General features: G+C 44.6%; 55 protein-coding genes, 1 tRNA gene, 2 riboswitches and 1 other annotated feature (2 of these 59 cut by a window edge). Of the genes, 16 read left to right on the forward strand and 40 right to left on the reverse strand.

The genetic code is table 11. From position 1 onward, the window contains the following. From GC098_RS18780 to GC098_RS18805, 6 genes are all read right to left on the reverse strand, one after another. Window positions 1–814, reverse strand: the 5' portion of a protein-coding gene (locus GC098_RS18780; RefSeq protein WP_171644789.1) for an SPOR domain-containing protein. 536 nt of this gene lie to the left of the window's left edge; the window shows 814 of its 1,350 coding nt (coding positions 1–814); its start codon is at window positions 812–814; its stop codon lies beyond the left edge, outside the window. 160 nt (window positions 815–974) lie between these two features. Then, window positions 975–2,363 carry a UDP-N-acetylmuramate--L-alanine ligase gene (gene murC, locus GC098_RS18785; protein ID WP_171644877.1) on the reverse strand — a complete coding sequence of 463 codons (1,389 nt, stop codon included), beginning with the start codon at window positions 2,361–2,363 and terminating at the stop codon, window positions 975–977. Between the two features lie 7 nt (window positions 2,364–2,370). Then, on the reverse strand, window positions 2,371–3,756 hold the full coding sequence (locus GC098_RS18790; RefSeq protein WP_171644878.1) for a bifunctional folylpolyglutamate synthase/dihydrofolate synthase: 1,386 nt from the start codon (window positions 3,754–3,756) through the stop codon (window positions 2,371–2,373). A 61-nt stretch (window positions 3,757–3,817) separates the two neighbouring features. Next, the gene (locus GC098_RS18795; protein WP_171644790.1) at window positions 3,818–6,487 is read right to left on the reverse strand and encodes a valine--tRNA ligase; all 2,670 of its coding nucleotides are present in this window, start codon (window positions 6,485–6,487) and stop codon (window positions 3,818–3,820) included. A gap of 99 nt (window positions 6,488–6,586) precedes the next feature. After that, window positions 6,587–6,839, reverse strand: a binding site (T-box leader). A 177-nt stretch (window positions 6,840–7,016) separates the two neighbouring features. Then, complete coding sequence (locus GC098_RS18800) at window positions 7,017–8,036, reverse strand: LysM peptidoglycan-binding domain-containing protein (RefSeq protein ID WP_171644791.1); 1,020 nt, start codon at window positions 8,034–8,036, stop codon at window positions 7,017–7,019. A 117-nt stretch (window positions 8,037–8,153) separates the two neighbouring features. Further along, a complete protein-coding gene (locus tag GC098_RS18805) occupies window positions 8,154–9,041 on the reverse strand; it encodes an RluA family pseudouridine synthase (protein WP_171644792.1) in 888 nt (295 codons plus the stop codon). A gap of 282 nt (window positions 9,042–9,323) precedes the next feature. Between GC098_RS18805 and GC098_RS18810 the strand changes: the two genes are divergently transcribed. Then, a complete protein-coding gene (locus GC098_RS18810; protein WP_171644793.1) occupies window positions 9,324–10,817 on the forward strand; it encodes a phosphodiester glycosidase family protein in 1,494 nt (497 codons plus the stop codon). A 64-nt stretch (window positions 10,818–10,881) separates the two neighbouring features. Here GC098_RS18810 and hemL read toward each other — a convergent pair whose 3' ends face one another. Then, window positions 10,882–12,180: a glutamate-1-semialdehyde 2,1-aminomutase gene (hemL, locus tag GC098_RS18815; RefSeq protein ID WP_171644794.1), complete on the reverse strand. Its 1,299-nt coding sequence runs from the start codon at window positions 12,178–12,180 to the stop codon at window positions 10,882–10,884. A 70-nt stretch (window positions 12,181–12,250) separates the two neighbouring features. On the opposite strand from hemL, the gene GC098_RS18820 reads away from it, so the two are divergent. Then, window positions 12,251–12,910, forward strand: a complete 660-nt coding sequence (locus GC098_RS18820; protein ID WP_171644795.1) for a Crp/Fnr family transcriptional regulator — start codon at window positions 12,251–12,253, stop codon at window positions 12,908–12,910. On the opposite strand, the gene hemG is transcribed toward GC098_RS18820, so the two are convergent. The 15 genes from hemG to lonB form a co-directional block, all read right to left on the reverse strand. Beyond that, window positions 12,907–14,373, reverse strand: a complete 1,467-nt coding sequence (gene hemG / locus GC098_RS18825; protein WP_171644796.1) for a protoporphyrinogen oxidase — start codon at window positions 14,371–14,373, stop codon at window positions 12,907–12,909. The two genes, GC098_RS18820 and hemG, sit on opposite strands and share 4 nt — an antisense overlap. After that, entirely contained in the window at window positions 14,370–15,317 is a 948-nt protein-coding gene (hemH, locus tag GC098_RS18830) for a ferrochelatase (protein ID WP_171644797.1), read from the reverse strand. The genes hemG and hemH overlap by 4 nt, the downstream gene beginning before the upstream one ends. Before the next feature lies 1 nt (window position 15,318). Next, window positions 15,319–16,383, reverse strand: coding sequence for a uroporphyrinogen decarboxylase (gene hemE, locus GC098_RS18835; protein ID WP_171644798.1), 1,065 nt, complete (start codon window positions 16,381–16,383; stop codon window positions 15,319–15,321). Between the two features lie 197 nt (window positions 16,384–16,580). Further along, window positions 16,581–17,573 carry a porphobilinogen synthase gene (gene hemB, locus GC098_RS18840; protein ID WP_171644799.1) on the reverse strand — a complete coding sequence of 331 codons (993 nt, stop codon included), beginning with the start codon at window positions 17,571–17,573 and terminating at the stop codon, window positions 16,581–16,583. Window positions 17,574–17,641: 68 nt separating this feature from the next. After that, entirely contained in the window at window positions 17,642–19,174 is a 1,533-nt protein-coding gene (gene cobA, locus GC098_RS18845) for a uroporphyrinogen-III C-methyltransferase (protein ID WP_171644800.1), read from the reverse strand. 5 nt (window positions 19,175–19,179) lie between these two features. Further along, on the reverse strand, window positions 19,180–20,127 hold the full coding sequence (gene hemC / locus GC098_RS18850) for a hydroxymethylbilane synthase (RefSeq protein WP_171644801.1): 948 nt from the start codon (window positions 20,125–20,127) through the stop codon (window positions 19,180–19,182). A gap of 86 nt (window positions 20,128–20,213) precedes the next feature. Beyond that, complete coding sequence (locus GC098_RS18855) at window positions 20,214–20,879, reverse strand: precorrin-2 dehydrogenase/sirohydrochlorin ferrochelatase family protein (RefSeq protein ID WP_171644802.1); 666 nt, start codon at window positions 20,877–20,879, stop codon at window positions 20,214–20,216. Window positions 20,880–20,884: 5 nt separating this feature from the next. After that, complete coding sequence (locus tag GC098_RS18860) at window positions 20,885–21,715, reverse strand: cytochrome C assembly family protein (RefSeq protein ID WP_171644803.1); 831 nt, start codon at window positions 21,713–21,715, stop codon at window positions 20,885–20,887. Window positions 21,716–21,748: 33 nt separating this feature from the next. Then, a complete protein-coding gene (gene hemA, locus GC098_RS18865; protein WP_171644804.1) occupies window positions 21,749–23,152 on the reverse strand; it encodes a glutamyl-tRNA reductase in 1,404 nt (467 codons plus the stop codon). Between the two features lie 155 nt (window positions 23,153–23,307). Beyond that, a complete protein-coding gene (locus tag GC098_RS18870) occupies window positions 23,308–23,844 on the reverse strand; it encodes an S-adenosylmethionine decarboxylase (protein ID WP_171644805.1) in 537 nt (178 codons plus the stop codon). 126 nt (window positions 23,845–23,970) lie between these two features. Then, window positions 23,971–24,378 carry an adenosylmethionine decarboxylase gene (gene speD, locus GC098_RS18875; RefSeq protein ID WP_057306176.1) on the reverse strand — a complete coding sequence of 136 codons (408 nt, stop codon included), beginning with the start codon at window positions 24,376–24,378 and terminating at the stop codon, window positions 23,971–23,973. Between the two features lie 252 nt (window positions 24,379–24,630). Then, window positions 24,631–25,218 carry a non-ribosomal peptide synthetase module gene (locus tag GC098_RS18880; RefSeq protein ID WP_171644806.1) on the reverse strand — a complete coding sequence of 196 codons (588 nt, stop codon included), beginning with the start codon at window positions 25,216–25,218 and terminating at the stop codon, window positions 24,631–24,633. Window positions 25,219–25,463: 245 nt separating this feature from the next. Beyond that, window positions 25,464–26,123: a ribosome biogenesis GTP-binding protein YihA/YsxC gene (yihA, locus tag GC098_RS18885; RefSeq protein WP_171644807.1), complete on the reverse strand. Its 660-nt coding sequence runs from the start codon at window positions 26,121–26,123 to the stop codon at window positions 25,464–25,466. 23 nt (window positions 26,124–26,146) lie between these two features. Next, window positions 26,147–28,492: an endopeptidase La gene (gene lon, locus GC098_RS18890; protein WP_171644808.1), complete on the reverse strand. Its 2,346-nt coding sequence runs from the start codon at window positions 28,490–28,492 to the stop codon at window positions 26,147–26,149. 211 nt (window positions 28,493–28,703) lie between these two features. Beyond that, window positions 28,704–30,422, reverse strand: coding sequence for an ATP-dependent protease LonB (lonB, locus tag GC098_RS18895; RefSeq protein WP_171644809.1), 1,719 nt, complete (start codon window positions 30,420–30,422; stop codon window positions 28,704–28,706). A 256-nt stretch (window positions 30,423–30,678) separates the two neighbouring features. Here lonB and GC098_RS18900 point away from each other — a divergent pair, with 256 nt between their 5' ends. After that, window positions 30,679–31,353: an N-acetylmuramoyl-L-alanine amidase family protein gene (locus GC098_RS18900; RefSeq protein WP_171644810.1), complete on the forward strand. Its 675-nt coding sequence runs from the start codon at window positions 30,679–30,681 to the stop codon at window positions 31,351–31,353. On the opposite strand, the gene GC098_RS18905 is transcribed toward GC098_RS18900, so the two are convergent. The 6 genes from GC098_RS18905 to GC098_RS18930 all read right to left on the reverse strand — a co-directional run bounded on the left by GC098_RS18905 (window position 31,346) and on the right by GC098_RS18930 (window position 37,938). Further along, window positions 31,346–32,164 carry a divergent polysaccharide deacetylase family protein gene (locus GC098_RS18905; protein WP_171644811.1) on the reverse strand — a complete coding sequence of 273 codons (819 nt, stop codon included), beginning with the start codon at window positions 32,162–32,164 and terminating at the stop codon, window positions 31,346–31,348. The two genes, GC098_RS18900 and GC098_RS18905, sit on opposite strands and share 8 nt — an antisense overlap. A 179-nt stretch (window positions 32,165–32,343) precedes the next feature. After that, the gene (ispG, locus tag GC098_RS18910; protein WP_171644812.1) at window positions 32,344–33,441 is read right to left on the reverse strand and encodes a flavodoxin-dependent (E)-4-hydroxy-3-methylbut-2-enyl-diphosphate synthase; all 1,098 of its coding nucleotides are present in this window, start codon (window positions 33,439–33,441) and stop codon (window positions 32,344–32,346) included. Between the two features lie 96 nt (window positions 33,442–33,537). Continuing rightward, window positions 33,538–34,806 carry an ATP-dependent protease ATP-binding subunit ClpX gene (gene clpX / locus GC098_RS18915; RefSeq protein WP_171644813.1) on the reverse strand — a complete coding sequence of 423 codons (1,269 nt, stop codon included), beginning with the start codon at window positions 34,804–34,806 and terminating at the stop codon, window positions 33,538–33,540. 12 nt (window positions 34,807–34,818) lie between these two features. Continuing rightward, entirely contained in the window at window positions 34,819–35,409 is a 591-nt protein-coding gene (gene clpP / locus GC098_RS18920; RefSeq protein WP_171644814.1) for an ATP-dependent Clp endopeptidase proteolytic subunit ClpP, read from the reverse strand. Between the two features lie 199 nt (window positions 35,410–35,608). Then, window positions 35,609–36,910, reverse strand: a complete 1,302-nt coding sequence (gene tig, locus GC098_RS18925; protein ID WP_171644815.1) for a trigger factor — start codon at window positions 36,908–36,910, stop codon at window positions 35,609–35,611. 110 nt (window positions 36,911–37,020) lie between these two features. Then, complete coding sequence (locus tag GC098_RS18930; protein WP_171644816.1) at window positions 37,021–37,938, reverse strand: hypothetical protein; 918 nt, start codon at window positions 37,936–37,938, stop codon at window positions 37,021–37,023. Between the two features lie 160 nt (window positions 37,939–38,098). Between GC098_RS18930 and GC098_RS18935 the strand changes: the two genes are divergently transcribed. From GC098_RS18935 to GC098_RS18955, 5 genes are all read left to right on the forward strand, one after another. Then, window positions 38,099–38,172: transfer RNA gene (locus GC098_RS18935), tRNA-Arg, on the forward strand. 120 nt (window positions 38,173–38,292) lie between these two features. After that, window positions 38,293–38,485, forward strand: a riboswitch (cobalamin riboswitch). Window positions 38,486–38,632: 147 nt separating this feature from the next. After that, window positions 38,633–39,421 carry an energy-coupling factor ABC transporter permease gene (locus GC098_RS18940; RefSeq protein ID WP_171644817.1) on the forward strand — a complete coding sequence of 263 codons (789 nt, stop codon included), beginning with the start codon at window positions 38,633–38,635 and terminating at the stop codon, window positions 39,419–39,421. Further along, window positions 39,418–39,702 carry an energy-coupling factor ABC transporter substrate-binding protein gene (locus GC098_RS18945; protein WP_171644818.1) on the forward strand — a complete coding sequence of 95 codons (285 nt, stop codon included), beginning with the start codon at window positions 39,418–39,420 and terminating at the stop codon, window positions 39,700–39,702. The genes GC098_RS18940 and GC098_RS18945 overlap by 4 nt, the downstream gene beginning before the upstream one ends. Beyond that, window positions 39,699–40,508: a cobalt ECF transporter T component CbiQ gene (cbiQ, locus tag GC098_RS18950; protein WP_171644819.1), complete on the forward strand. Its 810-nt coding sequence runs from the start codon at window positions 39,699–39,701 to the stop codon at window positions 40,506–40,508. The genes GC098_RS18945 and cbiQ overlap by 4 nt, the downstream gene beginning before the upstream one ends. Continuing rightward, window positions 40,505–41,341: an energy-coupling factor ABC transporter ATP-binding protein gene (locus GC098_RS18955; RefSeq protein ID WP_171644820.1), complete on the forward strand. Its 837-nt coding sequence runs from the start codon at window positions 40,505–40,507 to the stop codon at window positions 41,339–41,341. The genes cbiQ and GC098_RS18955 overlap by 4 nt, the downstream gene beginning before the upstream one ends. A gap of 376 nt (window positions 41,342–41,717) precedes the next feature. Here the strand turns inward: GC098_RS18955 and GC098_RS18960 are convergent, their stop codons facing one another. The 4 genes from GC098_RS18960 to GC098_RS18970 form a co-directional block, all read right to left on the reverse strand. Further along, a complete protein-coding gene (locus GC098_RS18960; protein ID WP_171644821.1) occupies window positions 41,718–42,086 on the reverse strand; it encodes a (2Fe-2S) ferredoxin domain-containing protein in 369 nt (122 codons plus the stop codon). A gap of 32 nt (window positions 42,087–42,118) precedes the next feature. Next, window positions 42,119–42,321, reverse strand: a riboswitch (cobalamin riboswitch). A 133-nt stretch (window positions 42,322–42,454) separates the two neighbouring features. Next, on the reverse strand, window positions 42,455–42,586 hold the full coding sequence (locus tag GC098_RS40865) for a hypothetical protein (protein WP_281367091.1): 132 nt from the start codon (window positions 42,584–42,586) through the stop codon (window positions 42,455–42,457). A gap of 168 nt (window positions 42,587–42,754) precedes the next feature. After that, complete coding sequence (locus GC098_RS18965; RefSeq protein ID WP_082562468.1) at window positions 42,755–42,868, reverse strand: DUF4023 family protein; 114 nt, start codon at window positions 42,866–42,868, stop codon at window positions 42,755–42,757. Between the two features lie 46 nt (window positions 42,869–42,914). Next, a complete protein-coding gene (locus tag GC098_RS18970; protein ID WP_171644822.1) occupies window positions 42,915–43,271 on the reverse strand; it encodes a hypothetical protein in 357 nt (118 codons plus the stop codon). A 176-nt stretch (window positions 43,272–43,447) separates the two neighbouring features. Here GC098_RS18970 and asnB point away from each other — a divergent pair, with 176 nt between their 5' ends. After that, window positions 43,448–45,292 carry an asparagine synthase (glutamine-hydrolyzing) gene (asnB, locus tag GC098_RS18975; RefSeq protein WP_171644823.1) on the forward strand — a complete coding sequence of 615 codons (1,845 nt, stop codon included), beginning with the start codon at window positions 43,448–43,450 and terminating at the stop codon, window positions 45,290–45,292. 54 nt (window positions 45,293–45,346) lie between these two features. Here asnB and GC098_RS18980 read toward each other — a convergent pair whose 3' ends face one another. The 3 genes from GC098_RS18980 to GC098_RS18990 all read right to left on the reverse strand — a co-directional run bounded on the left by GC098_RS18980 (window position 45,347) and on the right by GC098_RS18990 (window position 47,947). Continuing rightward, complete coding sequence (locus GC098_RS18980) at window positions 45,347–45,994, reverse strand: XTP/dITP diphosphatase (RefSeq protein WP_171644824.1); 648 nt, start codon at window positions 45,992–45,994, stop codon at window positions 45,347–45,349. Next, complete coding sequence (rph, locus tag GC098_RS18985; protein ID WP_171644825.1) at window positions 45,978–46,736, reverse strand: ribonuclease PH; 759 nt, start codon at window positions 46,734–46,736, stop codon at window positions 45,978–45,980. The genes GC098_RS18980 and rph overlap by 17 nt, the downstream gene beginning before the upstream one ends. A gap of 197 nt (window positions 46,737–46,933) precedes the next feature. Beyond that, on the reverse strand, window positions 46,934–47,947 hold the full coding sequence (locus GC098_RS18990; RefSeq protein WP_171644826.1) for a GerMN domain-containing protein: 1,014 nt from the start codon (window positions 47,945–47,947) through the stop codon (window positions 46,934–46,936). Window positions 47,948–48,231: 284 nt separating this feature from the next. Here GC098_RS18990 and GC098_RS18995 point away from each other — a divergent pair, with 284 nt between their 5' ends. Further along, window positions 48,232–49,194, forward strand: a complete 963-nt coding sequence (locus tag GC098_RS18995; protein ID WP_171644827.1) for a phosphatidylglycerophosphatase A family protein — start codon at window positions 48,232–48,234, stop codon at window positions 49,192–49,194. Window positions 49,195–49,568: 374 nt separating this feature from the next. Here GC098_RS18995 and GC098_RS19000 read toward each other — a convergent pair whose 3' ends face one another. The 3 genes from GC098_RS19000 to GC098_RS19010 are packed head-to-tail and all read right to left on the reverse strand — an operon-like array spanning window position 49,569 to window position 52,018. After that, a complete protein-coding gene (locus GC098_RS19000; RefSeq protein ID WP_171644828.1) occupies window positions 49,569–50,546 on the reverse strand; it encodes an MBL fold metallo-hydrolase in 978 nt (325 codons plus the stop codon). A 10-nt stretch (window positions 50,547–50,556) separates the two neighbouring features. Further along, a complete protein-coding gene (locus tag GC098_RS19005) occupies window positions 50,557–51,288 on the reverse strand; it encodes a class I SAM-dependent methyltransferase (RefSeq protein ID WP_171644829.1) in 732 nt (243 codons plus the stop codon). Between the two features lie 19 nt (window positions 51,289–51,307). Next, the gene (locus GC098_RS19010; RefSeq protein ID WP_171644830.1) at window positions 51,308–52,018 is read right to left on the reverse strand and encodes a DUF6483 family protein; all 711 of its coding nucleotides are present in this window, start codon (window positions 52,016–52,018) and stop codon (window positions 51,308–51,310) included. A 195-nt stretch (window positions 52,019–52,213) separates the two neighbouring features. Here GC098_RS19010 and GC098_RS40870 point away from each other — a divergent pair, with 195 nt between their 5' ends. Then, window positions 52,214–52,504: a helix-turn-helix domain-containing protein gene (locus tag GC098_RS40870; protein ID WP_281367092.1), complete on the forward strand. Its 291-nt coding sequence runs from the start codon at window positions 52,214–52,216 to the stop codon at window positions 52,502–52,504. Here GC098_RS40870 and GC098_RS19020 read toward each other — a convergent pair. Continuing rightward, on the reverse strand, window positions 52,431–54,002 hold the full coding sequence (locus GC098_RS19020; RefSeq protein ID WP_171644831.1) for a recombinase family protein: 1,572 nt from the start codon (window positions 54,000–54,002) through the stop codon (window positions 52,431–52,433). The genes GC098_RS40870 and GC098_RS19020 overlap by 74 nt on opposite strands. Then, window positions 53,999–54,175, reverse strand: coding sequence for a hypothetical protein (locus tag GC098_RS19025; RefSeq protein ID WP_156411033.1), 177 nt, complete (start codon window positions 54,173–54,175; stop codon window positions 53,999–54,001). The genes GC098_RS19020 and GC098_RS19025 overlap by 4 nt, the downstream gene beginning before the upstream one ends. 209 nt (window positions 54,176–54,384) lie before the next feature. Here GC098_RS19025 and GC098_RS19030 point away from each other — a divergent pair, with 209 nt between their 5' ends. The 5 genes from GC098_RS19030 to arsC form a co-directional block, all read left to right on the forward strand. After that, window positions 54,385–55,140, forward strand: a complete 756-nt coding sequence (locus GC098_RS19030) for a coiled-coil domain-containing protein (RefSeq protein WP_171644832.1) — start codon at window positions 54,385–54,387, stop codon at window positions 55,138–55,140. A gap of 149 nt (window positions 55,141–55,289) precedes the next feature. After that, window positions 55,290–55,718, forward strand: coding sequence for an arsenate reductase ArsC (locus GC098_RS19035; protein ID WP_171644833.1), 429 nt, complete (start codon window positions 55,290–55,292; stop codon window positions 55,716–55,718). 13 nt (window positions 55,719–55,731) lie between these two features. Beyond that, on the forward strand, window positions 55,732–56,055 hold the full coding sequence (locus GC098_RS19040; protein ID WP_068662958.1) for an ArsR/SmtB family transcription factor: 324 nt from the start codon (window positions 55,732–55,734) through the stop codon (window positions 56,053–56,055). A gap of 9 nt (window positions 56,056–56,064) precedes the next feature. Next, the gene (locus tag GC098_RS19045) at window positions 56,065–57,477 is read left to right on the forward strand and encodes an arsenic transporter (protein ID WP_171644834.1); all 1,413 of its coding nucleotides are present in this window, start codon (window positions 56,065–56,067) and stop codon (window positions 57,475–57,477) included. Between the two features lie 32 nt (window positions 57,478–57,509). After that, window positions 57,510–57,671 carry the beginning of an arsenate reductase (thioredoxin) gene (gene arsC / locus GC098_RS19050; protein WP_171644835.1) on the forward strand. It continues 267 nt past the right edge of the window, so only the first 162 of its 429 coding nucleotides appear in the window; its start codon is at window positions 57,510–57,512; the stop codon falls past the right edge of the window.

Consider the following 57,671-nt stretch of genomic DNA (forward strand, 5'->3'; position numbering starts at 1 on the left):
CTTTCTTCTTCAGAGTATCTTGGATAGCTTGAGCTGCCTGTAAGGTACTAAACACACCATTTTGAAGGAATGTATACGATTTCGCAAGAATTTGAACCGCTGTGACAGCCGATGCAGCAGCCGGAATAGCACCCGCTTGATCTGTAGTCGTTTTAGTTGCTCCAGTTGGCGCTTTCGATGGGGCTGCTGCTTGTACATTAGGTGAAGCAACAGTTATCGTATTTTTAATCGATGCCGTATCTTTGGTATCACGGTCGCTTGAAAACATGGAGAGAACAAAGAAACCAAACGCAATCCCCGTTACCACCGCTCCTGCCACTGATGTTGCAATTCGTATCCAAGGTGTACCCGTTGATTTCGCGTATCTGGCACCTGTCCCCGGTTCCTTATAGGGTTCCTTAGACGTCCAGGACGACCACTCATCGCGATGTCTGTCAGAAGTAGGCTCATCTCTCTCTGTTGACGGATTTCTAACAGCTGGATTCTCACGGGCTGCCTGTGACTCACGAATGATGCGTTCCACTCGCTCACCTTCCGTTTCGATCTGACTATTCCAGCTTCCAAAGTCTGTTGTAAACGTATTTAAAGCATGAGGTTCAAATAAATGTTCGACTTGCTCCCTCTCCGCTTGATGATAAGGAGTAACCTCATCCGACGTATGACGGTCAATCGTAGAATCTATAACCTTAAATTCTTCCTGATAGAGTGGTATCACTTTCTCCTCTTGATCGGGTACTCGCGATGCTCTACGGGTTGATTCCGACTTTTCTTGTGGATCGAAACGATAGGTGATTCTTGCTTTATTCTTGTTCATCTCTTAATCACTCCTCGTAAAATTTATTTGGAAACGGGCATAGTGCCGCGTCGTCTTGTCCAAATCTTCTGTTACTAGATTATGATTGAGAGAGCCCTATTATGTTTCTTTCAGCAAAAAAAGACCGCCTCCAGCCATTTGGCTTGCAGCGATCTTTCTTCTAACTAGTCGGTTCGTACTTTTTACGCAGCGATTTCGCTAAACCTTCAGCTGCTTTCCAGATGTCGCCCGCTCCCATAGTTAACACCAAGTCACCTGGCTGCACATACTGAATCAAATAAGTGAGTACCTCATCCCGAGTTGCAATATGCTGAACATTCGGGTTGCTGTTACTGCGAATCAAATCAACCAGTTTGGCTGAATCTATTCCCTCAATTCGCTGCTCGCCGGCAGGTGAGTAAATATCGGTGATAATAACCTCATCAGCTTCATCGAATGAGCGGCTGAATTGTTCAAATAAATAATAGGTTCGCGTATAACGTTGCGGTTGGAATACAGCTATGATGCGTTTCCCTGTTGCTTTTGCTGCGGAAATGGTTGCTTGAATCTCCGTAGGATGATGCGCGTAGTCATCAATGACCAACATATTCGCAACTTCTCCCAGCACTTGGAACCTACGCTTTGCACCGCGGAATTCCTGAATAGCTTCTGCAATTTTCTCGAAAGCGAGCCCTGCTTCCAGACAGGTGATAAGCGTCGCTAGTGCATTATATACGTTGTGTTTACCTGGTACGGACAAGCTGACCTGACCAAGTTCCGCCCCTTTGAACTGTACAGTAAACGTAACCTTACGGTCGCCTAACGTAATATCGCTTGCGACATAATCAGCCTCAGTATCTATACCATACGTAATAACTTCGCTTTGAATATGCGGAATCATTTCACGTAAGAACGCATCATCATGACAAACAATAGCTCTCCCTCCAGGTCTAACTTGACTGAGGAATTGCTTGTAGGCTTTCTTCAAATTCTCGAAATCACCATTGTAATTCTCCAAGTGATCCGCTTCGATATTGTTCACAAGTGCGAGGGTTGGGTGATATTGAAGGAAGGTTCCATCACTCTCGTCCGCTTCTGCCACGACGAATTCGCCCTTGCCAGCTTTGGCATTACTGCCAACATTCATGATCTCGCCGCCGATGATATAGGTCGGATCTATTCCACAAATCTCCATGACTAAAGCAATCATTGATGATGTTGTTGTTTTGCCGTGGGCTCCAGCTACGGCGATGCCTTTGCGTTCATTCATGAGCCGAGCAAGCATTTGTGAGCGATGAATAATCGGAATGTTCAATTGTTCCGCAGCTTGCATTTCTACATTGTCCTTGGCCAAAGCGGTTGAATACACAACCAAATCGGCTCCTGACACATTCCTAGCTTCATGTCCGATGAAAACTTGAGCACCCTTCGCTTTCAGCTTTTCTGTAAGCTCTTGCTGTGCCAGATCGGAACCAGATATCCGGTATCCCATTTCCAGCATGACTTTGGCAATGGCACTCATGCCGTATCCGCCGATGCCTATAAAGTGTACGTGTTCTGCTTGACTCACGCCGTTCTCACCATCCTTTTTCAGAATCGGTTTGATAGGTAATCCAAGAACGAACATCAGAGATTAAATACAGCGTGCCGGATACGACCGCCAGATCATCCTGCTCAGTTCTACTTGTTAGAGTTTCTAAGGCTCGCTTCCAATCTCGCTCGACAATGATATCTACCTCACGGTTCATCTCGCTCAGAAGCTCTCTTGCAATCTCAGCGAGCATAGAAGCGTCGCCTTTTTTATGAAAATCGGGTTCCGTAATTATAAGAGTATCCACCAATGGTAGTATATGCCTTAGGTAGCCTGTATGATTCTTCGTCTTGAGCATTCCTACCATCATATGAAGCTTATGATAAGTATATACACTTTGAAGCGCGGCAGCCAGCGTTGCGGCCCCTTCTGGGTTGTGAGCGCCATCGAGTAATATACGAGGCTCTCTCGAAACCATCTCAAGCCTGCCCGGCCAACGTGTCTCCTTGAGCCCTTTGAACAGATCTTCATCATCTACGATGCAGGCATAATATTGACGAAGAACTTCAAGCGTCATTACGGCCACTGCTGCGTTCTTCAATTGGTGCTCTCCGTTTAACGTAATTGGCACACCATTAATATTTCGAAACGGCCCGCTAAAATCAAAAGTTTGGCTATCTAGCTCACTTGTCACATTCGTGAAATTGAATTGTCCACCAAGTGAGTAGAGTGTTGCTTTCTTGGCCTTAGCTGTTTGATCAATCACACTCCAAACCTCATGAGGCTCAACAGCGGTAATGACGGGTACGCCCGCTTTAATAATACCCGCTTTGTCTGCTGCTACTAATTCGAGTGTATCCCCCAAGATTTCCATATGGTCATGGCCTACATTTGTGATGATGGTTACGACGGGATTCACAATATTCGTGCTATCCAGCCTTCCCCCGAGACCTGTTTCCCATACTACGTAATCGGGATATGCCACTTTGCCAAAATGCATAATCGCAAGCGCAGTCGAAATTTCAAACATTGTCGGAGGTCCAACCTCAGTCTCCGCAATTTCGTCAACGATTGGCTTCATTTCATTCACCAGTCTGAGCAGCACGTCGTCCGGAATGTCGGCTCCGTTCACTTGGATACGATTCGTATACTTCTCCAAATATGGAGACGTAAATGTACCAACGTCATATCCGCAAGCCTGCAAAACAGAAGATAGATACGCACATGTTGAGCCCTTGCCGTTCGTTCCAGCCACATGAATGAACTTCAGCCTACGTTCGGGGTGACCTAGTTTCTCCATTAGCATCTGCATTCGTTGAAGTCCCGGTTTCATACCGAGCTTCTCCATTCGGCCGACAATCCATGCAATAGCTTCTTGCGCTGTCTGGAATTCAGCCGAAGGGGTTTCTTTGATTTTATCCATCGATCTCATCCTCATTTACTATATGAATCAGCTTGTTTTCGTAACTAGGCAAGCGTTTGATTTGCTACAATTATCCTTTTAACTCCGCCAATCGCGCAATCACTTTGTCTCGCTTATCGGCATAATCAGCAAGTTTTGCCTTTTCTTCCTCGATGACCTTGGCTGGCGCCTTGGCCACAAAGCCTTCATTGCCCAGTTTTTTCTCGATTCGCTCTACTTCACCATGCAAAGATTGTAATTCTTTATCCAAGCGCGTAAGCTCTTGCGCAATGTCGATAAGACCAGCCAGCGGCAAGAAAAGCTCAGCTCCTGTAATGATAGCGGTCATGGCTTTCTCAGGAGCTGCCATTTCTGCGTCGATTTGGAGCAGGGATGTGTTACAGAAACGCTTCAGGTATTCCTCATTGCTGCGGAGAATACTCAGCGTATCGCTGCTAGCCGGCTTTACAAGCAGTTCAACTTTCTTACTCATAGGCACATTCACTTCGGCCCGAATATTACGAACGGAACGAATAACATCCATCAAGAGTTCCATCTCACGAACAGCATCAGGCGATTCGAAAGCCTCATTCTCTACTGGCCAAGATGCAAGCGTAATCGTCTCACCCACATGCGGCAGATGCTGCCAAATCTCTTCCGAGATGAAAGGCATGAACGGATGAATTAAACGCTGTGTATGATCAAGAACGTAAGCAAGCACGGACTGCGTTTTACTCTTAGCAGTTGCATCTGCCCCATATAAGCTTAATTTACTAAACTCAATGTACCAATCACAGAGATCATCCCAGATGAAATTATACAGCAAGCGGCCAGTTTCGCCGAATTCATAACTGTCTATTAGACGCGTCACGTCACGAACGGTTTCATTCAGGCGGTGCAGAATCCAGCGGTCTGCCGTACCCAGTTGACCCGTTAGATCAATATCTGCTGCGTTTACACCTTCGAGATTCATTAAAGCAAAGCGAGATGCATTCCAGATCTTATTGGCAAAATTCCGCGCTTGCTCCACACGTTCGAGGCGGAAACGCAGATCTTGCCCCGGTGTGCTGCTTGTCGAAATCATATAGCGCATAGCATCAGCGCCGTAATTCTCGATAACTTCTAGCGGATCGACACCATTGCCAAGGGATTTTGACATTTTGCGACCTTCGGAATCCCGTACAAGACCGTGCATCAAAACATCTTTAAACGGAATTTGCTGCGTAAATTCCAGCCCCGTAAAGATCATGCGAGATACCCAGAAATAAATGATATCATAGCCCGTTACAAGCACATTCGTCGGGTAGAAACGCTTCAAATCCTCTGTTTCATTAGGCCAGCCCAATGTTGAAAAAGGCCACAATGCCGAGCTGAACCATGTATCAAGTACGTCATTGTCTTGATTCAAATTCGTGCTTTGGCAATGAGAACAAGCCGTAGCGTCCTCACGTGTTACCGTGATTTGACCACAATCTGCACAGTGCCATGCTGGAATCCTATGTCCCCACCACAATTGACGAGAAATACACCAGTCACGAACATTTTCAATCCAGTTCAAGTACGTTTTCTCGAAGCGATCTGGTACGAAATTAACGCCATTGCCTGATTTTTGCGTATCAATCGCTTTCTCAGCAAGCGGCTGCATTTTCACGAACCATTGTGTTGACAAATAAGGCTCGATAACCGCACCACTGCGTTCACTGTGACCCACTTGATGGACATGCTCTTCAATTTTAATAAGAACACCTTGCTCCTTCAAATCCGCCACGATTTGCTTGCGGCAATCAAAGCGATCTTGCCCTTGATACGGCCCCGCATTCGCGTTCATCGTACCCGTTTCATCCATAACAAGAATTTGCGGCAGGTCGTGGCGCTTCCCGACTTCGAAGTCGTTCGGGTCATGCGCAGGTGTAATTTTAACAGCGCCGCTTCCGAACTCTTTTTCAACATACTCATCCGCAATGATTGGAATCTCGCGATTCACGATCGGGAGAAGCAGCGTTTTGCCGATGAGATGCTGATAGCGCTCATCCTTCGGATGAACAGCAACCGCTGTATCGCCAAGCATCGTCTCAGGACGTGTTGTGGCAACAACGATTGAACCTGTTCCATCCGCCGTTTTGTATTCTAAGTGATAGAGGGCGCCTTGCACCTCTTTGTATTCTACTTCAATGTCAGATAGCGCTGTACGAGCCGCTGGATCCCAGTTAATAATATAATTCCCGCGATAGATGAGGCCTTTCTCATAAAGACTTACGAATACTTCACGAACGGCTTGTGATAAGCCCTCATCCAATGTGAACCGCTCACGCGAATAGTCCAGCGAGAAGCCCATTTTGGCCCATTGCTCACGAATTGTATTCGCGTATAGCTCCTTCCACTCCCACACCTTCTCCAAGAACTTCTCGCGTCCAAGATCATAGCGTGATTGCCCTTGCTCACGGAGCTTTTGCTCTACCCTAGTTTGGGTAGCAATACCTGCGTGGTCAGATCCAGGCAGCCAAAGTGCGTCATAACCCTGCATCCGTTTGGTACGAATTAAAATATCCTGCAGTGTAAAATCAAGCGCATGCCCGATATGCAGCATACCTGTTACGTTCGGAGGTGGAATCACAATAGTGTAGGTTTCTGCATCAGGACGAGTGCCCGCTTTGAAAAATTCATTTTTAATCCAGTAATCATACCACTTGCGCTCAGCTTCTTTAGGATCGTACGTAGTAGGCATTTGCAATTGTTCTTTGGTCTCATTAGCTTCGGTCATAGGATTACCTCCATTACTATTATCTCTGTTAAACAGGCTTATAAGGCCTGTAAGTCATCTCACATCGGCGTCCATTCAAACAAAAAAAGCCCTCCGCCCGCAAAGGACGAAAGGCTTGCTTCCGTGGTACCACCTTCATTCCGCGCAGCTTCAAAAGAAGCGCGTGGCTCTCAAACAGATAACGGCTGCGGCCGGCGAATGCTAATGCTGCTCACCGCATAAACGGGCGCATACAATCACACTCACAACTCCAGGGCGACTTCGTTCGGTTGCTTCCTATGGAACCTTTCAGCGCTACCAGTTCCACTCTCTGAAGGGCTTACCGCCTACTACTCCCTATCAACGTTTCCAATATTACTCAAAATGGTTTACATCATATGATATCGAACATTTGAAATAGAGTCAATATATCATTCCAGTATTACCTTTAATGCATAAATTATGCTTGCTTCCGAAAGATGTTACGAAAATGAATAAGAGCCCCCAGCCGCTATAAGCAGCCAAAGGCTCTTGCCTATGTATCTGTTATTTATCTAGGCAGATAAATAACCTGCCCAACGGAAATTTCTTGATCACTCATACGATTCAGGAGTTGAAGCTCACGCGGGTTGAGCTGATATCGTTTGGCAATCGATTCCAACGTATCTTCTTTTTGAACAATGCAAAGTTTTAGTTTCCTAAACTCTTGCGTCCCTGTGTTGCTTTGAAGAAAGAGTCGCTTCCACTCCACAGCATCTATTCGCGTCTCTTCCGCAAGCGCAGCTTGCGCTTCTGCTTCTGCATTCCTCTTATCGGTAAGATACGAGCCCGCCTTAGAAAGAAGCGATTTAATACCGTACGGGTTGATGTCCACAGCCTCATTCGCCTTTTTGCCAAAGGCGACTTTGAGTTCTTTCTTGTCTTCCGAAACCACCGTGCTTTCTTGATGGGGTGTCACCTTTATTTCGGTTTGTTCAAACTCCACGACAACTGCACCATCGTCAGAACCAACCTCATCTTGAATGGGAGCCACAAAAGGAAGAGCATCAGCAAAAGGCGCTACAACGGGTTCTCGTATGGTTGGAACTGCCGGAGGTTCCTGTATGGGTTGTGGCTGATAGGGCACAGGCGGCTCGAATTTTGGGATGTTAACCTCATGAACGAAAGTAACTTCCTCTTCTTCCCGCCAGCTCTCCAGCGGAGCCGACACAATCTCGACGCCTTGCAGGGAAAGAACACCTGTAACGTTCAGACTTCGCGCTGATAAAAGATCAATATCAAAATTTTCAATCTCGACCTGAATATCTTCCACACGATGAATACGATTTAAAGGTAATGTGATCTCGACTGGAATCAAATGCTCTAGTGATCTGGGTGTATCCCTTTCTTCACTGAAATAATTACCCGTGAGCAGCAAGTTTCCTTTCAGGATTGCCTGATCATCCAAAGTAATTACCTGAATATGAGGAAGCAATTCTACATCATTTAATTCTTGTATCCCCGCCAAATCTTCTTGCAAATGAACTCGTTCATAGATATCGAATCTTAAACCTGGTTGTTGTTCAGACACCGAATTAATCCTCCCTTCCATCAAATCCAGATGCTGGACAGCATTCGGATTGTTTGGCCATTTACTTGTTTGTCTCTAAAAGTATATGGGTGGGAAGGGCTAGGCATGACTACATTTTTACAGGGCTGCAACTTCCTCTAGTAAAAGTTTGAAATCTTGCGGCAGAGGAGCATGTACGATGACCTGCTTTTGAGTAACAGGATGATCGAACAAAAGCTTCTCTCCGTGCAGGGCTTGTCGATGAAACAATCGCGATGAACCCCCATAAAGGGAATCCCCTACTAATGGGTGGCCTAAGTGACTGAGATGGACCCTAATTTGATGGGTTCTCCCTGTTTCTAGCGTAAGTTCCACGAAAGCTGCTTTCTTCATTTGCTGTAAAACCCGATAATGTGTTACCGCTTGATCACCGCTAGGTGAAACTCTTCGCTTGCCTGAGATATAGCGATCTTTCCCAATAGGTTCATCTATCGATCCTTGTTTTGTTCGGAATATTCCTTCAGCTAGTGCCACATAGCGTCTATCAATCCGTTTATCACGCATTGCCTCATCAAGAAGCACATGCGCCCACTCATTTTTGGCATAAAGTACTGCGCCGGTCGTATCTTGATCTAAACGATGGATATGCCGAATCCCACAAGCCTGGCCAGTCGATTCAAAATAGAAGGCTACCGCAGAAGCCAACGTACCGCTTTGCCCTACCTCTGCTGGATGAACAGACATGCCAGCCGGTTTATTAACAACAAGGCAAAAGTCATCCTCATACAAAATACCAAGAGCATAAGGCTCAGGTCTGAAAGCAGCCTTCTCTTCTGGAAATGCATGAAGTCGAATTTTGTCATCCTGAATTCGAATAAGACCTTGAGAGGCTAGTCGAAGAAAGTACTTTCTAGGAACTGGCAGTATAGCTGCTAATTCTTCTATTGCCCCTGGTTTAAGAGGCTTCCATAATGGATTTGGAACAGGGAGCTCCAACCATTCACCACTGCGCTTCCACTCTGTCATTTAAGTGTTCCTTTACGAAAAGATAAATAGATTACGAGCAAAATAACTAGAAACACAAAAACAACGGCCATTAGATCTATTGGAAAATCAAAAAAGTAATATCGTTTCATAGATTTGATTACTCCTTAAGAAAATAGTGATTATGTACACTTTATTTTAACAATTACCAATAACAATTGCATGCAAAAATATGATAATATAAGTCTTGTATTGTTTTTTTTCGACATTACTTATCAAAATATCTAATACCAAATAGAATAATAGAGCAGGAGAGGAACAACCGTGGGTAGTTCAATATTAGAGCATTTTCGTAGTTATAGTTGGCTGAAACGCACTTTTCTCGTTATAGCTGTTTGTACTTTTCTGAGTTCAAGCTTCTTATTTCTAACCCCACCTGGGGCATATATTCGCGAGTATTTGGCTAAAACGGTTATTACGACGCAGCATCGTGACTGGGCTTGGATTTTCGTTGGCGCTGAGCGTAGAGATCAGATGGTTCTCGAAATGCAAAATTTGACCGAAATCAACTCTGTTGAAAAACAAGATTTGCGGGCGGTTCAATTCAATAAAAATCGTTCTACGGAAAGTCTTGTGAAAGTCGAAGATATTTCTGGTCAGTTTTGGAAGGGCAAGAAAATGTTTGTCTATGACCCACGAACGATTCGTGTCGTTGTCCCCGCAAAGCAAGGTGAAGGGGAAAGAATTACCTCCATGGTAGAGCGTACTGGAGCTGTCGCCGGCGTAAACGGCGGAGGTTTCAACGATCCAGACGGACTTGGAAACGGATTTGCGCCAATTGGTGCTATTATGTCCGGCGGAGAAATTCTTTATACAGACCAAGAAGGCAGCGTTCCTCAACACATCGTTGGATTCACAAAAGAAGGCACGCTCATTATCGGCAAGTATACGATTGACGAGCTGCTTAAACTTGGTGTCACTGACGCCGTATCCTTCTATCCGCGTGTTATTGCTAACGGAAAACCGCTCATTACTAGCGGAGACGGAGGCTGGGGACGCGCACCTCGTACAGCTGTGGGACAAAAAGCCGACGGAACGGTTATCTTCATTGTGATCGACGGCCGTCAAACGCACAGTGTAGGCGCGACCCTCAAAGAAGTACAGGATATGTTTCTCGCAGATGGCGTCATTAATGCTGGCTTCTTAGATGGCGGAGCTTCCTCCGAGATGGTATACAATGATGAGTTGATTACGAAGCCCTCAAGTCGTTATGGGGAGCGTCGCTTACCTTCTGCTTTCCTAGTTTTTGACCATCCTGACCAAGTAAAGGTGAAGAATGTTTGGGAAGGACTTAAAACAATCGATCCAGGTGGTGCTTATGACCACCCTGAATTCTTGAAAGAACAAGCGAATAAAAAAGCGAACCCGCCTAAAGCAACAGCTACACCGAAATCAACAACGTCAACCAAGCCTGAAACCAGCAGTGAAGCAGGTAAGAATGGCACATCTAATCCTCCTTCAGGATCAGATAATGGTGCTGTCAAACCAAGTCCGACAGTGAAGCCTGAAACTTCACCTACACCTTCTACGAAGCCAAGTCCTTCTCCAAGTCCTTCTCCGAGTACAGGCTCTGGAACAGGTACAGGCAATGGTGGTAATACCGGCACAGGCTCAGGAAGCTCCTCACCAGGAGCTTCCACATCATCAAAGCCGAGCCCGACGCCTACACCGAGTACAAGCCCTAACCAAGGGCAAACAAACACTGGGAATCCTGCATTGCCATCTCCAACAATTGCTCCAACCATAAAAACAAACTAAAATCTTTTACATAAGTAAGCAAAAGACCTGGCCACATTGGCCAGGTCTTTGCATGTTCAGAAACTTATAATCGCTTCAACGCTTCACGATGAGCATTGATGGTAGCAGCGATATCTTCATCGGAATGAACCGTAGATACAAACATCCCTTCGAATTGCGAAGGTGCAACCGAAACTCCCAAATCGAGCATATGGCCGAAATAAGCATTAAACTTAGCTAGATCAGACGTTTTGGCTGTATCGTAATTCGTGACAGCCTGCTCAGTGAAGAATGGACATATCATGGATCCTACTCGGTTAATAGTGCTTGCTACGCCAATTTCAGCTGCATTCCTAGCAAATCCAGCTTCCAGCTTCGCGGACTTGCGTTCCAGTTCCTCATAGACATTGGGCTCGCCCAATAAGGATAACGTTGCGAAGCCTGCTGCCATCGCAAGCGGATTGCCGGATAAGGTTCCCGCCTGATAGATTGGACCTGCAGGAGCAATCTGCTCCATGATGTCCAGTCGGCCTCCATAGGCGCCAACAGGAAGTCCTCCGCCAATGACCTTACCTAGACATGTTAAATCAGGTGTGACGCCGTACAAGCCCTGAGCGCAGTGTTTATGCACGCGAAAGCCAGTCATCACCTCATCGAAGATTAGCAAGGAGCCATATTGCTGTGTAATGGAACGTAATCCTTGTAAAAACCCTTCTGCTGGAGGCACAACTCCCATATTCCCAGCAATCGGCTCAACGATGATAGCAGCGATTTCTTCCCCAAACTTTTCAAAGACTAATTTAACGGATGTTAAATCATTGTAAGGCACGGTGAGCGTATTCGAAGCCACGCTATTCGGGACCCCTGGACTGTCTGGAAGGCCAAGTGTGGCTACACCGGAGCCAGCTTTGATCAGCAATGCATCTGCGTGACCATGATAGCTTCCTTCGAATTTCATAATCTTGTCGCGCTTCGTAAACCCGCGGGCTAACCGTAGGGCGCTCATCGTCGCTTCAGTCCCTGAATTCACCATGCGAACCATATCAATGGACGGAACCCGTTCAATAACCAACTTCGCCATTTCCGTTTCTAGAAGCGTCGGAGCACCGAAGCTCGTCCCTTTTTCGGCAGTACTTTTAATGGCTTCCAGCACGACAGGGTGAGCATGTCCTACAATTAACGGTCCCCAAGATCCTACATAATCGATAAAGGTATTGCCGTCAATATCCGTTACGCGAGAACCTGAGCCTTTCTCCATGAACAAAGGTGTTAAACCAACCGACTTGAAGGCGCGAACAGGACTGTTCACTCCACCAGGAATGATCTTCTTAGCTTCTTGAAAGGCGGCCGAAGAGCGCGTGTCGATTCTACTCGAATTTTCCATAATTTCATACCCCCAGTAATCTATCTATGATAAAATGAGTTGACTTACTACATATAAAGGCGGTACCCATATGATCGATATCATCAAAAAAGTACCTTTATTCTCCCAATTGAATGAAGAACAATTCAAGGCTCTAGCTCAGATTTGTACAAGACGTTCCTTTACAAGGAGTACCGTCTTATTCTCCGAAAAAGAGGTCGGCTCCGTCTTTTATATGGTCCTCAGCGGCTCCGTCAAAATTTTCACAACAAGCAGCTCCGGCGAGGAAAAAATATTGTCCATCTGCAAATCAGGCGAAAGCTTTGGTGAACTTTCACTGATTGATGGCAAGCCGCGCTCTGCTTCGGCCCAAACTTTGGAAGACAGTGTGCTTCTCACATTGACAGGACATAGTTTCCTCGATCTGCTTCGCACTCATTTTGACATTACCCTCGGCATTATGCAAGAGCTCAGTAGTCGACTACGCGATACGAATCAACAAGTGTTCGACTTGACCTTCTTAGATGCGAGAACGCGTGTCATCAAAAGCTTGATCAAAATGGCCAATAAACATGGGTTGCGTAACGGAACGACGATTACGATTAAACTCGTGCTTAACTTTGATGAAATATCACAACTAGCCGGCGTACAAAAAGTGACGCTCATGCAAGTGATTCGTGATCTTGAAGAAAAGCAAATCTTGACCATTTCATCATCAGATTTCAAATTAGATCTGGCCAAGCTTCGTTAAATCGAACTGGCTGTTTCTACGGCTTCCTGAGACTGGTTTTGGATCAGATCCGCAAGCTGCCACGCTGCCTCTTTACCTTGCCTTATACAGTCAGGGAGGCCCACTCCATGAAACCCCGCACCTACGATTAGGACATGAGGCATAGCTGCAGCAAGCTCTTCACGGAACTGTGCAATTTGCTCCAGATGACCCACAGGATATTGCGGCATAGAATGCATCAGGCGAGTTACATCCGTAAAGAGCGGTTCCGCTTTTAGTCCTAATAATTCCCTCAGATCATGGCGAGCTTTGCTAACCAGTTGTTCATCCGACCACTCCGGCCACTCTTGCTCACCTGCACGACCGATATAACAGCGCAGAAGCACCTTCCCGTCTGGAGCTGTATGCAGCCATTTAGCAGATGTTAAGGTACACGCAGTAATCGTCCTACCCTCGGTTTTCGGCACTAGAAAGCCCGAGGCATCCAGTTCAAAAGGTATGTCTTTACGATCGAAAGCCATAATAACATTCGCCACGGAAATGTAATCAATCTTCTTAAGTTGATTTGCTGCAGGCAAATCTGCTAATATCTGAGCTGCCTGATAAGTAGGCGTAGTCAGGATAACGCCGTCAACCATTTCACTATGCCCATCCTCAAAGATAACCTCGGCTTGATGCTGCCCCATTTTCCGAATGGAAACAACCCCAACGCCATTTCGCAGATCCACCGTCTTCAAGGCCTCTTCTAAGCCCGAAACCAACGTCTGAAGCCCCTTCTTGAACGTCACAAAAACCGAGTTACGAACCGCAGAAGGTAAGTGAGCACTCTCTTCACTCACGTTTTTGCGGCTGGCCATCATCCCTAGAATTAAACTTCGATGCTTCTGCTCCATCGCTCGAAACTGTGGGAACGTTGCTTTCAAACTAAGCTTAAACGTATCACCTGCATAAATCCCCGCTAGAAGCGGTTCCACGATACGCTGAAGCACTTCTTTCCCTAAACGGCGTTCCAGAAAATGTCCAAGAGATTCATCCGCTGATAAATCACGCTTCGGCAGGATCAAATCAAGTGCAGCTCGCATTTTACCTAATGGGGAAATGAGACCCGTCTTCATGAACGGTGTCATTTGCGTTGGTATGCCGAGCACTAAGCCAGGTGGCATGCGGTGCAGCTTGCCTTGACGTACAATGTAGGTCTTTTTCGCCCCAGGATTCGTTCCTGTAAGCTCATGTTCAAGCCCGAGATCATAAGCCAGATCAATAATAGGACGCTTCCGTGCAAGGAAGGAATCCGGCCCTTTTTCAATAACGAAACCCTCTCGCTCTATGGTATGAATTTTCCCGCCAAATGTCGAGGACTTCTCCACCACAGAAATACGAAAAGGAGCTCCCGCTGACTCCAACCTTTTCTTTAAGTAAAAAGCTGCGCTAAGCCCCGTGATCCCCCCGCCAACAATCATGTAGTGCGGAATCCTAGTACTCATGATAAACGGGTGACCTCTTTCCATTTCTTGTAGACAACATCACTCAATGTTTCCAGGTACAGAGGGTCTGTATTTAGTGATTCTGTTCGTTCCAAATGCAGTCCAAGCTCTTTGGCAAGAGCCTGTGCTTCAATATCTATATCGTAGAGAACCTCAAGATGATCCGAAACAAAGCCGATCGGACATAGAAGTACATTCTTGACGCTTTCTTCTTGATTGATCTTCTGTAAAACATCCAAGATATCCGGACCGAGCCACGGCATCGCCGTTTGTCCTGCGCTTTGCCAACCGAACTGCCAATTCGTCAGACCTACACGTTCAGCAATGACTTTGGAAGTGGCAAGCAATTGATCTGGGTATGGGTCTTTCATTTCAAGTATTTTCTCAGGCAAGCTGTGCGCAGTAAAGATAACTCGTACATCATTTCGATTCACACCGGAGAATTTCTCCAAGGCTTTATCAACACGTGTGCTAAGCGCATCAAGCAGTTTAGGATGAAGATGGTAGTCAAGAACGAAATCAATCTTCAGACCAAGTGCCTCTGCCTTATCTTTCGCTCTTTTCACGTACCCGCCAACGCTCATAGTGGAGTAGTGAGGGGCTAGAACGACTCCCACAGCCTCAGTAATACCGTCCTTAACCATTTGCTCCACACCGTCTTCTACATAAGGCTGAGCATGCTTTAGACCCTGATAACAGACGAATTCAAGTTCTGGGTGTTCTTGACGAAGTGTATTCTCCAGGCCTTTAACTTGCTTGTTCGTATTTTCACGCAGCGGGAAGAACCCTCCTACAATTGCCTCATAACGAGCCGTTAATTCATGCAGTTGCTCAGGCGTTGGAGGATGCCCACGTCTAATATGTGTGTAATAAGCTTCAACTTGATCCAAACTTTCGGGAGTACCATAAGACATGACTAGAACACCAATACGCTGATTCGCCATACTAAACACCACTCTTTTCTGCTTGCTGCGTTAATACGGAATGTGAGTAAGTATGAATGAAAGTAGTCAAATCCTTTAACTTCTCAAGCGATGCTTCCGGGAATAAGCCATGGCCAAGGTTAAAGATATAACCTGGTTGCTGGATACCCTCGTCTATAATGGCTTTCGCCTGTTGCTCAATAACGCTCATCGGAGCTGTTAAAATATAGGGATCCAAGTTTCCTTGCACGGCAAAGCGCTCGCCAACTCGTGCGCGGCCTACAGAAATTGGAATCCGCCAATCTAGACCAATAACATCCGCTTGGATGTCTTTGAGATATGGAAGTAACTCCCCTGAACTTACGCCTGGGAAATAAATCTTCGGCTCCTTCAAGTCCGCAAGTTCTTTGAATATTCGCGTCATTGTCGGCAGCACATACATTTGGAAATCCGCAGGAGAAAGCGCGCCAACCCAGCTATCAAATACTTGAACAGCCTTGGCACCCGCTGCGATATGCGCTCGCAAGTACGTAATAACCATATCACCAAGCTTCTCCATTAAGGCAAACCAAACGGTTGGTTCGGAGTACATAAGCTGCTTCGTACGAATATAGCTTTTGGATGGTTTACCTTCAATCAAGTAGCTCGCAATCGTAAATGGCGCACCCGCAAATGAGATGAGGGGAACCTCAAGCTCCTTGTCTAAGATGCGGATCGTTTGAATAATATGCGATAAATCTTTCTCCACATCGATAGGACGCAGGCGCTCTACATCTTGCGCTGTCCGAACCGGCGTATGAATCACAGGACCCACATCTTTGACAATATCAAAATCGATCCCAAGTGAAGCAACGGGATTCATAATGTCCGAATATAAAATGGCCGCATCAACACCCAACTTTTTAATGGGCATCATGGTAACTTCCGCGGCTAGCTCTGGTTGCTGACAAATTTCGAGCAATGAGTACTTTTCTTTGATTTTGCGATAATCTGGATCGTAACGTCCAGCTTGGCGCATATACCAAACAGGCAGCGTATCTACCTGTTCTTTTCGGCATGCTTTAATAAAATTATCGTTGTAGGTCATGAGGCACCTTCCTCTGGGTTTCCATCTATTCTCATTCATTATGCCCTAATTATACCCCTGTCACAACTGAGGTAAGCTTATGTTTTGCGACAAAAGTATGACAAAAGAACCATCCGCCCTAAGACTACATGCTGATCGTTTCCTCCGGAAACTGCTCGCCCTTGCATCTTAGGTGAATGGCTCTATTTGGAAATCTGCTATTTTTTCAAATAACGAGCAATATCTTTTGCGAAATAAGTCAAGATGATATCAGCACCAGCACGTTTGAAGCTCGTCATTGTTTCCATCACGATAGCCTCTTCATTAACCCAGCCCTGCATGGCCGCAGCCTTAATCATCGAATATTCTGCACTCACATTATAGGCAACAACCGGCAAATCGAAGTTATCCTTCAGCATCCGAATGATGTCCATATAAGCAAGAGCTGGTTTCACCATAAGGAAATCAGCGCCCTCTGCAACGTCACTTTCCGCTTCACGCAAGGCTTCACGTCCGTTAGCTGGATCCATTTGATACGTCTTGCGGTCTCCGAATTGTGGTGTTGAATCCACAGCATCTCGGAATGGACCGTAATAAGCTGATGCATATTTAACGGAATAGGCCATAATCGGTGTATTCTCGTAGCCAGCTTCATCTAATCCTGAACGAATAGCATGTACATAACCGTCCATCATATTGGAAGGAGCGATAATATCAGCACCCGCTTTGGCTTGCGATACAGCCGTACGAACCAACAGCTCCAAGGAAGCATCATTTGCCACATCCGCCTGTCCCGTAACCGGATGATGATGAATAACACCACAGTGACCTGTATCCGTAAACTGACAAAGACACGTATCGGCAATAATGAGCAAATTCGGGTTCAATTCTTTGATCAAACGAGTTGCTTGCTGCACAATACCGTCATTCATAAAAGCGGATGTTCCTTTTGCATCTTTATGATCCGGAACACCAAACAAAAGAATAGCTTGAATGCCAAGCTTTGTAATTTCTTCGATCTCTTCTTGCACTCTGTCTAAAGAAAAATGATAGACACCTGGCATCGAAGCAATTTCTGACTTGATGTTCGTACCATGTGTTACAAAAATCGGTTGTACAACATCGTGAACAGTCACATGATTTTCACGTACCAAATTACGAATAGCAGCATTGCCGCGTAAGCGGCGATTACGAACGATAGGGAAACTCATGAAGAATTCCGCCTCCTTATTGGCGTTCAGATGCAGCTCCTTAAGAAGCTGCATCTGAGGCATTTTTATTATTTATGTTTAGCAATACTTAGTACTAATGATGCAACAGTAGCCTCTTCAGCCATATACGTAACCGGCAGTCCACATTGACTTGCTGTCTCTGCAGTTTTGGGTCCAATACAAGCAATTTCAACCCCTTGCAGCAAGGATAGCGGTTCTTCCACACCCAACTGACGCAAAGCTTCAAGTAAATTTGTAACCGTAGATGAGCTTGTAAAAGTTATGATATGAATGCTTTGATTTTGCAGAAGATGAATAATTTCATCCCCATCTTCTGTTGTAAGTACATTTTCGTAGACATCGACTTCGGTTACTTCCAGACCGAGATCTTTGAGCTTAGCAGGCATATAATCACGCGCCAGGTCAGCCGTAGGTAATAGCACCTTTTGACCGGCTTTCAAATCTGCTTGAATGGCTTCCAGGATACCCTCGCCTTGATATTTGGCCGGGAGTACATCCGCAATGATGCCACGTTCAGCTAGCGCTTCAGCTGTCTTCGGGCCTACGGCTGCAATGCGAGCTTTCCCCATTTTGCGAACATCAATCCCTTTTTCACGCAGCCTGCGGAAAAAATACTCCACACCGTTTACGCTTGTCAGTAGCACCCAGTCAAATTCATGAAGCTTGTCTAGCGCCAGATCCAATGCTTGAATGGCCTCAGGGCGACTTGGCGGTTGTAATCGAATAACTGGGAATTCGACCGCTTCTCCACCCATGTCATCGATTAAATCCACAAGCTCGCTTGCTTGACTTCTAGCTCTTGTGACAAGCACTCGACGCCCGAAGAGCGGCTTCTTCTCAATCCAGGCCAGCTTCTCACGCAGCTTAACAACTTCACCAACGATAATAACGGCCGGTGATTTGAAATTAGCTTCTCTTACCTTCTCCGTAATATCAGCCAAGGTTCCCGTAATCGTTTCTTGATCTGCCCATGTTCCCCATCTGACGAGCGCAACAGGCATTTCTGGCGGTTTGCCGCAGCGAATCAATTCGCGACAAATTTGTTCAAGATTCGCTACACCCATCAAGAAGACCATGGTGCCGATCGCCTTAGCCAGATGCTCCCAGTCCAAACTGGAATAAGTCTTATTCGGGTATTCATGACCGGTAATAATCGCAAAGGATGAAGTGAAGTCGCGATGTGTGACTGGAATACCCGCATAGGTAGGAACCGCAATCGAGGATGTGATACCTGGAATAATATCGAAGATCACATCGTTATCTGCGAGCAGCTCCGCTTCCTCGCCCACTCGACCGAATACGCTGGGATCGCCGCCTTTGAGACGAGTCACAACTTTCCCCTGAAGAGCTAGATCTACGAGCAATTGATTAATTTCTTCTTGCTTTAGTATATGTTTGTCCGGAAGCTTGCCGACAAAGATCAGCTCAGCTTCCGGTCTACGATGTTTGAGTAGACGAGGGTTGGCCAGCCGATCATAAACGATAACATCGGCTTTCTGAATGGCTTCCATACCGCGAACCGAGATGAGTTTAGGATCTCCGGGACCGGCACCAACGAGATAGACTCTTCCTTTGTTCACGATGCTCACTTCCTTACCTCAGCCAGGATACGTTCTGCACCTTGCGCGATAAGCTTATCGGCGACAAGTAAACCTAGCGCTTCCGGATCGCTCCCGGAAGCCGTTTCCTTGAGCATGGTGACGCCGTCCGGCGTACCGACCATGCCCGTTAACGTGAGCAGCGGCATCTCTGATCCGCTGCTGTCTTCGCTTATGCTCGCGTAAGCGCCGAGCGGCACCTGGCAGCCTCCATTGAGTCTGCCTAGGAAAGCCCGCTCCGCTCGCACCGCGAGCGCAGTTGGCTCATGCTGGAACCTGCCCAGCAGGTCCAGCATGAAGGCGTCGCCGCCCCGGCACTCGATGCACAGCGCCCCCTGCCCTACGGCAGGGAGGCAGATCTCGGGCGGCAAGTACGCGCTGATGCGATCCTGCCAGCCGATCCGGTGCAAACCGGCCGCGGCAAGCAGAATCGCATCGAAGTTCTCATCATCGAGCTTGCGCAGCCTCGAATCAATGTTCCCGCGGACCGACTCGATGCGGAGGTCCGGGCGGAGGTGCTGCAGCTGGCTAGCGCGCCGCAGCGAGCTGGTACCGACGAGCGCGCCTTGCGGCAGCTCGTCCAGGGAGCGGTGCCCGCGTGTGATCAGCGCATCGCGCGGATCCTCACGCTTCGGCACTGCTCCTACAACCAGCCCTTCGGGTAACTCGAAGGGCATATCTTTCATGCTGTGGACGGCCATGTCGATGTCGCCGTCCACGAGTGCCTGTTCGATTTCCTTGACGAACAGACCCTTACCCCCTACCTTGGACAAGGTGACGTCCAGTATGCGGTCGCCCTTCGTGACAATTTTCTTTATTTCAAATTGACAAGCAATCCCATGTTCAGCTGCAAGCTGTTTTAAGAGCTCCACAACTTGCCCTGTCTGAGTAAGTGCCAACGCGCTTTGCCTAGTTCCTACGATGATTGTTCTCATCTCTACCCGCCTCCCTGTACTTGCTGCCCGATATCCTTGATAGCTGACCAGGCAGATAGATCCGTACCTCTATCTCCAACTTACCCCTACATCCAAGGTTCTTTCTCTAAGGTTATGTAGAGCTTCTCTTTCCAACTCTCAAACGTACCGCCTCGTATTTTGGCGAGCACGTCCCATTCAAGCATCTCTTTAAATACACGTTGTCTAGCTTGTTTATCGGCCACCCTACTCTGAATCAATAACCGCAAATCACTAAGGAAATCGAGGTAAGTTTCATACTCCTCACCATAAGCGTTGTCTAATTCTTGAGCGATTTTACGAGCAGCCGAAGGGCTAGCTCCACCTGTTGAAACCGCAATAACTAACTTCCCTCTTCGAACAACAGAAGGCACGATGAAGGAGCTCAATTGAGGTTGATCAACAACGTTGACTAGCTGCCCCTGTCGTGATGCTATTTCATGAACGTGAGCATTAACTTTCGCATCATTCGTTGCAGCTACAACCAAGATGTAGGAAGCAAAATCTGAGCTTTCGTCGATCATGATCGATGGATGGAACGTTTGCCTATACAGAACCACTTCAGCATGGTTCTCCATCTCAATAATCCCCTCAGTAAATTCTGTGCTTACGATCGTTACACGGGCACCTGCTTGCAGAAGTGATTTCACCTTTCGTTCAGCCACAGCCCCGCCGCCGACAACTAAACATCGGCGTCCAGACAGATTCATCATAATTGGATAGGGATGATTCATCGTCGTTAGCTCCATATCCAGCCATGAAAACCTGAAACCAGATTAGAAACCACAAAATTGAGAACAACAATCAAGAATGCCGCGAGGTTCCATGCTGCCAGCTTATTACCCGAAATACGCATAGAATGCTGCTGGAATAAATAGAAAGCATACGCAGCCAATACAAAAAATGAATTAATCACCTTAGGATCATAAAGTAAATTACGATCACCCTCCAGTACAACCCAGACCACACCCAGACTTAAAGCCATAAGAAGCAATGGTGCTCCGATAATAACGGAAAGATAAGTGTAATGCTCAATTTTCTCAAGTGACGGTAATCTCATAACCGTTTGAGAAAATTTCTTCGCTTTCAACATTTTGTGTAAAAACACATACATGCCTGAGAAAATAGCTGCAATCGAGAATGCCACGTAACTGCCAATCGCTAGGGTAATATGGATAAATAATAGCTCATCATTGATGTCCCAATCGGGCTTAATTGGCGTGACATTCGGATTACCAAATACATTCAAAGCCAAAATGGCAAAACCAAGTACATTCACAAAAAATACAAACAATTCAATGCGGAAAAATCGGTTAATCAACAGTGAAATCGTGACAATCAACCACGAAAACATAAAAAGTACGTCCGACCGGGCAAATGCCCATTCCGTCAAATGACCGTACAAGTTAATTCCTAAGTAAGCGGTTTGTAGAACCCATACAAACAAAAGCAGCCCCGTCCCCATCCGTTTCGCGCTTCGGTTCGCATTAGCGAAATCCGAAAAGTAAAACAATAGGCTCAGGGCATACATATAAATCATCGCATCAAACAACCAGCTACGTGTTACCATGGCACCTCTCCTAGGCGATTAGCGCCCTTTTCTTCAAGATTGGGCTAGAACATCAGCGTTCTGTAAACTAAGCACGGATAACTTGTCATCCAGCATTTGCTTAGCTTCAACTGCTTTATGCCCGGCTTCTAGTTCTTGTGCTAACTGATTGGCTTGCTCTTGTTGTTCAAGGGTCTCTTCCAGGGCAAACAGTTTCGTGAATAGCTCAAGCGCTTCATCACCATGACGCTCTCCCGCCATTTCCTTAATTCGAAGGATCGGGTCTCGCAGCACTTGATTCACAATGCTTTTCGTCAATTTACGAATAACTTTAATTTCACGTTCATCTAGGTCAGGCAGCTTCTTTAGCATGTTATCCATCGTCTCTTCGTGGATCTGACTCGCTTTCGTTTGAAGAGCACTAATGACTGGACTTACGCCTAGTGTCTTCGTCCATTGTTCGAAAACACCCATTTCAGACTCAATCATCGTTTCAATCTTTGCTGCTTCTTTCTTTCTCTCTTGCAAATGCTTATCTACGATATTCTCCAGATCATCGATATCATAAAGAAAAACATTAGGTAAGCCGCTAATTTGTGGATCTAGATCACGAGGTACAGCAATGTCCATCATGAAAAGCGGACGTGATTTTCTCTTTTGAACATAGGACTGAATATCATTCTTCGTAAGAACATATCCCGGAGCGCCTGTCGAGCTAATAATAATATCCACTTCCGCTAAATGCTCCAGCATGTTATCCATGGTACATGGAATGCCGTTAAATTTCCGGGCCAATTCTGCTGCACGTTCAAACGTACGGTTAACCACGATAACTTTGTTAGCGCCATTCGCGTAAAGGTGCTTCACAGTGAGTTCGCTCATCTTACCAGCACCAATGATCATAACAGTCTTGTTCATGTAGGTACCGAATATTCGTTTACCAAGTTCCACCGCGGCGTAGCTGACGGAAACTGGATTATTGCTAATGCCTGTTTCGGAGTGTGCTTTTTTGGCAAGTGTCACGGATTGCTTAAACAACGTATTGAAATAAGCTCCAGTTGCTTTCATATTTTGAGATGATAAAAAAGCATCCCGCACTTGTCCTAGAATTTGGGTTTCCCCTATAACCATGGAATCTAAACCGCTTGTTACGCGGAATAAATGTTCAATCGCTTTTTCATTTTCATACATATATAAATGCTTTTGGAATTGATCCTTACTGACTTGGAACCAACGTTCAATGAAGTGTGTCAAGTAATGACTGCACATCTGCGGTCGATCCACAACAGCGTAGATTTCCGTGCGATTGCAGGTGGCGACAATTACACACTCCAATATGCTTTTCGTGTCTTTCAATTCTGCCAATGCCTTAGGTAAATCCTGCTCAGAAAAAGCGAACTTCTCCCGAATTTCTACCGGGGCCGTACGATAATTCAAGCCAAGTGCGATAATATGCAAAGGTACCACCTGCCTTTCCGTCTATTTCTATGAACCATTATAGCACAGCAAAACAAGCAATCCGACAAATTTTTTGTATAATTTATGAATGCTTCATTCTGCTCGTTAGTTTTAACAGCATTCCGTTCCTATATACCTCTATTGGCACAAACTCTTTATTGAAGTGCTTTTTTCCGTATAAAAGAGGTTAAATTTCGATCTAACTCAGTCAGCTTCGTATTTTGGGACGAAACAATATCGCCATTCGAAGCCATGAGTTTCTCATACAGATCGTACAGACTCTTGTACTGAACCCAAACTTCCTTCAAAGTCTGGATTTCATCTGGCTTTAACGTTCGCTCTCCCCCCACCTGCAGGCGCTTCAAGTACTGTGTTAGCTGGGTCATACTGTCCAGTGAAGTCAGATATTCGCTTCCTCCAACAGCAAGCACCATGCGTTCATGCGTATAACTAGCCGAGTAAAGGGCTTGTTGAACCGCAACCAATCCTTCGGTATCTTTGCTTTGAGCAGCTTCCTCCAGATAGCTCTTCAGAAGTTCCATCTGAAACAGAGATACTTGATACAGTAGATGGGTAGCGTCATGCTCTTCTTTATGAGGACCAAGTATTTGAATGAGCTGATAGATAGGCCAGATGATGAGAAATAGTACAATACTGTAAATTACTGCTTTTCTAACTATTTTCTGTTTCAAATCCGTTCCCCCAGTTCATGTTTGCTTCATGTTCGGACATGTGTCGCAATAACATTGTATGGGTATCTGGACAAACAAATAACCACGGATTTCTCCGTGGTTATCGTTATTGTTATGCGCAGACTCTTATTTAACAAGCTCTGCTTGCTTCATTTCAGGAGTTTCTACTTGCAGTTCACCCATTCCGCGAACTAATTTCTTCGCATAGAATGTTTCTGGTTTCAATACGGATACCATAAAGTCAATTGCTAATTGAGGGTCCACTGTCTCACCGCATGTATAACAGTCAAGCGCGGCAAAACCTCTCTCAGGATAAGTATGAATGGAGAGATGACTCTCGGACAACATAACAAGTACAGTTGCTCCTTGTGGTTCAAATTGCTTGGATTGTACAGATAGTACGGTTGCTCCGCATACCTCGGCAGCTTCTACCATCTGAGCTTGCAGCCAATCTGCATTGTTCAGAAGTTCGAAATCTACCCCCCAAGTATCTACAGCAACGTGTCTTCCGAAAGTTGAGTATTCTGTTTCCATCTTTCGGTTCCCCCTTCCTAGGAATAAAATGTCTGAAAAAAATTTCATCCGCTAGGACCTACGTCATTCACTTCCCGAGGGTATTATCTCTCGCAACATTCAATGTCCTGAGTGAATCCTGGTTCCTATATTGTTTCAACGAGAATAAAAATAACATCTATCGACGAGAAATGCAATAGTTTTTTTTGCTAAATGTCTTAAAACAAAAAAGACCCTATAAAGGGTCTATTGTAATTGTGGGTATATGTGTAGTTAAGCCTCCAATATAAACAAACGATGCGTTAGCTCATTGAGGCGAGTGTCAATCTGTTGATGTTCTTCCTGCTGCTGCAGCATATTACGCAAATCTAAAAGATGGTTAATTTGATCGTAGATCATTTCAATCTCTTGCTCGACTTCTCTCTTTTGGAACATTTGCTGCATGAGACCAATGGTGTCTTTGTACTCATAGATAACGGTCAACAATTGCCCTTTGACTTCCTCGATTTTAACGACGGTTCCACGTTCGTAGTAGTAAACCATTGTATAACTAGGGTAAATTCGGTTTACTGTTGCGCTTCCTTTAAACTCTGACACTGCTTTACGCATCAAATTAGCAAGTAAGGTGTTACTTAATCTGCAGGATCCTGTGCATTCATATAGGCCCGATTTCTTCTCAAATGAAAGGACGATTTCCTGACCTGCTCCATCTTGAAAAACAACCTCTTGGTTGCCATTTTCCAAGACTTTCACTTGCAATGTCACTTGATGATCCACAAACATTTGAAAAAACCTGAACATCTCGGCTTCTGTTAACTGGAGGCAGGTTTTGACATATTCAGTCGCTAACCTTTGTGCCATAAAAATCCCTCGATTCTTTGTTTTCAAGCCATTAACTATTACCTTGTTTATTATTATACTACATGCGTCTCTAATATTCCTGCGTGCATTTCATTATAATCAGCCAAATATTCTGAAAAAACCAAGGAATTACGGAATGCCAGCAAATTTTCCCCAGTAAACCTCGCTTTCCCGTATGCTTCTTCTTGATTTTCTCTGTCTTTTGACGTCCTCCTTATCCTTACACAAAAAAACCGCCCTATGAATCAGGACGGTTCTTGTTCTTTATCTTGTTCTTGCTGGATCTCAAGTTCATTTGCTTCTTCAGGCTCTGGCTCTCCATAAGCAATAGCTTGCTCTAGAATCCCCCACAGCTCGTCTTTGCCGAGCCCAAGCTCTGAAGAAAACATCAACGGCTGGACACCCTTATCCATCCCCAGTGTTTCTCGAACAATCTTGATATGCTTCGGCCATCTGCTTTTCGGGATCTTATCGGCCTTGGTCGCAACGACGATGACTGGCACATCATTATGTCTTAGCCACTCGTACATAGCCTGATCATCTTTGGAAGGAGGATGCCGCAAATCAACTAATTGCATAACAAGGCGCAGTGTTTCTCGATTCATTAAGTAACTCTCAATGAATTTCCCCCACTGCTCCCGTTTAGTTTTGGAAACTTTGGCGTAGCCATAACCTGGAAGATCTACGAAATATAAGTCCTGGTTGATTTTATAATAGTTAAGCGTTTGGGTTTTGCCGGGCTGTGAGCTGGTTCTGGCCAAATTTTTGCGGGATATCAAACAGTTAATGAGTGAGGATTTCCCGACATTAGAACGCCCTGCCAGAGCAATCTCTGGCAAGGCATCCTCTGGATACTGGCTAGGTCCAACCGCACTGATAATAAACTCAGCTTGATTGACTTTCATGGATGTTCAACTACTTTCTATCGTTATCCGACTTGCACGGGAGGCTTATTTTTGACAAGTGCATGTTCAAGCACTTGATCCATATGGCTGACTGGAATGAAGGTCATCTCGGCGCGGACACTTTCTGGAATTTCGATGATGTCTTTCTCATTATCCTGAGGCAGCAGGATGGTACGGATACCAGCTCGATGTGCAGCGAGCGCCTTTTCTTTGAGTCCTCCGATTGGAAGTACTCGGCCGCGCAATGTAATTTCACCTGTCATAGCAACCACACGAGAAACAGGAATATTCGTCAATGCTGAAATCAATGCCGTTGCCATCGTAATTCCTGCGGACGGACCATCCTTTGGAATGGCGCCTTCCGGGATGTGAATATGGATATCGTTCTTCTCATGAAAGTCAGGTGCAATGCCGAACACATCAGCCCTCGTGCGTGTATAACTGAAAGCAGCTTGAGCAGATTCCTTCATCACATCACCGAGTTTACCTGTCAAAGTCAATTTGCCTGTTCCAGGCATAACGGTGACCTCAATAACTAAGGTATCCCCGCCAACTTCTGTCCAAGCAAGGCCTGTCACAGCACCTATTTGATCTTTCTCTTCTGCTACATTATAGCGGAACTTGCTCGGTCCTAGATAGTCCTTCAAGTTTTCTTCCGTTACATGTACCGGAGTAGTTGGGTCAGATACGATCTTTTTAGCCGCTTTACGATTCATACCTGCGACCTGCTGCTCTAAATTACGAACGCCCGCCTCACGTGTATATTCACGAACGATTTTCATTAAAGCATCTTCATCTACAACAAGTTGGTCTTCTTCTAAACCATGGTCACGCTTCTGTTTAGGCAGCAAATACTTTTTCGCAATTTGAAGCTTCTCAATCTCTGTGTAGCCAGGAATGTAGAGAACCTCCATCCGATCTAACAGAGGGCGAGGAATATTGTGAACAGCATTCGCCGTTGTCACGAACATGACATTGGACAAGTCAAACGGAACTTCAATGAAATGATCACTAAAAGTGCTATTCTGCTCGGGATCAAGAACTTCAAGTAATGCCGAAGCCGGATCGCCGCGGAAATCCATTGCCATTTTATCAATTTCGTCTAGCAAGAAAACAGGATTATTCGTACCAGCGTTCTTCATCCCCTGGATAATCCGTCCCGGCATAGCCCCAACATACGTACGGCGATGACCGCGAATCTCAGCTTCATCTCTGACCCCGCCAAGCGAGATTCGAATGAACTGTCTTCCCATAGATCTAGCAATCGAACGAGCAATGGAGGTTTTACCAACGCCCGGAGGACCAACTAAACAAAGGATAGGTCCTTTCAGCTTCTTAACAAGCTTCTGTACCGCTAGATACTCAAGTACCCGCTCCTTTGGTTTATCAAGGCCGAAATGATCCTCGTTCAAGATTTCCTCGGCCTTATCCAAATCCAAGTCATCGTCCGTGTTTTTGGACCAAGGCAGTCCTAGCAGCCAATCAATATAGTTGCGGATGACGCCTCCCTCGGCAGAGGTTGCTGGCATCTTCTCTAGACGGTCGATTTCCTTCTCAACCTTCTCGCGCACTTTATCTGGCAATTCGGCTTCCGTCAACTGGTTGCGTAGGTCATCTACTTCACCTGCGCGGCCTTCCTTATCGCCAAGTTCCTTCTGGATGGCTTTCATCTGTTCGCGAAGGTAGTACTCCTTCTGCGTTTTTTCCATTTGTTTCTTAACACGTTGACTAATTTTACGTTCAAGTTCAAGCACTTCTCGCTCATTGTTCAAGATATTGAGCATTTTCTCGAGACGCTCACGCACATCTACGGTCTCCAGAATCTCTTGTTTATCCTTAATTTTGAGCGATAAATGGCTGCATATGACATCTGCTAAACGGCCTGGTTCATCAATGTCCGATACAGCAGCAAGCGTTTCTGGTGTAACCTTTTTCGACAAATTAATGTAATGCTCGAATTGGCTTAGTACACTTCGCATGAGCGCATCGATCTCAGAATCGGTGATTTCTTGCTCCGGTAACTCCTTAGCCGTGACTTCATAATATTCATCATTCACAAGGTATTCAACAATCTCAGCACGCAATACGCCTTCTACTAAGACACGAATGGTTCCATTCGGTAGTTTCAGCATTTGCCTTACCTTAGCAATTGTCCCGATGCGATAAATATCCTCTTTGGCAGGTTCTTCTATGTTGATCTCTGATTGAGAGCAGAGGAGAATCATGCTGTCATCCACCATTGCCCGCTCGAGTGCTTTAACCGACTTTTCTCGCCCTACATCCAGATGTAGAACCATGCTCGGATAAACCAGCAGTCCCCTAAGAGGCAATAGCGGCAATCTGCGCACCTTGATTTTTCCGGGTCCCATCCTCTGCACCTCCTAATATATGGATCTTCGAACGGAGTTCAAAGTCTCTCCGCTTTATGGATCTTCGAACGGAGTTCGAAGTCTCTCCGCTTTGGATCTTTTAAAGTTATTTATTTCTGTACCCATCGTTGCCCTTTACATTTTATCAAAACTGCAAACAAAACACCAACTGGCACTCTGACGCATCATGTAAGGTTACCTCTACTCTGATTTAAGAGTCAATTGTATGTTGTGAATTAGCATGTAAAATGGGTAAAGACGATGCCGGAATCGTCCTTTCCGAAGCAAAAGGCAAGTGAATCACATTATCATGAAGCTCTAAGCCTAATGCAACTTCCAGCACTTCCTCGATCGAGTCAGCGGCAAGCACCTCTACCCCCGGCAAATTAGCGAACATTTCTTGCCAGTTTTCTTTAGGGATAATGACTTTGGTAGCTCCCGCTTGGAATGCAGCTTCAACCTTTGCTACAACGCCGCCAACGGGTTTAACTTTACCATGAATACTCATTTCCCCCGTCATTGCCAATTTATTATCCACAGGTATTTTATGTATCGCAGATGCAATAGCTGTCGCCATGGAAATGCCTGCAGAAGGTCCATCGATAGGCACTCCGCCTGGGAAATTAATATGCAGATCATAATCTGATGTATTAAATCCAAGTTTGCGAAGAACTGTCAGCACATTTTCCACCGATCCGCGCGCCATACTCTTTCTGCGAATGGTTCGGGAGCCTCCTCCCATTTCCTCTTCATCTACAACACCCGTAATATTAAATTTCCCAGTACCTGCAACGGCAATTGGTATCGCGGTCACTTCGATCTCAAGTAGTGTACCCAAATTTGGACCATACACAGCTAAACCATTGACGAATCCAATTTGCGGTTGTGCTGGTATTTTTCGCTCTGGTCTAGGTGGAATTTGCGATGAATTGACAACCCACTCAATGTCAGCTGCGGTAATCTCATCTCGCTTATCCGTTAAGGCAATACCCGCGGCTAGCTGAATCACGTTCACAGCCTCTCTGCCGTTGGTTGCATATTTCGTTACAACTTGAACAGCAGCTTCACATTTCTTGAAGCCAATCTTATCAAGGGCCTTTCGAGCAATTTCCCCCACCTCACCCGGTAAAAGAGGACGGAAATAAATTTCCAAGCAGCGGGAACGGATAGCTGGAGGAATCTCGCTAGGTGTACGTGTTGTAGCCCCTACTAAACGGAAATCAGCAGGAAGGCCATTTTGAAATATATCATGAATATAGCCTGGAATATTCGTATCCTCAGAGCTATAGTACGCACTCTCTAGAAATACTTTGCGATCTTCCAGCACTTTTAATAATTTGTTCATTTGTGTGGGGTGTAATTCACCGATCTCATCGATAAATAGAATCCCGCCATGCGCTTTTGTTACAGCACCTGGTTTAGGCTGTGGAATCCCCGCAACCCCCATTGCACCAGCACCTTGATAAATAGGATCATGAACTGAACCGATTAACGGATCGGCAATTCCTCTTTCGTCAAAGCGTGCTGTCGTAGCATCGATTTCTGTAAATTTGGAATCCGGACGGAAGGGTGACTCCTGATTTTTCTTAGCTTCTTCTAAAACGACACGAGCCGCAGCCGTTTTACCAACACCAGGCGGACCATAAATAATGACATGCTGCGGATTGGGACCGCATAGCGCAGCTTTTAGGGCTTTCAAGCCTTCAATCTGGCCAACGATATCCTGCATGGAAGACGGCCTTGTTTTCTCTGAAAGCGGTTTTGTTAACGAAATGGATCTCAGTTTTCTTAATTTCTCCAATTCTTTCCTGGACTCTCTATCGACAGCAGACCGATTCGTCTGTTGATTACGCAGCAAATTCCAGAAATACAACCCAATCACAACGGCAAAGAAAACTTGAATTACCATAAGAATAATACTTAAACTCATTTGTCATAACCTCCTAAGAGTTTTCGTTAGAAAACTGTCGTCGTAAGCATTGCTGAGCTTTGCTTTGGCAAAACTGCCATCGTAAGCAATAATTTTGGCTAGCTTCATCAAACAGCTCAGCTTTTTTGTCATAACTTCCATTATTCCCGTGTAAAAGAAGGTTAATCCAATTCATGCAAACTTTTGCGTGATGTATGATAGCCCCCTTACAGAAGAAGGATAAGAGTAGATATTCTTGCAAAAGGACGTGGTTCGATTGAAGCAAAGCTTAATGATTCTGGTACTTTTCCTTTGTCTTTGTAAAACATCAGATGCGTATGCTTTGGCTAATGATCCCTTGCTGCCTAATGCCGATATCATTATCGACGTAGGGCATGGGGGCATTGATAGCGGTGCTTTACACGGTAAATATCAAGAAAAAGATATGAACCTTGCCATATCCAAAAAAACATACAAACTCCTTAAGAAAAAGGGTTATCGCGTCATTATCAACCGAACGGAAGACTACGCATTAAGTGAAGATAACAAGTGGTCGTTCGGTGGAAGACACCGCAAGGATTTAGCGCAGCGTTCCGGACTCGCCAACACCATTAAGCCAAAAATGATGCTAAGCATGCATATTAATTGGTCCCGCAAATCGGATCGAAGAGGACCACTTGTTATTTATCAAAATCAATCGGATAGCATTTTGCTTGCTCAACTTTTGCAGGAATCCCTGAATCGTGTATATGGTATGGAAGAAAAGCCTGTTCTCGGTAAAAAGTATTATGTGCTCAGGCACACGAAGTGCCCAGCAGTTATCGTTGAATTAGGGTTTATTTCCAATAAAACAGACCGCAAGCTGCTGAATGATTCTCATCATCAAGCCAAGCTAGCAAAAGCCATTTCTCAAGCGATAGATCAATACTTTGCCATGATTCATCCTAATTAGCATTTAGCTTCATTGTTTGCGAAATCGGAACAAAGGTAGCTTCCTTTTGAATGATCGGAATAGCCTCTTTGATGACTTGGGCTGTTTTTTTCCCTGGTGGACCCACATGTCCGATCGCGATGACCAAGTCTCGTTGATGGATTAATTTCTTAAACTTCACCATTTGCTTACTGATGTGACTGTATGTGTAAAGATCATCGAAGAAAAGTTGATTCTCTGAATATGGAACTCCACTTTGCCCCGCCAATTTGCCGATTAGGCTTTTTGGAGTCGTACGGCTATCTAATAAAATGAGATTTCTCTCTTTGCAAATTTCAACGAGAATTTTCATCACTCTCTCATCCGCAGTAGCCTTGGATCCCATATGATTATTAATTCCTATTACATAGGGAATATCTTCGATTGCTGCTACGATTCGTTTGTGAATCTCTTCATTCGATAAGTCAGTAGTAATGGCTCCTGGACCTAACCAGCTCTTCTTACCCCTCACAGGCTCCATAGGTAGGTGTAGAATGACTTCATGCCCCTTATCGTGTGCTAATTGAGCATCTTGTTTGGAAGAGGGCAGGAATGGCATGACAGCGACAGTGAAAGGGATGGGGAGATTCATCATCTCTTTGGTGCCGTCCATATTATTGCCAAAGTCATCAATGACAATAGCCACCTTCTTCGCCTTCATCTCAGCTGTAGGCTGTGAAGGCATTGGCACATTCGAGGCACCTGTATGCATGGGTAAAAGAAGCAAAAAAATCCCTACGATTACCGTAAGGGTAATGTGACGAGCAGTCCTATACTTGCTTAGCAAATTCATAGCATCTCCTTGTTTGCATGTAATCGTTAGAAAAACTTACTTCAAATGAACAAGCTTTCCAGTTTTACTCATTATGCTTCTCTTGAGCAACAAATATGCGTGAAAGGTATAAACAAAAAACCGTTAAAAGCACCTCACCCGAGGCACCTTTAACGGCTTCTTCTTTGACATTTATGCTATTAGTGCTTACGTCCTGGAATAACACCAGTTTTTTCATAAGAGTCTACGATGATATCAATTTCTTTCTTCAACTCATTGAGCAGTTCTGCTTCAGGAACCTTACGGATCATTTCTCCATAACGGAAAAGCATGCCTTCACCACGAGCTCCTGCAATACCGATGTCTGCTTCACGTGCTTCCCCTGGACCATTTACCGCACAGCCAAGCACAGATACCTTAATCGGCACTTTGATCTTTGCAATATAATCCTCGACCTCGTTAGCGATTGAGAACAAATCGATATCCAAGCGACCACAAGTAGGACAGGATACAAGAGTTGCAGCATTGGTAATCAAGCCAAATGTTTTGAGCAGCTCGCGAGCTACTTTTATCTCTTCTACTGGGTCCGCGCTAAGTGAAATACGAAGTGTGTTACCAAGTCCCATATTGAGCAGCGTTCCAATACCTGCCGCACTCTTCACAGCCCCTGTAAAGAGCGTTCCAGCCTCTGTAATCCCGAGGTGAAGTGGGTAGTTGAATGCTTTAGCCGCTTGCGAATAAGCTGCAATCGCCATAGGAACATCGGAAGCTTTGAGTGAAACGATAATATCATGGAAATCAAGCTCTTCTAGAATGTTAATGTGGAACAAGGCACTTTCTACCATAGCCTCAGGCGTTGGGTATCCATACTTTTCAAGAAGATGGTTCTCTAGTGAGCCAGCATTGACCCCTATACGAATTGGAATGCCACGTTCCTTACAAGCTTTAACAACCGCTTCTACCTTCTCGCGGCGGCCGATATTACCTGGATTGATACGCACTTTATCGATGCCATTCTCAATAGCAGCAAGCGCTAAGCGATGGTCAAAATGAATATCCGCAACGAGTGGAATATGAATTTGTTTTTTGATTTCTTTGATTGCTTCAGCGGCTTCCTTGTTGTTAACAGTAACACGAACGATTTGGCAGCCTGCTTCTTCCAAACGAAGGATTTCTGCTACTGTTGCCTTGACATCCGCTGTCTTCGTTGTACACATACTTTGCATGATGACTTCATTACTGCCACCGATCGTCAAATCGCCTACACGAACGGCTCGCGTATCTTTTCTATGGAACATTATGGTTTCTCTCCCCATGACACCAAACATCCTCCGCTCCAATCCCATTAACAAGGGATCGGATTGGAGGCTGTGTGTAATTTGTGAAATTATGGGTTACGCACTTTCTTCTTTCTTCTTAGCAGTCGCCTGAGCGCCATCTTTGGTCGTCAAAACAGGAGTGATCTTGTTTTGAACCGTTTCCTTAGATACCACACATGTCGTGACGTCTGTTCTCGAAGGGACTTCGAACATCACATCCAGCATAATGCTTTCAATGATAGCTCTCAGACCGCGCGCGCCAGTATTACGTTTGATTGCTTCTTTAGCAATGGCATCAAGTGCCTCTGCGTCAAATTCGAGTGAAACGTTATCCATCTCGAGCATCTTCTGGTATTGCTTCACGAGCGCATTTTTAGGCTCCGAAAGAATTCGCACAAGAGCTGGTTCATCCAGCGGCTCTAGTGTAGAGATGACCGGTAAACGACCAACGAATTCCGGGATTAAACCGAATCGTAAGAGATCTTCCGGAAGCACCATGGATAAGTACTCGCCTGGTTTCAAATCAACTTTAGCCCCATCTGTGCTAAAGCCAATTACTTTTTTACCGATTCTGCGTTTGATAATTTGCTCAAGCCCGTCAAAAGCCCCGCCGCAAATAAACAGAATGTTGGTTGTATCAATTTGAATGAATTCTTGATGCGGATGCTTACGTCCACCTTGAGGAGGAACAGAGGCAACCGTACCTTCAAGAATTTTGAGTAAAGCTTGTTGAACACCTTCACCGGAAACGTCTCTAGTTATGGACGGGTTCTCGGATTTACGTGCCACTTTATCGATCTCGTCAATATAGATAATGCCGCGTTCGGCTTTTTCTACATCATAATCTGCAGCTTGAATCAGTTTGAGCAAAATATTCTCAACGTCTTCGCCCACATAACCAGCTTCTGTTAATGAAGTGGCATCCGCGATAGCAAAAGGAACATTCAGAATTTTGGCAAGCGTTTGCGCTAGCAACGTTTTACCGCTTCCTGTAGGTCCTAGAAGCACGATGTTACTTTTTTGAAGCTCAACATCTTCCAATTTGTTTTGCGAATTAATACGCTTATAGTGGTTATATACCGCTACAGCCAGCGATTTTTTCGCTTGATCCTGGCCGATCACGTACTGATCCAAAATATTGCGAATTTCTTTTGGTTTCGGGACATCTTTGAGATCAAGCTCTTCTTCATGCCCTAATTCTTCTTCCACAATCTCCGTGCAAAGCTCTATACATTCATCACAAATGTAAACTCCCGGACCTGCAACAAGTTTGCGAACTTGGTCTTGGGATTTTCCACAAAAGGAACATTTGAGTTGGCCTTTTTCATCGTTAAATTTAAACATGGGATCACTCCTTTATTTCAAGTCGTTTCGAGTGATAACCTCGTCGATTAACCCGTATGCCTTCGCTTCATCAGCGCTCATAAAGTTATCTCGGTCGGTGTCTCTTTCGATCTTTTCAAGCGGCTGTCCCGTTCGGTCCACGTAAATCTGGTTGAGTTTATGCTTGGTCTTGATAATCCAATCCGCATGGATTTTGATATCGGTTGCTTGACCTCTAACACCGCCGAGCGGTTGGTGAATCATTACTTCTGCATTCGGCAGCGCGTATCGCTTACCTTTGGCACCTGCGGTTAATAGCAGAGAACCCATACTTGCAGCCATACCTACACAAATCGTTGATACATCTGGCTTAATAAACTGCATGGTATCGAAGATACCCATTCCAGCTGTTACAGATCCACCTGGTGAATTGATATATAAGTGGATATCCTTATCGGGGTCCTGAGCTGATAAAAAGAGCAGCTGGGCAATGACCAAATTAGCCACATCGTCATCAATAGCGCTCCCAATGAAGATAATGCGGTCCTTTAATAAACGCGAGTAGATATCGTAAGAACGTTCCCCACGAGCCTCTTGTTCAACAACCATAGGAATAAGACTCATTGTACCAACTCCTTTTGCGGCAATAGCCAAGTTCTCTCAATTGAGATTCAGATACAGTTTAACACGTTTGAACAGCAAAGTCATTTTTTCAGAGAACTGCTATGTATGAGGGTATTTCTTATGGTCTTGGGCAGTTTTGGGGCTAAAATAGGGTAAAAGAAAGGCACGTTGCTTACGTACGTGCCTTTACTTACCTTATTTATACTGCTGCGGAAACATGCTTGCTATTTTCAAGCAAGAAGTCAACCGTTTTTCTAATCACAAGATCGTTGCTCAGACCTTCTAGGCTGCCGTTAGAAGCAAACAGCTCACGAAGTTCTGCCGTTGTTTTTTGGTAGGATTGTGCATATTTCTCAAGTTCCGTGTCAACTTCTTCATCGGAAACTGTGATTTTTTCTGCAGCTGCGATGGCTTCAAGAACAAGGTTGTTACGAACACGCTTGTCAGCATCTTCTCTCATTTGTTCTTTCAGCACGCTCTCGTTTTGACCGGAGAACTGGAAGTAGATCTCAAGCGTCATGCCTTGGGAGCGAAGACGTCTTTCGAATTCCTTCACCATAACATCTAGCTCTGCTTCTACCATGGAAGCTGGAATTTCAACTTCAGCGTTAGCTGCAGCTTTTTCAACAACAGCTGTTTCCAGAGCAGCCTCTGAATCTTTTTCTTTGCGCTCTTGAAGACGTTTTTTCAGTTCTTCTTTGTACTCTACAAGTGTATCGTACTCGCTCACATCTTTAGCAAATTCATCATCAAGCTCTGGCAAGTTTTTGCGTTTAATGTCGTGAATCAACACTTTAAACACAGCCGCTTTGCCTTTCAAATCTTCGGAGTGGTAGTTTTCAGGGAAGCTAACGTTAACTTCTTTCTCTTCACCTTTACCAAGACCTACGAGTTGCTCTTCGAAACCTGGAATGAAGGAGTTGGAACCAAGCTCAAGGGAGTATTTCTCCGCTTTACCGCCTTCGAATGCTTCTCCATCAACGAATCCTTCGAAATCAAGGACAACGACGTCACCATTTGCTGCTTGTCCTTCTTCAAGAACAACCAATTCAGCATGACGCTGTTGCAAACGAGTAAGCTCTTCATTCAATTCTTCATCTGTAACTTCTGCGCTTACTGCTTCAACTTCGATACCTTTGTATTCGCCAAGTGTTACTTCAGGCTTAACAGTTACTTTAGCTTTGAACTTCAGTACTTGTCCTTTGCCGAATTGCTCAACGTCTACTTCAGGACGATCGACAGGCTCGATTTTAACCTCTTCAATCGCTTCCACATAAACTTCTGGCAAAATGATATCTAAAGCATCTTGATACAAGCTTTCTACACCAAATTTAGCTTCAAAGATAGAACGAGGTACTTTCCCTTTACGGAAACCTGGAACATTTACTTTCGCGGATACCTTTTTAAATGCTTTATCCAAAGCATCTGCGACGCGCTCTGCGCCAACTTCCACTTCAAGAACGCCTACGTTCTTCTCTATTTTTTCCCAACTTGCTTTCATTTTATGCTTTCCCCTCCAAAAATGTACGATGACATATTTTCACGTTACGCTCATTACAACCATTCTATTATACCATATAAGATTTTCATTTCAAGGCAGCCTTTCTTACCTTATGATGGGTCCGGATTAAACTGCTTCACAAACGCTTGCAGCACAAGGTTAGCCCGCTTCCACTGAAGCTTCATGGAGTCAACAATCCCGTAATTATCTAGCAATTCTTCACGATTCACCGAGCCAAACAATTTCTCTTGAAGAATAGCATGAAGGGCAGATGCCCACACATCAACAGCGCCTTCTTCCGCATTCTGTAAATCCGTATAGATCGATGTCCCATAGGCATAGGCTAGAAATTCCTGCCAAGTCTGCTTGGCAAAATAAACAAAATCAGGTTGGCTTATTTCACTAATGTCCCCGACTCTGCGAATCATATCACGAATGCGTGATGGAAAATCCTCCGGGCTCATCGGTGTCTCTTCGATCTCGACAAGGATCTTTTCCCCATTCTTAGGGAACTCGATAAATCCTCGCTCACCCATCTGTTTAAGCGCCTGCAAAGCTTTGAACTGAATGTGAGGGTGCCGCGGCTTCTCACAAAGCCACTCCTTTACACGTTGGCTTACGTCTGATTGATCGATGAACGCCAATTGTTCAAGGGCATTGACTTGCTGCTCCAACGTACCGTCTTTTAGCATATTCAGAAGTTTAAGCGCAAAGGCGTCATCATCTGCCGTCTTATCTTGTATGTACTGCCGTAATAGATCCGTTTCTTCTTCTGGATCATCTTCCAATGGAGACGTCATAGGGAACATGGTTTCCGGATACATGGTATACAGCCAATTCCTCAGAGCTTCCCATTGTTCGGTTTTGTGATGGTCTACTGTCGGAAATTGAAGTAGAAAGGTTAGCAATTGGAGCGCATCACTATACTGCTCTGTTTTTAGAAACCGAGTCAGCTCCTCTTCGTAATATTGCTCTGTTTTCGGAAAAAGAATTAAGTTATTGATGGATGGGTCCGTTATGATGATCACCTCAGAAATCATGGTCTCGCTGGTGACAGTTTACTTGATTGTCAGAGTGATTGCAAAATAATTATGAATCGAGGGTTGACTTCCTATAAAACGATATGATATATTAACTCTCGCTTCGCTAAACGGATTCATTCATTCCGCCAGGTAAGAAGAGGTTTATGTCTCAGTAGCTCAGCTGGATAGAGCACACGCCTTCTAAGCGTGCGGTCGGGGGTTCGAATCCCTCCTGGGACGTCAAGCATGTGGAAAGACCGCGAGAAATCGCGGTCTTTTTTTGTTTATCGCATTTCTTAAAATAATAAATTCTCTATGCTACGAATCTTTCATATTGTGTTATACTCTTTTCAATTACATATTTTTTCGAATAAATGAGGTGCCCTTGTGTAGCAAGCAAGGGGTAACAGGGAATCGGGTGCAAATCCCGAGCGGTCCCGCCACTGTATTCGGGGAGTTTCTTTCTATCATGTCACTTGATGCATATTCAGGGAAGGCTGAAAGAAACGATGATCCGAGAGCCAGGAGACCTACCTTCATTTATGCACCCAGAAACCTTCGCGGAAAGGAGCGGTGTACGTCAAGTCTCTCGACATCTAGCTTATATTTGTCGTTTATTCGTACGTACCCACGGCCAATCCATCAGGATTGGTCTTTTTTGTTCGTTACTCAAACTTTAATTAGGAGGAATTAAAAAAACATGCAATCAAAAACACGAAAGACAAAGGTCACCAAGGTCACTAGCTTCTTACTAGTGGTTATAGGGTTAGCCCTCTATCTATTCATTAATGAACCGCAAACCGTCTACGGCATGCACATTATGGAAGGATTTCTCCCCGTAGGTTGGGCAATATTTTGGTGGGCAGCCTTCCTTCCGTTCTTCTTTCTAGGTGTCCGAGCACTTATCAAAATTACGAAAGAACATCCAGAGCTCAAAATTATGCTCGGCCTTGCTGGTGCATTCACCTTCGTACTGTCGGCATTGAAGATCCCTTCTGTAACCGGAAGCAGCTCTCACCCAACCGGTACAGGTTTAGGAGCTGTAATGTTCGGACCGCTCCCTATGAGCGTCCTAGGATCGATTGTATTGTTGTTTCAAGCGGTTTTACTTGCTCATGGGGGACTTACAACACTCGGGGCAAATGCTTTCTCCATGGCCCTCTCCGGTCCAGTAATTGGTTACTTCATATATAAGTCCATGATGAAAACAACCGGCAAACAAAAATGGTCAATATTTCTGGCGGCTGCTCTCGCCGACTTATCCACATACATTGTTACTTCTGTTCAATTAGCTCTTGCATTCCCAGCTGAACAAGGTGGATTTATAGCATCCTTCTTGAAATTCGGAGGCATTTTTGCCATTACGCAAATCCCTCTTGCCATTAGTGAAGGCATTTTAACCGTCTTAATATGGAATTGGTTACAATCTTACAGTCCTAAAGAACTATCTATTCTACAACGAAAAATGAAAGGAGCTTCTGAACTATGAAAACTCGAACCGCAAATACCCTCATGCTGATTGCCGTTGTATTATTGGCAGTCTTGCCCCTTATTTTCGTACAAGGTGAATTTGGTGGAGCTGATAACGCCGCTGAACAATTAATTCAGAGTATTCAACCTTCCTATACGCCATGGTTCTCTTCTTTATTTGAGCTCCCAGCTGAGACGGAAAGTATGCTATTCGCCTTACAAGCCGCCATCGGAGCTGGCTTCATCGGGTTTGCCTTTGGTTTTTTCAAAGGGAAAGCGTCTAAATCCAAAAACCAATGATGAAATTGATCGATTCTCTCTCCTATAAAAATGCCTTACGACCCCTATCACCGATGTGGAAGTGCGGTTTTGCAGTTACCATGCTGCTGTTTTCTTATCTAACGCACCCAGCGGTTCAGGTAGTTATAGCCTTTTGGATGGCCCTATGGACGGTAGGCTATGCTCGTGTTCCAATCAAATATTATGTAACTGTCATCGGTGCTGCATGCCTATTTTTTGTAGGTAGTGTACCCGCACTAGTCGTAGAGATCCGCCCTTTGCAAGAAGCCTTGCCTGATATCCATGAGGTGGCGGCCTTTACATTTATCGACTGGAAGTTGTCCGTTACTTCAACAGGTCTTTTGCTAATTGGCAAATTATTCGTTCGTATTATAGCGAGCCTAAGCTGCGTGTCCTTTATTATGTTCAGTACTCCTTTTTCCGAAATGCTGCAAGTCTTACAAAAAGTTCGTGTTCCCAAGCTTGTTCTGGAAATTATGCTTATTATGTATCGGTTTCTGTTCATCCTATTTGAAATTGCCAATAACATGTATGTAGCTCAGCAATCAAGAGGCGGTCAGACCGGTTTCCAAAACAGATTGAAGGATACAGCCATTATTATTGTTCAAATGTTTATCAAAACGATGCAGCGGTATAAATCATTGTCAAATGGCCTTGTCTCCCGAGGCTTTACGGATGACATTCACATGGCCCCCTACCGAGCTAATCCTGTACCTTTTCGTTATAAATTGGAAAGTTATGTAGGAATCACGCTCTTACTGCTGCTCGAAATGTGGCTGCGCTGGAATTGGAGGAGTATCCGATGAGCACGATTTTAGAAACCTTAGAAGTGAGTTTCAGCTATCCCGCTTCACAGACCGAGGCTTTAAACAAATTAAATCTCCGCATCCCCGAGGGGAAAAAAACGGCCATTTGCGGTCATAACGGTTCTGGCAAATCGACTTTATTTCTTCAAGCTATTGGCATTCATTCACCTTCATCTGGCCAAGTTTTATGGAAGAACGAACCTTTGACTTACACTCGCAAAGAACTTAAACAATTACGTCAAGACGTTGGACTTGTCTTTCAAGATCCGGAACAGCAGCTTATTCTGAATACTCCTTATGAGGATGTCACTTACGGTCTGCGGAATGCTGCTATTCCTGAGCCAGAGATTACTCGCCGAGCAGAAGCTATATTACGCACCATGGGACTCGAACACTTAGCACATACACCCATTCACCACTTGAGTCTCGGTCAAAAGAAGCGAGTAGCCCTAGCCGGTGTGCTTGTGCTTGAACCAAAGCTGCTACTTCTGGATGAACCAACGGCCTATCTGGATCGCATATCGGAACAACAGCTTGTAGAGGAACTTAACCGTATACATAGTCGCGGAATCACGTTAGTCATGGCTACCCATGACATGAACCTTGCCTACTCATGGGCTGATTGGATTCTCGTGATGGATCAAGGACAATGCGTCATGGAAGGCACGCCAGATGAAATATTCAAAGATAGCAAGGCTATCAATCATCTTGGTCTTGATAGGCCCATGCTGCTAGATTTGTGGGAAGCATTGCCTGAAGCTAGCCGTCAGGGAGTCTCGGCGCCTAGGAATGTGAAGGACTTTACAACATTATTACAAAAAGCCTATTTATAATTATCATCAACGACTATATAAAGTTAAAAGTGGCTGTCCCAACAGTGATAAAATAGCTAGAGGGACAGCTTCTTTATGTATACATGCAATGCATGCATAAATCTATCAATGGTAGGCCCTCTCGTTCCGCTAATTCAATGAACAAGTATGACAAATAATCGCGGAAACCGCGCTTATTCAGGAGGGCACGAATAGGGGCTGTCCAAAGTCAATTTATGATTTTTGAGCCCCCACTTAGAATCAGATTCATATGTAAAAAGAACCTCCAATTCCACTTTATTAATGGAATTGGAGGTTCTTTTGTGTAAATTTGGAACACGCTCAATCATGCGAACACTTTTGGGATAGCCCACATGTTAAAACTTTCAATATCAGATTATTTGCTTTGCAAGCGACTAATGCCCTTATTTCCTATTCCAGTTGGCACAAAGCGTTCCTCAAAGCTATAAGTCATATGTTCTTGGAGTGGTTTCCCCTCAAGTAAATGCTCTCGAACAAGCCTTCTCCCAGCCTCTGGTGTCATTTCCTTGTACCAAATTCCTTGCGGATACACCGTTACAACACCTTCATCCTGACAGCGACCATTACATCTAGTCCGAGTTGTATGTATAAAATGCTCGGCTCCGTGCTTCGAAATTTCATCTCGGATGGCTAGCGTTGTTTCATCTCCTGAATTTTTCAGGCAAGATCCTCCGTTACAGATAAGTACATGATGTTGGACTGTTGATAGATCCCACGTACTCATAAGAACACCTCCCTATCTCCCGTAGGTATATAACTGTGCTGCTGAAATAGGCAGGTCTCCTGGCTTCAGGATCTTCATCAAACGTCAGCCTTCCCAATCGGTCGATCAGTGGCATAGAGACGTTGACTCCTCTGTTACAGTGGCGGGACCGCGTCGGCTTCTAACCGATCTTCCCTTTTAAGCTTACCCTGCGCTTGGATAGCGGAATGTAAGCACCTATTTCGGATATGAAATTTTGACCGAGTTTATTCAAATCATTTAAACCCAAACATCATCTTACCTCATAGTCTATTTACATACAAGGAAAAAGCCCCAACCAAATGGTAGGGACTTCATCGAAAGCTTTATGCACGAATTCAAATCTTCGTTTAAACGGAAGGACGATTCGGCTGGTGATGTCCAGGTTCTGTTGAATCTAGATTGGACTGTATGCGAGAAGATTGCTTCGAATGATCGATTGTGCTTTGTGTCCGCTGGTCCATACTTTTCTTTTTGCCCATAGTGGATTAATCCTCCTGTAAGTTGAAATAATGATCACTTGATTAGTATGGAGAGATTCCGCCTCTAATATGCTGTTTAAAATACCCATTAACGAAGGACAAGGGAAAAGACAAAGCAAGAGCCTGTAAGGAAATCTCCCTACAGGCTCTTGATGGTGCCATTAGACTTTAGTGCTTCTTGTGCGGCAAATTACTGCCTGGCTGACCGTCACCTTGGGTCCTGAAATTCTTCGCGGCTTTCCTCTGCTTGTCGTGCAGCTTGCTAATGAAATGACTATCCATGAGCATTCGCCTCCTGAAGAAAGAATGGCACTACCTCTTTAGAATGTCACACAAGCTCTAAATTTAAACGCATGGCAAGATTAAGAATCGCGCCTCTTGCTTCTGCATCTGTTTTGACTTTTTCGTACAGTTCCTCAAAATTAGTGCGGTTTTGAATAAATTCCGGTTCGGTTTTGATAGCCGTTTGTGTCCAGTTAATCAAGACATTCTCCGCTTGGGTAAGTTCATTGTAAGCACGATGCAAGCCGACACGCTCAATAATTTCTTCCATTTCTGCTTGCCCAACTTCTTTACCTTCTTCTTTTAATTCCGTAATTCGTTTATCCGCTTGGCTACTGATTTGCAGAAAATGTTCTCTTGAGGCCAGATAATCAATTTGTGCTTTGGAGTGCTTCTTTTTCATTGTCATCACCTTTGTCATTTAATAAGTAAGAATTGGGTTTATTGTATCAGGCCTGTCAACAAAACACAAAATCCGTCCGGTTGACTGCGCCCATCCACTTCTGGACAGACATTATCTACATTGCGTTTGCATACCTTTTATCATCATGCTCTCTTTAAGGAAAGGAAGGAACGTCTATGTGCGGAATAACGGGTTGGATAGATTGGCGGAAAGACTTGACCGGGTACCCGTCCATTCTAGAAAATATGACGGAAACGCTCCATTTGCGTGGACCTGATGCTTCTGGTACTTGGATTTCACAGCATTGTGCCCTCGGCCATCGACGTCTAAGTGTAATGGATCCGGAAAACGGCGCTCAGCCCATGGTACGGAAACAAGGAGATTACACGTATACGATCGTATATAATGGCGAACTCTATAACGCCCCTGAACTCAAAAAGGAGCTCGAACTTCGTGGACATCATTTCCGCACGACATGTGATACAGAGGTGCTGCTTGTTGCCTTTATTGAGTGGGGGAGAGCTTGTGTAGATCGACTTAATGGCATTTTCGCTTTCGCGGCCTGGAATGATCAAGAACAATCCCTCTATTTGGTCAGAGATCGGCTTGGCGTAAAGCCGCTTTTTTATTCTCATCAAAATAGTGTGCTTCTATTCGGGTCTGAGCCGAAAGCCATACTCGCGCACCCTGACTTCGAAGCAGAGGTTGGTGCAGAAGGCTTGGCCGAGATCTTCGCAGTAGGTCCGGCTCGCACACCTGGTCATGGGATTTATCGCAACATGTCTGAGCTCAAACCAGGACAATGCGCTGTATTTGACCGCAATGGCTTATCCATTCGTACGTATTGGAAGCTCGAAAGCCACCAACACTCCGATGATATCGCTGCTACGGCATTGCAAGTTCAACAATTGCTTAGAGATACATCCCAGCGTCAACTAGTGTCTGATGTACCCATCTGTACCCTTCTATCGGGTGGTCTTGATTCTAGTGCGCTTACTGCACTTGCCTCTGCTCATTATAAGGAAAGCGGGCAAGGCGCTCTGCATACTTTTTCCGTTGATTACAAAGATAATGACAAGCATTTTAAAGCAAACATATTTCAGCCAAATTCAGATGCACCTTGGATTAAACGGATGACGGAGTATCTAGGAACCGAGCATCACTATATTGAATTCGACACACCCGAGCTAGTAGAATCCCTGAAAACAGCGGTATTTGCCCGTGATACACCAGGAATGGCTGATGTTGATGGGTCTCTTTATTTATTTTGCCGTGAGATCAAAAAAGAAGCGACGGTTGCCATTTCCGGCGAGGCAGCTGACGAAATATTCGGTGGATACCCTTGGTTCCACAACGAAGAAGCTTTGGGAGCCAATACGTTCCCCTGGTCTTTAAAACTGAACAATCGAGTCGACCTGCTGGCCCCCGATCTTGTGGATTGGATCAAACCAGTCGAGTATGTTCATAATCGATACCAGCAAGCGCTCAGCGAAGTGCCGCGGTTAGCTGGGGAAACGCAGCAGCAAAACCGTATGCGAGAAATGTCTTACTTAAACATTACCCGGTTCATGCCGACACTTCTAGATCGAAAGGATCGTATGAGTATGGCCGTCGGACTTGAAGTTCGCGTCCCTTTCTGCGATCACCGACTTGTTGAGTATGTCTGGAATATTCCCTGGGAAATCAAAACATCGGGTGATCGGGAGAAAGGCATTTTGCGTAAAGCGCTCAAAGGTGTTCTTCCAGAGGATGTGCTGACTCGCAAGAAAAGTCCTTATCCAAAGACACACAATCCTAATTACTTAGCAGCTGTGAGAAAATGGGTGTTGGAAATTCTGGATGACCCCAGCTCGCCCTTACTTCCCTTCATTGATGTTAAGAAAATCCGCGCACTTGCCAGCTCGGAGACGAACGATTTCGACCTTCCATGGTTTGGTCAGTTGATGACAGGTCCTCAACTATTCGCCTATTTAGCACAAGTAGACACATGGTTGCGTTCCTATAAAATTTCCATCCGTTAAATCCAAAAAACCTGCTACCCACCGATGAAGTGGAAGCAGGTTTTCATTATGATATTAGCCGTTCTGATCAGGAAGTCTATCCAAAAACATACGCAAGGCTTTGGCTCGATGGCTGATCTCATTCTTCTCTTCCACCGTTAATTCAGCCATCGTTCTCCCAAGAGCAGGAATATAAAACAACGGATCATAGCCGAAGCCGCTTTCGCCACGTTCTTCCCCAATGATGTAACCACGGCATGAGTCCTCCGCTTCAATTACTTCATTTGCTACAGGATCGATGAGTGTAAGTGCACAAACATAGGATGCTTCACTAAGAAGCTTTGGGTTCTCTGCACCATCAGGCAATCCTTCTACAGAACCTACCTCGCTTAGTTCGTGCAGCAGCTTAGCATTATTATCCGCATCCGTAGCATTCTCTCCAGCGTATCTGGCTGAATAAACACCCGGTTTACCGTTCAAAGCCGCTACACACAATCCTGAATCATCGGCAAGAACCGGCACATGGAGATGTGCCGAAATAATCTGCGCTTTAATCCGTGCATTTTCTGCAAACGTCGTTCCGCTCTCCACGATTTCCGGAAGATCTGTATAGTCCGTTAAGCAGCGAACCTTGTAGCCTTTTGCTCCAAAAAGCTTCGCAAACTCTTTGACTTTGCCTTCGTTACGTGTTGCAATAACGACGAAATTACTTTGTAGCAGCATGATGTACACCTCGAATGCGATCAGCGATCGGGCCTAGTACTTTAGATTGCTCTTCAATCATCGTATGGATGCCTGTTTCAGCAAGAGCGAGCAGTTCATCCAGTTCCTTACGGGAAAAAGGAGCATCCTCGCCTGTTCCTTGGATTTCTACGAATTGACCTTGCCCCGTCATCACGACGTTCATATCTACTTTAGCATGTGAATCTTCTTCATAATTCAGATCAAGCCGCGGTGTTTGGCCAATAACACCAACACTCACAGAAGCCAGAAAATCGTTAATCGGGAATTTAGCTAATTTTTTGTCTGTCGCCAGCTTGTCGATGGCAAATGCCATAGCAACAAAAGCACCGGTAATTGACGTTGTACGAGTACCGCCATCCGCTTGAATAACATCGCAATCCAGAGTGATGGATCTTTCGCCTAAAGCTTCCAAATTCACCACGGAACGAAGCGCACGGCCGATAAGACGCTGAATCTCCATCGTACGTCCACCAAGCTTACCTTTCGCAGCTTCACGCTGATTTCTAACCTGCGTAGCTCGAGGCAGCATCGAATATTCGGCTGTTACCCATCCTTTCCCTTGACCCTTCATAAAAGGTGGGACGCGTTCTTCAATCGTTGCTGTACAAATCACTTTGGTATCCCCGACCTCAATAAGCACCGAGCCTTCTGCGTGTTTTATATAATGAGGGGTTATTTTCATAGGTCGCAGTTCTTGATTCGTTCTTCCGCCAATTCTCATAAATGTTGTTCTCCTCCTGTTGCTTCCATCAGAAGCTTTGTTCCTACGCCCCATTGTAACAAAGTAGTCAGCGAAAAGCATCCTTAGTCAAAAACAATGATGCCGAACATTGATTATAATGCTGAGAAAACCCCTATGCAAGCGCCTTGTCAAAGACAGCGCTTTTGCATAGAGGTCGTTAGAACCGGGCAAGCTTCTTAAAGCTTAGCCGGATTAATATGAGCTGTTTTAGTTACTGGCTTCACAGCACCATCCACTTTAATTTGGACTTGTTTAAAGCTTGTGTTTTCTGTCAATGAAAGAATAACAGACTGCATAGCTTCGGTGGATGCTTTCTGATCGGCGCCAAGGAATTTATTGGAGAAATCAACGGTTATAACACCATCAGACGGCTTAATGCTCTTCACTTCCGTTGTAGCATTCAGAACAGCAGCCAGACCCTTCTTCTGATCAGGCCCTTTGATCAACTGTTCAACAACCGCTTTCGCGACATCATCTGTCCTTTTGACGAGCCTTGTAACAGGTACATAATATTTGTAATTTTGATCATTTTGATTCAAGAAATAGAGTGTAACCGGTGTGGATTGACCAAATTCAGCGTCCTCAGCCTTCTCAATGTTGATCCCCATAGAGCGTGCAAGAGGTGTATCCAGCGGTGTCTTCCCTTTCGGCATCTCCTTCAGATCTTTCCCATCTACACGCAGCTGCACTTTCTCTACGGTTGGAAAGCTCGTCAGGTTCCAAGTGATAGCCTCCAAAATCTTTCTCTCATTCGGCCCATCATAATTGAGGAACTCCTTAGAGAAATCAACAATGGCACGCTTGTCTGATGTAACATTCAAGCTTACGACTTTCGTACCTTTAGGCAGCAGAGCCTGGAAACCAGATGGAAGCAAACTTGCAACCGGTCCTCCGTCCACCATATACTCGAGAGTCGTTTTGGCGACAGACACCGTTTTGGGTAATCCAAGACTAAGTGGAGCAACGAATCCTTTTGCATCTTTCACATAAACCGTCATCTGTGATGAATTGTCTTCGATCATATCGATCGTAACGGCTGCTGATGTCGTCTTCGCATCAGCTTCCGCACCCGTTGTCGGAGGTGCATCGATGTCACTTTTCTTCCCAGTGCCCAGAACCGAACATCCCGTGGTCAGCAAGGCAATTACCCCCGCGATAGCGGCTGAACGAATCCAATGTTGATGTTTCATTAGCTTATTTCCTCCTCCAAGTTTTCGCAGAAGCCTGAAGCATCTGCCCTGTATTTTCATGGCCTGTACATTGCTTTTTCGTATTATTATGTATACGAGGCTTTGTCCGATTTATAACTACTTTTTGTCCCATTTCGAAAAAAACTCATGCACCAGAATTTAAAGCCTGCGGCGCCCTGTGAGACATTACAACAAGTCAAATCCTAGGAGTTAACTTCCTTCGGCATCTTATAAAGATATGCTATACTCAAAAATAAGAATTGACCTAATTTGGAGGCGCTTCAATGAGAACATTCCTTAAAGAAAAAGCAAACATTTTCAACGAATTCCGTGAAGAGGTTTTCAGTCACTATTCCCAAGCCGTCATCGAAGAAGCTGTTGCTCGCTTACTCGTCGAAATCAAAGGAATTAAGAAAATTCCCTATGAAACAATCACTACGACTCTACTAGGTGTGTTAAGCAAAACAGAAACCTATAACGTTATGTCTACGCTCATGGAGCTCCAAAAGAAGGTCAAACATGATTCCGAGCTTCTAGCTAGTATGAAAGACCCTGCATATAATGTTCATCGCACCATTGCTATGTCCATCTGTGGACTATATGGCAGCGGCGCGATTTCTCTTTTTGGATTTATGGATTGTAAATTCCGTTTCTTCTTTCCGACCAAACGTCCTAAATCTTTCATTTCCAAAGGGATCTGTGCCATTGTTGCCTCAACTGCCAGTTCAATCATTTCTGAAAATGTGAAAGAGGACTATACCGCGCGTAACCTGGCTCTGTTCGAGTCGAGAGGCGTGGCTTTGGAAGATATGGTGGATATTCTGGATCAGCTTCAACGCCCCTACAATCCGGATATGGAGCGCAGCCTATGTGAAGAGCATGTTCTTGCCGTATTGCGAAAACAACAAACATTCCACGCCCTTCAATTGGCGATCAAAATTGATACAGCCGTCGAAGCAGGAGAATTTAACCCTCAGTATAATCATATTGTCGGACAAGACGAAGGGCTTTTCGGGGTTGATGAAAGCATCGCAACTGCCGTTCCACTCATGTATGGCACCATTGCACTCACGAATTTCGGATATCTCGACAAAGAGAAAATCGGGATTATCAAAGACCTCGATAGCGATCATTCCGAGGGAAAATGCAATACATTTATCGATGATATGGTATGCGGAATCGTAGCTGCCGCCTGTGGCCGATTGGCGCATAATAATATTCCTACTTATAGTAAGCCTTTGAAGTGAGTAAGTAGAAGATGCTGGTTATTAAAGCGTTGCCGTAGAGTGGTGAGTTGTAGGGTGAATTGAGTTATTAGCTGTAAGAAATCGAGCGACGGGCTTGAGGAATAGTTAAGGATTCTGACTATTGTTCGTCGGAACCCTTTTAAACGGAAGGTGAATGCCTTATTTGCCCTAAAACGCCCATTTACATGAGTAAGCGGAACGTGGATTCGCTAATTCCCTATTTTCCATCTTCCGCTATAATCGAAATACGTGCGTTTTCCCAAATATATAGGATTATAGTTCCCCAAAATGTAGTGGACTTGACGATGCACAACCTCTGAAAATAATAAAGCCTCCAACCACTAATTTCGTCGTGGTTGGAGGCTTTTCGGCTATTATTTCGAAATCGCGATATATTGAATGAGCTCGGCGGCGGGGTCTACCTGTTGGATGCGGCCTTCTGTTTCCAACAGGATGAGGTGAGCGATCGTTTCCGATAGCGCGAACCTCATCTGGTGTATGCTCAGCCGGTCGCCAAACGTCGCACGGCACACCTCATAAGCGCTAAGCGGCGCGCTTAGCTGCCCCTCCATGAGCGCAAGCCGCTCATGATGATGGCGCACCAGCTCCTCTGCGCGTGCGCCAAAGCCGGACCATGGCTCCCGGTGCCCCGGGTAAGCCATCTTCACAGGCAGCCTGCTGATCTCCTGCAGGCTGCTGAGGTACGCGCCGAGCGGGTTTTCTTCCACCTGCGGGAGGAAGGAAACGTTCGGCGATATTTGCGGCAGGACATGGTCGCCGCAAAAGATCACCTCCGCCGCAGCGTCGTAGAAGCAGAGATGACCCGCGGCATGGCCGGGGGTCTCGATGGCTTCGTACACGCGGTCCCCGAGGCGCACAGGCCCTTCAGGCAGCACCGTCACCTGAGGCTGCGGCGACACAAGCGAGACGAAGCTCACCATGTGCTTCGTCATCTCGATCAGCCCGGCTTCCGGGAAGCCGTGCCGGGCAAAGAGCGTCAGGAGCAGCGCCGACATCGGCTGCTCCGGGCCCCACAGGAGCTGCACCTGCGCAAGGCCGGTCTCCGAGAGGAGAACCGGCGCGCCCGTGCGCTCCTGGAACCAACCCGCCATCCCGTAGTGATCGGGATGGTGGTGGGTGAGCACGATCTGCTCCACGTGCTCGAAACCGATCCCACGCTCCTGCAGCACCTGCTGCCAGAGCTCCTCCGCATCCGGAGTGCGGAGCCCCGGATCAATCACGGTATACCCGTTGCTACCTCGTACGAGGTAAGCATTCACCCAACGCAGAGGGAAGGGCAGCGGAACCTTCACTTGCGTGATCTCATCTGTATGTTCAGTCAAGATGTTCATTTCCGAGTACTCATCCTTCCTTATGCCCTACAAAAATCAACCGACTAGATGCTTCAGCATCATAAGCCTGTCCATCATATTCACCGTATACATGATCAATATGTAAACCCGCTTTTAACAGCATAGCTTCAAAAGCCGTTCGATCATACAACTTAACCTGCTCCAGATAATGCCGATCAGCAGTACCCTTTTGCGAAATCACAATCCGTTTACGCACACAGCCATCTTCAATGGTTCTTGCTTCACGAATCCATAGATCTTCTTCTGTTCGCTCCGATTGTGGAACGAGATTCGACTGAACATAGACCGGATTCAAAAAATCGATGATGAAACGGCCGCCCTCTTTTAGAAGCCGATGAATTTCATGAAGCACCTTCTCATTTTGTTCATCCTCATCAAAATAGCCAAACGAAGTAAACAAATTCACGACAGCATCGTATTGCCGATCGAGCGGTACTTCGCGCATATCTCCGCGCAGCCATGTTACTTGCTTACCATCGTCTAACTTCACTGCCTCATTCAAAAGCACCTCAGATAAATCCACGCCCGTTACATCGTATCCGAACTCAGCCAGCGCCATGGAATGGCGGCCCATGCCGCAGCATAAATCAAGCACTTCGGCCCCTTGCTTCAGCCCCAGCCAATCAATCATCTTCTTCACTTCATGGTAAGCACCTTGCAGATCTCTGTGTTTATAAACAATTAAATAATCATTTCCAAAACTTTCCTGATACCAAGCCATTTCTTCACACCTTCAGTTTCTACGATTTATACATGTTAGGAATATCAAATGATTGCAATTTTTGCTTCACAATACGCAAACCATCAAACGCTTCTTCTTTGCTAAAATTGCCTGTTTGCAAGAGTTCTTCTTCCATATCCATTAATTTTTCGTAAAAGATTACACCTTGTTCGAGTATTACGGATCGGTCCGGATGATCTTCCATATAATGGAACAAAACATCCTCTACTTTGGCGTAATTGCCCTGTTTCTCATAATGCGCGAAAAGAAGCCTCTTGATCTCCTCCGGGATGATCCATCCTTGAAGACGTTCCAAGCTCTGGTTCAATCGGGACTTGATTTCATCGTTCACTTCATCCATAGGTTCAACTTCGGGTGAGAGCGAAAGGTGAAGCAGCAAATCAACGGATTTCAGATAAGCATGATAAGCATGATAAGCCTCGTCAGTCTGGTCATGCTGCTGAAGCAGGTCACCTTGTCCTACAAACATATCACTAAGCACTAGCGCTTTGGCGGTATCCAAATTGCCATGATAGGACAATAATTCAAGGATATCCTTACTCGATAATGCTTGCAAAGAGCGAATATTCAACCCCAATAGATGGCGACTTGCTTCATCCAGCAGCTGCTGGGCATCTTCTAATGGGATATGTTCCTTATTAAAAAGTATGCGATGCAGCACCACGGTCATTTGCTCAATCTGCCGCATAAAATAATCACGCTTGAACATCTTTTGAGCCTCCTTTGTTCAAAAGAAATGCTTCATTTTAGCTTACCACGCCTCGGAAGGAAACTCAAAAGCGGATATCGCCTATTTTTATGTATATATCGCACCATTGACAACAGCCCTTCATAAACTAATTTTGACTGTATCCCTAAACCTTGTAATTCCCAATACCCGAGCAAGGAGGGGTGACACACATCCATGGGCAGCGACCACAAAAACAAATTTCTACTTACTAACCGCGAAAGAGAAGTATTCGAACTCTTAGTACAAGACAAAACCACGAAAGATATCGCGCAGCAGCTTTTCATAAGCGAAAAGACTGTGAGAAATCACATTTCCAATGTAATGTGTTTTGAAACACACAATAATAAAAAGCAGATGATCGTTATAATGACGCATCCATTAGGTAGTAAAGTTATGATTCCAATTGTCCTAATGGGGTGTAGATCACAACCTCTCCATCCACACTTAGCACCAATTTTTGAATAAGCTTCGTCAATACAAGCCTCATTTCATCCACATGGTCAAACTCTAATTCTACAAGATTATCCAATGCCTTTCTGATCTCTTCATAAATCTTCTCCAAATTGATTTGCTCATCCACGTTCTCAGAGGATTTAATTAGTTTGGATTGCAAGGACGCAATCTCTTGTTCGTACTGCTCTTTTTCAAATTGATACTGTGCTTCATCGATTTCACCAAGCATCATCTGCTTTCTCAATTCAAATAGCAGCTTACGATTCATTTCAATAAACTTCTCTGTCTTCTTTATATCTTTGCCTATGTCTAGGGAGGTCTTCTTTTTAGTTATTCTCCCTTTACGTTCACTGGTCTCGGACTCGCTATTAATAAGTTGCTTTAGTTTCTTACTTACTTCCGCAATGATGGTATCTCTAAACTGATAATAAGGAATCCAAATACTATTCTCGCAGCCGCGATCTCCTTGTCTTCTCCTGGTTGAACAAATCAAATAACGATGTTCTTTCCCATCTTTACTGGATCTCCCTTTCGTACAGACCATTGAACCCCCACAATGCTTACATACTGTCATTCCAGCAAATACATTCACTTTATTCCTTACGCCCCCACGTTTTCCACCGCCGCGCTTTAATCTAATCTCTTGGGCTAATTGAAACGTTGCTTCATCTATTATTGCAACATGTGTTTGTTCAACGCTCCGCTCCCATTTAGCTTCATCTCGTTGAACTTGTTTTCTACTCCTGTCGGACATGTTGTTAATGTCATTGTAAACTTTCTTTACTTCATATTTGCCAAACACATTTTGTCCTGTATATACCTCATTCATTAGAATACGCTGAATTGTTGTAATCCCCCAGACTCCTCCTTTAGGAGAAGGAATTACTGTTTCATTATTCAGATATTGAACAATCGCTTTTTCACCCATCTTACGGCTGATGTACAATTCAAAAATCAACTCAACGACGGGCTTGTTATCATCAGGAAGAAGCGTCTTCTTGTCTCCCACAATTTCTTTTCTATATCCATAAGGAGCAATGCTTCCTGTGAAATTCCCTTTTAGTGCTGACTGTCTAATCCCACGTTTAGATGAAAGACTGATCTGTTCGCTTAGCTTTTGGTTCACAGCAGATATGATCTGGAACTTCAGCTCATCATTGTCTTTATAGGAGTCAAAGCCTTCTTCAATAGAAATTAATCGAATCCCCAGGGCATCCACTAAGATTCTTTTTAAGTTAAGCGAATCCAAGGTATCCCTTGAAAAACGAGATAAGGAAGCAAAAACGATGGTGCCAAAGTATTTAGATTTGGCATCTCGTATTAATTTTTGAATTTCTTCACGTGCAACAATGGATGTACCTGTGTCTCGATCTTCGTATGTATATTGCACATCCAAATCAAGCGCTCTTGCTTTTTCTTCACAGAGTCCCTTTTGATGTTCAGGACTGTCCTTTTGCGAATCCTTTGTTGTGGACACCCTCACATAAATAGCTGTCCCATTTGGTTTCATCGGTTTGGATCACCCAATTCATCATGATAGTTAGTCTTAGTTGTCTCATAATTATAGCTTGTTCCAGGGTGTTTGGTGAGCACCTTCTTGATGGTATCATTAACCAACTCATCAATGATTTGTTCCAATGACTTTTCCATTTCGATGGACTTAAATACAATCTTGAGTTGCATAGGTATCACCTCATGGTTATGCCTATTACGAACCAAGTTTGTCCTATTACATTGGCTTTTGAACTTCCATGAATAGATGTGATAATGCTTTAACTTGACCCATATAATCTTGTAACGAGCCACCATTGAACATGGATAAAAAGGTTAACTCAGTTAACCCGATTTACAGGGTAAACCTACGTTTACAAGGAAAAAGGAGGGTTTCTATCGTGGCAACAGACAATACCACCTATGGTGTGAAGGTGAGCTCCGAGACTAAAGATAAGATAAATTCAATGATCGTTGCTTCTGGTTTATCAAGTAAAGAATGGTTTGAACGCCTCCTTGCTTTATATGAGCTACAAGTGTACAAGCAACAAGAAGGCTCCTTGAAGTACCTAAGTGACATTGAAACCCTACAAGACCATACAAAGCGTATTGACGAAATATTTACATCTCTCATTAAAAAGGTTATTGAAGATAACAAACAATACACTGTTGAGATTGAAAAAGTGAATCTTGAAATGAATCAAGTCGTTGATCGTTTAGAATTAGAATCCAAACAACAGCAATCTGAATTATCTGAACTAATGCATAAGATTTCAGAGTCTAACAAAGAAGTGCATCAGCTAAAAGAAATGCGTAGAGTTCAAGAGGAAAACATTCAACATTTACGTGAGGATAATGCCAGATTAATTAACATAAATGCATCTTACGATCTAAACGAAATTGAGCAACTTTATTCTCAACTTGCGGATGTTAAGAAGGATCTTGAGTTATCTCAGCTTCGCCATGAGAAAGAGATCCTTGTATTAAAAGATCAACACAACCAAGAGATCATTAAATTGATGAGTAAGAAGTCCTCCCCTTCGGACAAGAAACTTGAACGTCTTTCAAAGAAAGCAGCTCTAGAATCTTCCCCTACACAAATTGGTACTTCATTAGAACAACTGGAGATCCATAACACTCTTATATCAGAAAGTTAGTTACATGCCACAATAAACCAGCCTGAACAAGGCTGGTTATTTTTCTTGATTTTAGTTAACGAGAAGTATTTAGTTCATTTACAATTTATTTACTTTACGAATATAAGTATTTGCTTATATAATGATTTACAGATGGAGGGAGCTGAATTATGATGAGTAAGAAACCTGTTCGAATTTACTTTTTATGCATTCAAAACCGTTGTAGAAGTCAAATTGCTGAAGCATTTGCCAAACATTATGGGAAAGATAATGTTATCGCCGAAAGTGCTGGACTAGAAGCAAGTGACATACATCCACTTACAGTCGAGGTTATGAAAGAAATTGGCATTGATATCTCAAATTATGCTTCCAACAAAATTGATATGAAGACCTTCATGGCTTCCAATGTCATTGTTAAGTTGTGTGAGAGTTTAGTTGAACGTTGTCCTGTCGTTCCTTTTGGGATTACTAATGTCCAGTGGAATATACTAGATCCTTTAGAGCACAGCGAAGGAAACATTGAAGCGCTCCGCAAAACAAGGGATGAAATTGAGAAAAAAGTGATCGATTTGCTTAAAGGCATGAATGTACCCGTATAAAGGAGATTAAATGATGATTGAAATTGAAAAAATGGTTGAGACGTTGAAACTTTTAAGTGACAAGACGAGATTAACGATCCTTCTGTTGCTTAAAGAAAGAGAACTCTGTGTTTTTGAACTTGTTGATATTCTACAAACGAGTCAGCCAAATGTTAGTCAGCATATACGCAAATTGAAGGATGGCGGATTGGTCAAAGAAGCCAAAAAAGGACAGTGGGTTTACTATTCGCTTACGATTGAAAATAAACCGTTCATATCCGATTTATTCAATCAGCTTCCATCTCAAAAAGAAAAGGTTGAATCCACATCTTGTGAAAAACTTGATTGTTGTGATTAGGAGGAAAACATGACTTACATAGCGGTAATCATCTTTCTGTTAACATTAACTTTTGTTATTTGGCAGCCTAAGGGACTTAATATTGGATGGTCAGCGTCTGCTGGAGCTATTCTTGCCCTCATCTTCCAAGTAGTTTCATTTCACGACGTATTGACCGTTACTTCGATCGTTTGGAATGCCACCCTCGCTTTTGTAGCGATTATTCTCATCTCCTTGATTTTAGACAAAATCGGATTTTTTGAATGGGCAGCCCTGCATATGGCTCGTATTGCAAAAGGAAACGGAAGACTAATGTTTGTTTACGTCATTTTGTTAGGCGCGGCAGTTGCCGCATTTTTCGCCAACGACGGTGCAGCTCTCATCTTAACCCCGATTGTTTTGGCAATGGTTCGAGCATTAAAGCTTCCCGACAAAATGATTTTGCCGTTCATCATGGCAAGTGGTTTCATTGCGGATACAACTTCCTTGCCTCTAATTGTAAGTAACTTAGTCAACATCGTGTCAGCTGACTTCTTCGGCATCGATTTTGTTACCTATGCAAGCCGTATGATTGTGACAAGCTTATTTTCACTTGGAGCAAGTTTGGTGGTCTTGTTCGTTTTCTTCCGAAAAAACATCCCAACGAGTTACGATATGAAACAATTGAAAAGACCTTCAGATGCCATCAAGGATCTTAAGCTATTCAGAATGTCATGGGTTATCCTAGGCATCCTACTCGTCGCATATGTGAGCAGTGGATTTATTAACATTCCAGTGTCCATCATCGCAGGTGTTGTTGCACTAATCTTCATATTGATGGCTAGATCCAGTAAAGCAATTGAAACAAAACGAGTAATCAAAGATGCGCCATGGGCAGTTGTTATCTTCTCCATCGGCATGTATGTCGTAGTATATGGTCTTAAAAACGTGGGTCTTACCGATGCCTTGGGCAAAGTTGTTGAGAATTTGGCAGGACAGGGATTGTTTGTAACAACGGTAGGTATGGGCTTCCTCTCAGCTGTGTTGTCATCCATCATGAATAACATGCCAACGGTCATGATTGATGCTCTTGCGATTAAGGGAACGAACACCGACGGCATTATTCGAGAAGCATTAGTTTATGCTAACATCGTCGGAAGCGATCTTGGACCTAAAATTACACCGATTGGTTCTCTCGCCACACTTTTATGGCTACACGTTTTATCCACGAAGGGTGTGAAAATTACGTGGGGCAATTATTTTAAAACAGGTATCATACTGACCGTTCCAACACTCTTTATTACACTTACAGGGCTTTACTTCTGGCTACACGTCATTAATACTACAAGCTTGAATATCTGGTTATTAATCGTGTTGATTGCAATCTTTGTAGTGGTTGCCGCGATACTCATAAAAGCAATTCTAGGAGCTAAACAAACTAAAAGTGGGCATCAGGGAGCTTAATATGCTGAATAGCCAAAAGGAGAAATGAAATCATGGAAAACAATAAACCGTTAGTTTACTTTTTGTGTACAGGAAATTCTTGCCGCAGCCAAATCGCAGATGGTTTTTTAAAGGCTCTAGGCAGCGACAAATATGAAGTGAAAAGCGCAGGATTAGAAGCGCATGGTTTAAATCCACGTGCTGTTGCAACAATG

Source organism: Paenibacillus phytorum, from assembly GCF_013141715.1.
In the GTDB taxonomy this organism is placed as follows: Bacteria; Bacillota; Bacilli; order Paenibacillales; family NBRC-103111; genus Paenibacillus_E; species Paenibacillus_E phytorum.

Bases quoted from the DNA above. Each gene is read 5' to 3' on its own strand.
- GC098_RS18790 (WP_171644878.1), bottom strand. From the start codon at position 3,756: ATGAGATCGATGGATAAAATCAAAGAAACCCCTTCGGCTGAATTCCAG.
- GC098_RS18795 (WP_171644790.1), bottom strand. From the start codon at position 6,487: ATGACCGAAGCTAATGAGACCAAAGAACAATTGCAAATGCCTACTACG.
- GC098_RS18805 (WP_171644792.1), bottom strand. From the start codon at position 9,041: ATGACAGAGTGGAAGCGCAGTGGTGAATGGTTGGAGCTCCCTGTTCCA.
- hemL (WP_171644794.1), bottom strand. From the start codon at position 12,180: ATGGAAAATTCGAGTAGAATCGACACGCGCTCTTCGGCCGCCTTTCAA.
- GC098_RS18820 (WP_171644795.1), top strand. From the start codon at position 12,251: ATGATCGATATCATCAAAAAAGTACCTTTATTCTCCCAATTGAATGAA.
- hemG (WP_171644796.1), bottom strand. From the start codon at position 14,373: ATGAGTACTAGGATTCCGCACTACATGATTGTTGGCGGGGGGATCACG.
- hemH (WP_171644797.1), bottom strand. From the start codon at position 15,317: ATGGCGAATCAGCGTATTGGTGTTCTAGTCATGTCTTATGGTACTCCC.
- hemE (WP_171644798.1), bottom strand. From the start codon at position 16,383: ATGACCTACAACGATAATTTTATTAAAGCATGCCGAAAAGAACAGGTA.
- hemB (WP_171644799.1), bottom strand. From the start codon at position 17,573: ATGAGTTTCCCTATCGTTCGTAATCGCCGCTTACGCGGCAATGCTGCT.
- hemC (WP_171644801.1), bottom strand. From the start codon at position 20,127: ATGAGAACAATCATCGTAGGAACTAGGCAAAGCGCGTTGGCACTTACT.
- GC098_RS18855 (WP_171644802.1), bottom strand. From the start codon at position 20,879: ATGAATCATCCCTATCCAATTATGATGAATCTGTCTGGACGCCGATGT.
- GC098_RS18860 (WP_171644803.1), bottom strand. From the start codon at position 21,715: ATGGTAACACGTAGCTGGTTGTTTGATGCGATGATTTATATGTATGCC.
- speD (WP_057306176.1), bottom strand. From the start codon at position 24,378: ATGGAAACAGAATACTCAACTTTCGGAAGACACGTTGCTGTAGATACT.
- GC098_RS18880 (WP_171644806.1), bottom strand. From the start codon at position 25,218: ATGGCACAAAGGTTAGCGACTGAATATGTCAAAACCTGCCTCCAGTTA.
- yihA (WP_171644807.1), bottom strand. From the start codon at position 26,123: ATGAAAGTCAATCAAGCTGAGTTTATTATCAGTGCGGTTGGACCTAGC.
- lon (WP_171644808.1), bottom strand. From the start codon at position 28,492: ATGGGACCCGGAAAAATCAAGGTGCGCAGATTGCCGCTATTGCCTCTT.
- lonB (WP_171644809.1), bottom strand. From the start codon at position 30,422: ATGAGTTTAAGTATTATTCTTATGGTAATTCAAGTTTTCTTTGCCGTT.
- GC098_RS18905 (WP_171644811.1), bottom strand. From the start codon at position 32,164: ATGAATTTGCTAAGCAAGTATAGGACTGCTCGTCACATTACCCTTACG.
- ispG (WP_171644812.1), bottom strand. From the start codon at position 33,441: ATGTTCCATAGAAAAGATACGCGAGCCGTTCGTGTAGGCGATTTGACG.
- clpX (WP_171644813.1), bottom strand. From the start codon at position 34,806: ATGTTTAAATTTAACGATGAAAAAGGCCAACTCAAATGTTCCTTTTGT.
- clpP (WP_171644814.1), bottom strand. From the start codon at position 35,409: ATGAGTCTTATTCCTATGGTTGTTGAACAAGAGGCTCGTGGGGAACGT.
- tig (WP_171644815.1), bottom strand. From the start codon at position 36,910: ATGAAAGCAAGTTGGGAAAAAATAGAGAAGAACGTAGGCGTTCTTGAA.
- GC098_RS18940 (WP_171644817.1), top strand. From the start codon at position 38,633: ATGCAATCAAAAACACGAAAGACAAAGGTCACCAAGGTCACTAGCTTC.
- GC098_RS18945 (WP_171644818.1), top strand. From the start codon at position 39,418: ATGAAAACTCGAACCGCAAATACCCTCATGCTGATTGCCGTTGTATTA.
- cbiQ (WP_171644819.1), top strand. From the start codon at position 39,699: ATGATGAAATTGATCGATTCTCTCTCCTATAAAAATGCCTTACGACCC.
- GC098_RS18955 (WP_171644820.1), top strand. From the start codon at position 40,505: ATGAGCACGATTTTAGAAACCTTAGAAGTGAGTTTCAGCTATCCCGCT.
- GC098_RS18960 (WP_171644821.1), bottom strand. From the start codon at position 42,086: ATGAGTACGTGGGATCTATCAACAGTCCAACATCATGTACTTATCTGT.
- GC098_RS40865 (WP_281367091.1), bottom strand. From the start codon at position 42,586: ATGGGCAAAAAGAAAAGTATGGACCAGCGGACACAAAGCACAATCGAT.
- GC098_RS18965 (WP_082562468.1), bottom strand. From the start codon at position 42,868: ATGGATAGTCATTTCATTAGCAAGCTGCACGACAAGCAGAGGAAAGCC.
- GC098_RS18970 (WP_171644822.1), bottom strand. From the start codon at position 43,271: ATGAAAAAGAAGCACTCCAAAGCACAAATTGATTATCTGGCCTCAAGA.
- asnB (WP_171644823.1), top strand. From the start codon at position 43,448: ATGTGCGGAATAACGGGTTGGATAGATTGGCGGAAAGACTTGACCGGG.
- GC098_RS18980 (WP_171644824.1), bottom strand. From the start codon at position 45,994: ATGCTGCTACAAAGTAATTTCGTCGTTATTGCAACACGTAACGAAGGC.
- rph (WP_171644825.1), bottom strand. From the start codon at position 46,736: ATGAGAATTGGCGGAAGAACGAATCAAGAACTGCGACCTATGAAAATA.
- GC098_RS18990 (WP_171644826.1), bottom strand. From the start codon at position 47,947: ATGAAACATCAACATTGGATTCGTTCAGCCGCTATCGCGGGGGTAATT.
- GC098_RS18995 (WP_171644827.1), top strand. From the start codon at position 48,232: ATGAGAACATTCCTTAAAGAAAAAGCAAACATTTTCAACGAATTCCGT.
- GC098_RS19000 (WP_171644828.1), bottom strand. From the start codon at position 50,546: ATGAACATCTTGACTGAACATACAGATGAGATCACGCAAGTGAAGGTT.
- GC098_RS19005 (WP_171644829.1), bottom strand. From the start codon at position 51,288: ATGGCTTGGTATCAGGAAAGTTTTGGAAATGATTATTTAATTGTTTAT.
- GC098_RS19010 (WP_171644830.1), bottom strand. From the start codon at position 52,018: ATGTTCAAGCGTGATTATTTTATGCGGCAGATTGAGCAAATGACCGTG.
- GC098_RS40870 (WP_281367092.1), top strand. From the start codon at position 52,214: ATGGGCAGCGACCACAAAAACAAATTTCTACTTACTAACCGCGAAAGA.
- GC098_RS19020 (WP_171644831.1), bottom strand. From the start codon at position 54,002: ATGAAACCAAATGGGACAGCTATTTATGTGAGGGTGTCCACAACAAAG.
- GC098_RS19025 (WP_156411033.1), bottom strand. From the start codon at position 54,175: ATGCAACTCAAGATTGTATTTAAGTCCATCGAAATGGAAAAGTCATTG.
- GC098_RS19035 (WP_171644833.1), top strand. From the start codon at position 55,290: ATGATGAGTAAGAAACCTGTTCGAATTTACTTTTTATGCATTCAAAAC.
- GC098_RS19040 (WP_068662958.1), top strand. From the start codon at position 55,732: ATGATTGAAATTGAAAAAATGGTTGAGACGTTGAAACTTTTAAGTGAC.
- GC098_RS19045 (WP_171644834.1), top strand. From the start codon at position 56,065: ATGACTTACATAGCGGTAATCATCTTTCTGTTAACATTAACTTTTGTT.